The following is a 57671-nucleotide window of genomic DNA, read 5'->3' as shown; positions in this document are numbered from 1 at the left end:
TCGACCCTGGGCTTGGTAGAAATGACGCGCAAGCGCACGCGCGAAAGCCTAGCGCATTTGCTCTGTGAGCCTTGTCCCTCTTGCAAGGGACGCGGTGAAGTGAAAACTGCGCAAACGGTTTGCTATGAAATCTTCCGCGAACTTTTGCGTAACGCTAAGCAATTCACCGCACGTGAGTTCCGCATCCTTGCAGCCCCCAAGGTGATAGACCTGTTACTGGATGAAGAAGCTCAGAGCTTAGCCAATCTTTCTGATTTTATTGGTAAACCGATTTCCCTGCAGTCAGAAACCCACTACGCGCAGGAAACCTACGATATTGTTTTGATGTAGGTCTACGAGAGTGACATAAAAAAGCCGACGATATCGTCGGCTTTTTTATGTGCGCTAGTTGATCACCTCTTGCCTAGAACAAGCGTAATAGCTGCATTTCAGTTGGCGTGATCACCACAATCAGAATCAATTCAGCTAGGATGAATACGACCAGTGGCGTGAGGTCAAAGCCGCCTGCGGTGGGGATGCGGTTACGCAGAGGCTTCAGTACTGGGCGGGTCAGCGCATCCAGCACTGGCGTGAGGATGGTATAAGGGTTGATCCAGCTCAGGATGGCTTGCAAAAAGACGGCATAGAGAAAAATATAAATACTGAGCTTGAGCAGGCCGACAAAAGCCAGCCCCAGCAAGGCGATCCAGATAGTGTTGTCGGCCACCAGGAGCGGATAGTTGCTGATCAGTTTCGAGCCAGTCTGCAACAGGAACTGGGTAATGAAAGCGAGCAACAAGGTGGAAGTATCCACGCCCGCAATGCCAGGGATAAAGCGCCGCACGGGTTTTACTGCAAAATTGGTGATGGCGACAATGGCCTGGGACACCGGGTTTTGAAACGGTGCACGTGTGAGCTGCAAGTAAAAGCGCAGTAACAAGGCCAGGGTAAACAATCCCAGGATAGTATGCAGCAGGAACTGCAAGGCGTTGTTAATCATGCAGGCTCCTGGGAGAAAATGGTGAATGGCATGTTAGTCTTTCCCTAATTGTTCACCCAGCTCGCGCGCGCGCTCAGCTGCAGCGTGTGCGGCCTGGATAATGGCTGGCTTGATGTCGGCTTGCTCCATGAAGAGGATGGCGCGTTCTGTGGTGCCACCTTTGGATGTCACTTGGGCGCGTAAGGCCTCGGCTGGGATGTCAGCTTGGCTGGCAGCCAATTGGCTGGCGCCAAGAAATGTTTGCAAGCTCAGGGTGCGTGCCTGATCAGCGTCAAAACCCAGATCAAGCGCAGCTTGCTCCAGCGCCTCGATGAAATAAAATACATAGGCAGGGCCGCTGCCTGAAATGGCAGTAATTGCATCAATCTTGCTTTCGTCATCTACCCATAATGTAGTGCCTGCCGCAGAGAGTAATTGGTCGGCTTGTTCCCGTTGCTCAATGGAAACTCCCTCTGCAGCATAGAGGCCGGATAGGCCGGCCTGTATTTGCGCCGGCGTGTTGGGCATGACACGAACGATGGCGTTGTAGCCATTCAGCCAGCGACTGAGCGCAGCGCAGGTGATGCCGGCGGCGATCGAGATGACAAGCTGCTCGGTCAGGAAGCTGGCGAGGAAGATCGCCAGGTCGCGCAGTTGCTGTGGTTTTACCGCCAGTACGATGATGTCGGAGTTGGCAACGCTGGGCAGGTGCTCCGTGGCATGCACGCCAAATTCGTTGGTTAATTCTTCACGTTTGGCGGCATCAAGCTCGATGACATTGATGGTAGCCATGTTGAAGCCTTTTTGCTTGAGGCCGCCGATAATGGCGCGGGCCATGTTGCCGCCGCCGATAAAGCTGATTTTCATGTTGATTGTTCTGTGGTTGGTTTGATCCGGGCGCCGAAAATGGCGGAGCCCACCCTGACTATTGTCGCACCCTCTTGAATGGCTGCGGGAAAATCTTCTGACATACCCATGGATAATGTATCCAGTGCATGACCAGCGGATTGTAATTGTTGGTAAATCTCGCGTACTGCGTGGAATTGCGCACGTTGCTTGGCGGGGTCGTCGGTCGGTGCTGGAATGGCCATCAATCCGCGCAGGTGTAGCCTGGGTAATTGCCTGATGTGTTCTGCCAGCGCCAATGCTTCTGCGGCGCTGGTACCGCTTTTGCTATCTTCATCACTGATATTGATCTGGATGCAGACCTGCAATGCTGGCAGGCTAGCGTCACGTGCAGCATTTAGCCGATCAGCGATCTTGCTGCGGTCTATGCTGTGCACCCAGTCAAAATGCTGGGCAATCGGCTGAGTTTTGTTGCTCTGGATCGGGCCGATGAAATGCCATGTTATTGCCAGGTCGTTCAGTTCCTGCTGTTTGGCGAGTGCTTCTTGCAGATAGTTTTCGCCAAATTGACATTGACCTTCCATGAAAAGCTCACGGATGGCATTAGCTGGATGCGCCTTGCTCACGGCCAGCAGGCTCACGCTATTTGCTTCCCTGCCGGCATCAAGCGCAGCGGCCTCGATACGGGCCTTGATGGCTTGCCAGCGCTTGCCAATTGTGTCCATAATCCGTTCATCCTTCGTGATTGCAACCATATCTCGGCACGTACATAGCCGGGCCAAAATTATAACAGGAGCCTTTCTTGGATATTTCTGATTTGCTGGCGTTCTCGGTCAAAAACAAGGCTTCTGACTTGCATCTTTCCGCGGGTATGCCACCCCTGATCCGGGTCCATGGGGATGTGCGCAAGATCAATGTGCCGCCACTGGATAACAGCGCCGTGCACGACATGGTGTATGACATCATGAACGATGGCCAGCGCAAGGTGTATGAAGAGACGCTGGAATGTGATTTTTCCTTCGAGATTCCCAACTTGGCGCGTTTTCGTGTCAATGCCTTCAACCAGAACCGTGGTGCCGGGGCGGTATTCCGAACCATTCCATCCAAGGTGCTGACGATGGAGCAACTCGGCTGCCCGCCGATATTCCGCGAGATTGCGCAGAACCCACGTGGCATCGTGCTGGTGACCGGCCCGACTGGTTCCGGTAAATCTACTACATTGGCTGCGATGATTGATTTCATCAATGAAAACGAGTTCGGGCATATACTCACTGTGGAAGACCCGATTGAGTTTGTGCATACCTCTAAAAAGTGTCTGATCAACCAACGCGAGGTTGGCCCGCATACCTTGTCGTTCTCCAACGCTTTGCGCTCCGCCCTGCGTGAAGACCCAGATGTCATCCTTGTGGGCGAAATGCGTGACCTGGAAACGATACGATTGGCACTTTCTGCTGCGGAAACCGGCCACTTGGTGTTCGGTACCTTGCATACCAGCTCTGCTGCCAAGACCATAGACCGTATCGTGGATGTGTTTCCTGCCGCCGAGAAGGAAATGGTGCGCTCCATGCTCTCTGAATCTTTGCGTGCCGTGATTTCCCAAACCTTGTGCAAGACCAAGGATGAGCAGGGCCGTGTTGCCGCGCACGAGATCATGATAGGCACCCCTGCCATCCGTAACCTGATCCGCGAGAACAAGATTGCCCAAATGTATTCTGCAATCCAGACCGGACAGAATGTTGGTATGCAGACGCTGGACCAGAACCTGCAAGACCTGGTGCGCCGCAATGTGATTTCGCTGGCTGAAGCAAGAACCAAGGCAGCCAACAAGGACGCCTTCGTCGGTTAGGATGGTAGAAGAATGAGCATGGATCAAGGCCAAGCGGAAAAATTTGTATTCGACCTGTTACGCTTGATGCTGGGCAAGAAGGCTTCCGACCTCTTCATTACGGCAGGCTACCCGCCAGCGATGAAGATTGATGGCAAGATGACACCGGTGACGCAGCAGGCGCTATCACCACAACAGGCACGTGAAATTGCCCGTGCCATCATGAATGATAAGCAAGCTGCAGAGTTTGAGGCCACGCGCGAGTGCAATTTTGCGATTGGGATGCCAGGGGTAGCGCGTTTTCGCGTCAATGCTTTTGTGCAGCGTGGTAGTGTGGGCTTGGTATTCCGGACGATCACTACGCATATTCCCAAGCTGGAGGAACTTGGCCTGCCCGATGTTCTTAAGGACGTTGCCCTGACCAAACGCGGGCTGGTGATTTTCGTCGGCGGCACGGGTTCTGGTAAATCTACTTCTCTTGCGGCGATGGTGGGCTATCGTAATGAAAACAGCCACGGGCATATCATCACGATAGAAGACCCGATTGAGTTTGTGCATGAGCACAAGAATTGTATCGTGACCCAGCGTGAGATCGGCGTGGATACCGATAATTGGCAGATCGCCCTCAAGAACACCTTACGACAGGCACCTGATGTGATCTTGATCGGTGAAATCCGCGACCGGGAAACCATGGATTACGCCATTGCGTTTGCTGAAACCGGTCACCTTTGTATGGCGACATTGCACGCTAACAGCACCAATCAGGCGCTGGACCGTATCATCAACTTCTTCCCAGAGGAGCGCAGGCATCAGTTGCTCATGGATTTGTCGCTCAACGTCAAGGCTTTTGTCTCGCAGCGACTGATTCCGCGCAAAAGTACTACTGGCCGGGTCGCTGCCATGGAAATCATGATCAATTCTCCCTTGATTTCAGATTTGATTTTCAAGGGCGATGTGCACGAGATCAAGGAGATCATCGCCAAGTCGCGCGAGTCAGGGATGCAGACGTTTGACCAGTCCCTGTTTGACCTGCATGAGGCTGGCCTCATTACGTATGAGGATGCGTTACGTAATGCTGATTCGGTTAATGACTTGAGGCTCAGGGTCAAGCTGGAGGGCAAAGATGCTCATGACAAAGACCTCTCCGCAGGGTTGGATAATCTCGGTATAGTGTGAGCCTGCTAGCATTGGTTGCTGGCATTCCTCATTTACTTTTCTGAAAGTCGACAATGATCGAATGGTTGGCAAGTCCTGAAGCCTGGATTGCGCTTGCAACATTGACAGCCCTGGAAATCGTCCTGGGCATCGATAACATCATCTTCATCTCCATCCTCGTTGGCCGCCTGCCGGAAAAGCAGCGTAATACCGCCAGAAGGCTAGGTCTTAGCTTGGCAATGATTGCGCGCCTGGCGTTGCTATTCTCCATTTCCTGGGTGATGGGTTTGACGCAACCGTGGTTTGAGGTTGCTGGGCTGGAAATATCAGGCCGCGACCTCATCCTGATTGGTGGTGGCCTATTCCTGCTGGCCAAGGCTACGCATGAAATACACAATAGCCTGGAAGGTGCTGATGGACATGGAGAGGCTAATGTCGCCGTCAATAGTATGGGTATGGTACTGGTACAGATTGCCATCCTCGATATCGTGTTTTCACTGGATTCCGTGATTACAGCAGTTGGCCTTGCCGATCACGTGGAAGTCATGGCTGCGGCCATCATCATCGCGGTTGGCGTAATGCTGTTCGCTGCAAAGTCGATAGGGGATTTCGTCGATAACCATCCCACCATCAAGATTCTTGCTTTGTCATTCCTGATTTTGGTAGGTGTAACCTTGATGGTGGAAGGTTTTGATGTGCATGTGCCCAAGGGCTATATCTACTTTGCCATGGCATTCTCGGTGGCGGTGGAAATGCTAAATATCAACATGCGGAAACGCATGAGTAAAAGAAAGCCGGTGAAATTGCGCAAAAAGTCGATGCAATAAGTGACCGTCTGTCATCCAAGATGGTGCATGTGATTGCTTCATGGTGCCGATGTGAGGCTATGGTTTGGTTGTAAAGCTGATTTAATACATTGAAAAATATGTGAATTTATACATACGTTGGCTTGGTCTTCATATTGCTTCAGTTCTCTTGATTATTTTCTCAATGTCATGGGAGTTAGCTAAATGAGTGAACATGAGTGCCAGGCAGGGTGTAGTCATCATTCACATGCGGCGGATCATGCTGAAGTCCAGCAAGAGTTCCAAGAGAGGCGGCGTGATTTCATGCGTGATTTTGCCGTGGGCGGGGTCTTGGCTTCAGCGGCCAGCCTGGGCATCAGCGCCAGTGCTTTTGGCCAGGCTATGCCAAAATCCGGAACATCTTCTGGTCATGCTACTCATTACTACATTCCTGCCAGTGATAAAACGGTCAGTTGGGGGTTCTTCAGTAAGTCACTCAAGCCTGTCGTTGAGCTGGAATCCGGTGATTTTGCCACCATAGAAACATTGACCCATCATGCCAATGATGATGCGTCATTGATGGTCAAAGGTGATCCTGGTGCCGAAAGCGTGTTTTACTGGGATAGCAAGCATAAAAACGTGGACAGACGCGGCATGGGGCCAATGGATCACAAGCTTGGCGCTGGTGGTGGCTTGGGAGTGCATATCTGTACCGGGCCTGTGGCGGTGAAGGGAGCCCAGCCCGGCGATGTGCTTGAGGTGCGTATCGTTGATGTCGCCCTGCGTCCGAGTGCCAACCCGGAATATAAGGGCAAGGCATTTGGCTCGAATGCGGCGGCTAATTGGGGCTTTCATTACAATGATTTGATAGAGGAGCCCAAGAAGCGCGAGGTAGTGACGATCTATGAACTGGATGCTACCGGCGAGCGCAACTGGGCACGCGCATTCTACAATTTCCGTTGGACACCGCAGACCGACCCCTTTGGTGTTGTGCACCCCATTATCGATTATCCCGGCGTACCGGTTGACCACAGCACTATCAGCAAGAACTTTAATGTACTGAAGAATATCCGTGTCCCTGTTAGGCCGCATTTCGGCACCATGGGCCTCGCACCCAAGGAGGCCGATATGGTCAATTCGATACCGCCCAGCTATACCGGTGGCAATATCGATAACTGGCGTATCGGTAAGGGTGCGACCATGTATTACCCGGTGTCGGTCGCCGGGGGATTGTTTTCGGTGGGGGATCCACATGCTTCGCAGGGGGATTCAGAGATGTGTGGCACTGCCATCGAATGCTCGTTGACCGGCACATTCCAGTTCATTCTGCATAAGAAAGCCGATCTCGTGGGTACTCCACTGGCCGACCTGCAATATCCCTTGCTGGAGACTCAGGATGAATGGGTATTGCATGGCTTTAGTTATGCCAATTATCTTGCAGACTTGGGCGCTGATGCGCAGAACAGCATTTTCTCAAAGTCTTCGTTGGATTTGGCACTCAAGGATGCATTCCGCAAGATGCGGCATTTCCTCATGCATACCCAGCATTTGAGTGAGGACGAGGCGGTCTCGCTGATGTCCATCGGGGTCGACTTTGGGGTTACCCAAGTCGTGGATGGTAACTGGGGTGTGCATGCGGTAGTGAAGAAAGGGATTTTTCCTGCGCGAGATGCTTAGTTTTATCTGCGGATGTGCAATGCAGACGCCCGACGGTAAGCCGGGCGTCTAGTACTAACTTTGATAGGCAATCTCGCCATTTACCAAGGTATAGCGAACCTTGCCACCCAGCTCTAGCCCGTCAAACGGCGTGTTCTTTCCCTGGCTCAAGAGGTTTGCTGCTTCTACTTTCCAGTATTGCTGTGGGTCAAAGATGCAAATATCGGCTTGAGCCTCCAGTCCCAGATGGCCTTGGCTGATCCCTAGGCTGGTGGCTGGCGCGTTGGTGATGCGTGCCAATGCTTCGATCAGGGGAACCTTCTGTTCCTCAGCCCATTTCAACGTGAGTGGCAGCAGTAGTTCCAAGCCTGTTGCCCCAGCCTCAGCCTCGCCAAAAGGTACCAGCTTGGCATCTTCATCCACAGGCGCATGGTCTGAACATGCGAGGTCGATCGTGCCATCTGCTAGCCCTTGTCTCAAGGCTTCTCGGTCACGTTGGCTGCGTAGTGGTGGCCGCAGGTGGCAGTTGGCATCGAAAAAGCCGATGTCATGTTCGGTGAGATGCAGGTGGTTGATGCTGACATCGCAACTGATCTGCAGGCCCTGTTCTTTGGCCTCGCGTACCATGGCCACACCTTCGGCACTGGATAGGCGGCATAGATGCACCTTGGCCCCGGTTTCACGCACGATATGTAGGATGGTGGCGAGTGCCAGCGTTTCCGCTGCAACTGGAATAGTCCTGAGACCCAGGCGTGCGGCAACCTCTCCGTCGTGTGCAACGCCGCCCTCTGCCAGATAAGGCTCCTGTGGGCGCAACCAGACGGTGAAGCCAAAAGTGGCGGCATATTGCAGGGCACGCCATAACACTAGAGTGTCGACAATCGGTGCATCGGCTTGGGCAAAGCCGACACAGCCTGCTTCAGTGAGCTCGCTCATTTCGGTGAGTTGTTTACCGAGCAACTGACGGGTCAGCGCCCCCAAGGGGTAGACATTGCTCAAGTGCAATTGCTTGGCGCGGTGCTTGAGCATTTCCACCAGGCCAGATTCATCAAGAATAGGGTCGGTGTCTGGCGGGCAGGCTAGGCTGGTGATACCACCGGCTACGGCAGCATGAAGCTCGCTTTTTAATGATGCTTTGTATTCGTTGCCCGGTTCGCGCAGGCGGGCGGATACGTCTACTAGGCCCGGGCAGACGATTAAGCCCTTGGCATCGATGGTCTGGTCGGCTTTGAAATCTGCGGGCGCATTGCCTATGCCGGTAATCTTGCCGTTGCTGACGTAAAGGTCTTGTACAGCATCAAGTTTGTGTCTGGGGTCGATTAGCCGCCCTTGCTTGATATGGATATTCATTCGGAGTTTCCTGCGAGGATGCTCATGACGGCCATGCGTACCGCAATGCCATAAGTCACTTGGGGAAGAATCACGGATTGTTTGCCATCAGCCACCGCAGAGTCGATTTCCACGCCGCGATTCATTGGGCCGGGGTGCATGACGATCGCATCTGGCTTGGCAAGTGCAAGCTTTTCTGGTGTGAGGCCGTAACACTTGAAGTATTCCTGCGCACTGGGCAGCAAGGCACCGTTCATGCGTTCATTCTGCAAGCGCAGCATCATGACAACGTCTACGTCTTTCAGGCCTTCTCGCATGTCGTGATAAACCTGTACGCCAAGTTTTTCTACATGCTGCGGTAATAAGGTCTTGGGCGCAATGACACGTACCTCGGGTACGCCCAGGGTAGTGAGCGCATGAATTTCCGAACGGGCGACACGTGAATGCAATACGTCGCCAATTACGGCGACCCGCAGGTTATGCATGTCCGGCTTGTAGCGGCGTATGGTGAACACATCCAGCAGGCCCTGGGTTGGATGAGCATGGCGACCATCGCCGGCATTAATGACATGGATATGCGGTGCGACATGCTGAGCAATGAAATGGGCAGCACCAGACTCTGCGTGACGTACGACGAACATGTCGGCATGCATCGCTGTGAGGTTATCTATGGTATCGAGGATAGTCTCACCCTTGGATTGTGAGGAGGTACCCACATTTAGGGTGATCACATCCGCCGAAAGGCGTTTGGCGGCGATTTCAAATGTGGTGCGTGTGCGTGTGCTGTTCTCGAAAAAGATATTGCATACGGTCTTGCCTCGTAGCAGAGGCACTTTTTTCACTTCGCGCTCAGCTACGCCGACAAATGATTCGGCAGTGTCGAGAATCTGGTTGAGGATGGCGCGTGGTAGCCCTTCTGTTGTGAGCAGGTGCTTGAGTTTGCCATCCTTGGTCAATTGGGGATTATGCATCAGGCACTTGCCTCCAGGCTAAATTGGAGTTGATGGTGTTCATCGCGGGATAATTGTAGTTTCTGATCAAAGGGAATATCCAGTTGCAGCGCGGCAACTTGCGGGCAGATCGGCAGCTCGCGACCGCCACGGTCTACCAGCACAGCCAGGGTGATACTGGCAGGCCTGCCGTAATCAAAAAGCTCGTTCATGGCGGCGCGGATCGTGCGGCCGGTGTAGAACACATCATCAATCAGGATGATGTGGCGCTCTTCCACATCAAACGGGATTTGGGATGGGCGTGTATCTGCATGCAGGCCACGTTGGTTGTAGTCATCGCGGTAGAAGGAGCTGTCGAGTATACCTAGCTCCAGGGAGCAGTCTGGATGCGAGGCTTGCAGTGTGGGGAATAGGCGTTCTGCAATCCATGCGCCACCACTATGAATGCCGACGATAGCGGTTTTCGGCTGAATGAATGGAGAGAGTTTTTGCTCTAGTGTCAGCAGCAGGGCTTCTGCATTGGGAAGTTGAGTGTTCAATGTCATGAGGCAAGTCCGTCAAAATAGGATTGCAATATATGTTGTGCCGCTACTTGGTCCAGCATGGGTTTTTGCTTGCGGCCAGTAATGCCGCTTTGCCTGAGGGTCTGGCTGGCTTCTGCTGAACTCAGGCGTTCATCAATTAAGCGAACTGGCAGGTTGAAGCGCCCTTCCAGGCGGCGTGCAAATTTTCGGCAAAGCTGGGTCAATGCATGTTCGTCACCATTGAGATAACTTGGCAAGCCTACGACCAGCGCTACCGGTTGCCACTCTTCGATTAGGCTGGTAATGGTAGCAAAGCGTTTGTCATTGGCTTCTGTGTCAATGGTAACGAGTGGATGAGCAATGCCGAGCAAGTGTTCGCCGATGGCGACACCGATGCGTTTTTCACCGAAATCAAATCCGAGCACGCACCCTTGCAAGCTAGTTGCCGCCTCAGGCATGCCCGGCTTCCTCGGCAAAACGGGCAAAATCCAGCCCCAGCAATGCCATGGTGGCTTGTACTTTTTCTTCTGCAGGCAGGCCGAATAATAAGTGATTGCGTTGTTCTGGCGTAGCTTCCACCGTGAGCCAGGCATTTTGTGCGAGCTCTTGTTCCAACTGGCCTGCCGACCAACCGGCATAACCAAGGCTGACTACGAATTGCTCAGGGATGTGGCCTTCGGCAACAGCTTGCAGGATATCCTTGGAGGTGGTCAGGCCTGTATTGGCATCAATGCTGAGCGTTGAGTCCCAGTCTTCTAGTGGCTGATGCAGGACAAAGCCGCGATCCAACTGTACTGGCCCACCGAAATAGACTGGTTTATCCGTCAATGTGCTGGAAAGCGGTAGGTTCAGTTGCTTGAACAAGGCCTGCAGCGTCATGTCGATAGGACGGTTAATGACAATGCCCATCGCGCCGTCGGCATTGTGCTCACAGATGAAGGTGACCGACTTTGCAAAGTAAGGATCAGTCATGGCGGGCATGGCAACCAAAAACTGACCAGTGAGATTAACATTTTCCACGCCGCTATTATCTCACATAACGATTTTCACATCATGGCTTGTCGCTGGTCAGGGTGTTTCGACGTAACCGGTGATTTCCAGCCCAAAGCCGACAATGCTTGGCATCTTGCGTGGTGCGGCGAGTAATTTCATTTTCCTAACACCCAAGTCCAACAAGATTTGTGAACCTATGCCGTAGTTACGCAAATCCTGGCGCAGGCGCACCGGTTCGTCTGCAAACTTGATGCGTTCGACCAGATCTTCTGCATCTTCGCTATTGTGCAGCAGCACAACAACGCCAGCGTCGGCTTCCTGGATTTTACGCATGGCTTGCAAGGTGTTCCAAGAATGTGAGCGACTACTCTCATCAATGAGGTCGAAGACGGAAAGTGGTTCATGTACGCGTACCAGGACTTCTTTATCCGGGGTAATGTCGCCCTTCACCAGCGCCAGATGGGTTTCCTTGGCAATCATGTCGGCATAGGCAATCAGGCGCATTGGGCCGTAAGGAGTTTCCACGTTACGCTCTGCAGCACGTTTGACGAGACATTCGTTTTCATTACGATATTGGATCAGGTCGGCGATGGTGCCGATCTTGAGGTTGTGCTGCTTGGCAAACTCAATCAGGTCCGGCAGCCTGGCCATGCTGCCGTCTTCCTTTAGAATCTCGCAAATGACAGATGCAGGCGTTAAGCCCGCCAGTGCTGACAGATCACATCCTGCCTCGGTATGTCCAGCACGCACTAGCACGCCGCCATTTTGTGCTGCTACCGGAAAGATGTGCCCGGGGCTGACTATGTCGCTTGGTTTAGCATTCGGGGCGACGGCTGCTTGTATGGTACGGGCGCGGTCACTCGCAGAGATGCCTGTCGTCACTCCTGTTGCTGCTTCGATCGACACCGTAAAATTGGTACCCATGCCGCTGCCATTTTTTTGCACCATGGCAGGTAGGTTAAGTTGCTTGCATCTATCTTCAGTCAAAGTCAGGCAGATTAATCCACGCCCATGCTTTGCCATGAAGTTGATGTGTTCGGCAGTCGTGAACTGGGCGGCGAGCACGATGTCGCCTTCGTTTTCGCGGTCTTCCTCGTCAACGAGGATCACCATGCGCCCTTGGCGCATTTCTTCAATGATGTCTGTGGTTGGGCTGATCATGATGGGTAAAGATGTTTAAGTGAATACTGGCTGCTTATGCGGGAATGTCGTTCCACTGCGTCATGCGATCTACATAGCGTGCGATCAAGTCGACTTCGAGATTAACGCGGCTGCCTACGCCGAGGCCTTTCAAGGTGGTGACTTCGACGGTGTGGGGAATGAGATTGACATTGAAATCATCGCCATCCACATGGTTGACCGTCAGGCTGACACCGTCAATTGTAATCGACCCTTTCACTGCAATGTAGCGTGATAGCTGGTGAGGTGCCCGCACAATCAACAACATGCTCTCGCCAACTGGTTCAAAGCGGATCACCTGACCTACGCCGTCGACATGGCCGCTGACCAAGTGACCACCTAGGCGGTCAGAAAGCCGCAAGGCTTTTTCGAGGTTAACCTCGCGCAGAGTGTCTAACCCCACGGTGCATGACAGTGTTTCCTTGGAAACATCGGCCTCAAATGTGCAAGTGCCTAGCGTAATTGCGGTCAGGCATACGCCATTGACTGCAATGCTGTCGCCAATGGCAACATCTTGCAGGTCGAGGTTGCCTGTATCGATCACAAGCCTTGCGTCATCGCCATGAGGGGTGATGGTCTTGATATGGCCTTGGGCCTGAATAATGCCGGTAAACATAGAGTGAATTCTAGCAGACGTGATGCGGTCTTTGGCGGAATTTTGTTTGGGAGCTAAACGCTTTCTTTGAGCGTGTCACATTTGTAAAGTGGTAATGAAATTAGTGACTTAATTTGAGGCTTCTGAGATTAGTCCGATGGGACTAATTAGTCCAGACGTACTAAATGCAAAAAGTGAAATCACTCATATACTGCGCTCCAGTATCAAGCGGGACAAATTTTAAGTCCGTATTCATTTTAAAAATACTGTAGTCAGTTGCGACGCAGTAACAATTCGAAAAGAGGCTTGTGATGTTGAATTTCAAGGGGACAGTTATTGGTGCACTACTTATTGGTGCATCTATTATTAGCCAGTCAGCATTTGCTACACCATCTGTTGGTATCAAGGCCACATTGACTGGTTACGAATTTTCCAGCAAAAAAGATGTTGTTGAGGTTAATGTTGATGCTTGGATTAATAAGAGCGTAACTAATAAACCTAACTGGGTGAATATTAGTGGTGATGTTGATGCCGGCGCATACTCCGGCAAATGGGCTGATAACACTTCTTTCGTTGCATTCTGTGTTGATTTGCTCCAGGCCTATAAGCCTTTTGGTCAATCAGCCTATTACACGGAGGGAACTTTTAGTTCAACTGTGGCTGGAAATCTGACCTCTTTGGCAAACAAATACTATTCTTCCGTGAGCGATGCGGTTTCTTCCGCTGCTTTCCAGGTTGCCGTGTGGGAAATTATTTATGAGCAGCAAGGTAATGCATTGAATTTGGAAAAGAACAAATTCCAAGCTGAGGCAACAGAAGAGTGGCAAGGCTGGTTGATATTTGGTAAGTGGGTCACTGATCCAGAGTCTAAGGCAGCTATTGATCTTGCGCAAACATGGTTGGCTGGTGTCAATGATGACAGCGTGCTGGCTACTGGTGACTACAGCTTGACCTACCTGAAGAACAAGAGCTACCAGGATTTGGTTGTGTTCACCGCAGTCGCAGCAGTCCCAGAGCCAGCTACCTATGGTATGTTGCTGTTGGGCATGGGCGTGATGACCTTGGTTGCACGCCGTCGCCGCGCCAACACCATCCGCTTCTAAACAGCGTTTGGCAGTAACAAGAGCCCTTCCAGTTGGAAGGGCTTTTTTATTGGTTTCGTGATGATGCTCATGCTGTACTTGTCTTCCTTTCACGCTAGAATGCGGCATGACATTTTTTAAACAAATTCCGTTCGAGCTTTTTGTCGGCTTGCGTTACACGCGGGCCAAAAGGCGCAATCATTTCATTTCCTTTATTTCCCTCACTAGCATGGTTGGCATTGGCTTGGGTGTTGCTGCCTTGATTGTGGTGCTTTCAGTGATGAATGGCTTTCAGGAGGAGTTGCGTAATCGCATTCTGGGCGTGGCTTCACACTTGCAGATCACTGGGCCAAATAACGTGCTGGAGGATTGGCGTGCCTTGGAGCAGAAGGTGGAAGGGGCGCCACATGTACAGGCTGCCGCACCTTATGTCATGGCGCAGGGCATGTTATCTTTTGGTCAGGCGGTGCAAGGAGCAATTATCCGTGGCGTGTTGCCTGATGCCGAGGATAAAGTGGCCGAGCTGGGTAGTCATATGCGGGCAGGGCAGTTAAGCAATCTCAAGCCCGGTGAGTTTGGTGTGGTGCTTGGCTCTGAGTTAGCGCAATCTCTAGGCGTAGTATTGGGTGACAAGGTGGTGTTGATGGCGCCGCAAGGCCAGTTTACGCCAACGGGTGTAGTGCCGAGGATTAAGCAGTTTAAAGTAGTGGGCTTGTTCGAGATCGGCATGTTCGAGTATGACTCCGGCCTGGCGCTCATTCATCTTGATGATGCTGCCAAGCTCTATCGCATGGGGGACACTGTCTCCGGGGTACGTCTCAAGTTGGATGATTTATTCAATGCACCTGCGGTGGCACAGCAACTGGGACAGCGCCTGATGGGTGTGGGTAACTATTATATTAGTGACTGGACCCAGCAGCATGCTAATTTCTTTCGTGCTATCCAGATGGAAAAGCGCGTGATGTTCATTATCTTGGCGCTGATCGTCGCAGTTGCTGCATTCAATATCGTCTCTACCTTGGTGATGGCAGTGACGGATAAGCGTGCGGACATCGCCATCATGCGCACCTTTGGTGCCAGCCCGCGCAGCATCATGCAGATATTCATTGTGCAAGGGGCTTTGATAGGTGTGATTGGCACCGTGGTGGGCGCATTTTTTGGCGTATTACTTGCCCTCAATATCGATACCATTGTGCCCTTCATTGAGCGTATGTTTGGTGTGCAATTCCTTGCCAAAGATGTTTATTACATCAGTGATTTGCCTTCCAAATTAATGTGGTCGGATGTGACGGTGATTGTCGTCTTGTCTTTCGTACTGAGTCTTCTGGCGACCCTTTACCCTAGCTGGCGTGCTGCTAGGATCAATCCGGCGGAGGCTTTGCGCTATGAGTAATCCTACTATCCTGCAATGCATGGATTTGCAGAAAACCTACACTGGCCTTGATGTTGCAGTGCTTAACGGCATCAGCCTGCAAGTCGACGCGGGTGAACAGATTGCGATTGTCGGGACTTCAGGCTCTGGCAAGAGCACATTACTGCACTTGCTTGGCGGATTGGATGAGCCGAGTGCCGGGAGTGTCAATGTCATGGGTAAGCCCTTGGCTGCCCTTAATGAAGCTCAGCGTGGGGCGTTGCGCAACCAGGCATTGGGTTTTGTCTATCAGTTTCATCATCTTCTGCCGGAATTTACCGCGCTAGAAAATGTGGCGCTACCCTTGATGATACGGCGCTTGTCACGCGATGAGGCATTGGCGCGTGCGCAGGAAGTGCTCGTCAAGGTTGGATTGGGCCACAGGTTGGAACACATGCCGGGCGAGCTTTCGGGCGGTGAACGCCAGCGTGCAGCGGTAGCACGCGCGCTAGTGACTAATCCTCGCTGCGTATTGGCTGATGAGCCCACCGGTAATCTTGATCGGCATACGGCCCAAGGCGTATTTGATCTTTTGCTGGAGTTGAACCGTGATCAGGGCGTAAGCCTGGTGGTCGTGACTCATGATCTTGAACTGGCTGCGCGCATGCAGCGGCAATATCGTCTGCAAGATGGCAGGTTAAACGCTATCTGAGCGGGTGATTGTATATGCCCACGTTTGCACTGACATTTGTAGCCGGTGCCTGGGTATTGCAGCAGCTGCCTAACCTGCCCACCCTGTCCTTGGGGTGGGCATTGCTTCCTCTTATTATTCTTTTCTGGTGCTTGCGTTCTCAGGCAGTGATGCGTAATGCGGTGTTGGCGTTGCTGGGGATGACTTTTGGCTTCCTCTGGGCCGCATGGATGGCGCATGGTCGAATGGCGGACGAGCTGCCTGTTGCCTGGGAGGGTAGTGATATTGCTATCGTCGGAGTGGTGGCAAGCTTACCCGTTGCCCATGAGCGAGGGGTGCGGTTTGATTTCGATGTCGAACAAGTCAAGACGGCAGGCGCAGTGGTACCTAGCCGCATTTCATTAATTCAGTATACCGGCGGATTTTCCAGGGGAAGCAGCCGTGTTCCTACGGTAAAGCCTATCAACCAGGCACGATTCCATGCCGGTGAGCGCTGGCAATTGACGGTACGCTTGAAGCGACCACACAGCACATCTAACCCATACGGCTACGATTTTGAGTTGTGGATGCTGGAGCGCAACATTCGCGCCAGTGGTTATGTCAGGCAAGCACCTGCTGCCACCCGGCTGGATGCACACGTTAATAGACCCGGCTACTGGATGGAAATGGCGCGGGAGTCAGTGAGTCAACGTATGGCTGAGGTACTGCAAGGCAAGCCTTATGCTGGTGTGTTGAAGGCACTAGCGATTGGTGAAGACGATGCGATCAGCTGGTGAATGACAATAAAGTTCTGTTCTGGCGCGTCATTGATTGGAAAGGATTTTTCGAAAATGCGGAAAAATCCATGCCATTAAAGTTCTGGCCCGGATTTGCACCCTATGTTTAGGCGCGTGACATTAAAATTCTGGTCTGGATACTGCGCACGCACCAACGATCGCGCGGAGTTTGCTGGCCGAACCTGATGCCGTTGTCGATGTACGGTTCTATTGTTCCATGGGAATGTTAATGCACTGGTTCGATCACAATCTGGTTCTGAGAGACGTCTATCGTCTTGCGTTAATGCTGGAGTTCGGAGCGAGCAGACATAGCGCTCGCTTCGACGATATTGCCTGGCTGGGCGGGCTACACGATGAATTCTTTCGGAATGAGGCCGGACATCTTCTGGTTTCCATCGCTGCGGCGATTCGACGGATTCAAGATCGAGAGTGGAGTGCGATGTCTCCGCAGGAGCGCAAACACCACGCAATGCATCCGTTATCGGATAAAGACAGCATTGGTTTCTACGCAAAGAACCCTCCCAAAGACTCTCTGAACTTTGGTCTTCGCCGAGCGTGCAATTGCATCATGCATGGTGAGAGCATCCAATGGAAGGACCCTGCCGAGGGGAATTTGCAGGCGGTTTGGACGGCGCCGTACTACGACATGGTCTTGAGTGGAGCAAGTCGAGCGGATGGAAAGAACTTCTTGATGACCGGCGCTTTTGTCTTCCTTGTCGGAGCTGAGAATGATGGCTCCTGGGAAGCCGTCGTGCACTTGCCGCGATTCCTGAAGGCCGCGACAGCGAAGGTCAAAGGGCTTATGCCCTGACGTAGGGGCTATCGCAACGCAGCAATCGTCTAGTTTTCAGACAGATCAGGCAGGAATCGACTGGTTTTCAGACAAAACAAGCGGCAATCAACTACTTTTCAGACATTCTTGCCCTGTTTTTCGGGGTAATCGAGTAGTTTTCAGACATCGAGGAGCAGTCTGCCGCCACTGTCGAAGTGGCCTTGGAGGCCACATACAAGACTTTTGGTGCCCATGCGGGGACTTGACGGAGTGGCCGCTCGGGCTGCCAAAGACGCACCCGAAGCGGCTGATCGCTACGTCTTGGCAAGGGGGCGCGCCTGATTAGCGGCACTGTAAGCTCAATCACCTGCGCTCAAACGCAATATCTTGGTATACGGCGGTAGGTAGCGAGTAAACTACGCCATGTTCAGGAAGCGACCCAGCGCAGTTAAGCATGGATCCGCGACCTGAGAGGGAAGCGAGCTTCAAGAAATTCTTGAGTTTCGAGGTAAGAATAGTCGGGTGATTCAGCGATGTCGACGGTATTTTATAAAAAGCAAACAGGAATCAAAGCGATAAAAATAGATAAAAGAGACCTTGCCATCTTTATCGATGATTCCGGCTCAAGGCAAAAGCTAAGAATAGAGGATGCGATTAAGTACCTTGCGAAACTGGACGAAACGAATCCAGAGGACCAAATCATCTTGGTGTACCTAAAGCAAGCCAAAACAAAAGCGAAGCTTATAGAAGCTGCGCTAGGTCGTGAAATAGACGAAGAACGATCGAAAGTACACTGCAACAATCCCAGCGAAGGCTACAAAATTGCCCAGTGCAGCCTAAATAGCACTGGCGAAGAAATCAGGGTGCTGGCCTTGAAAGCGGCACGTAATCCTCTCAAAGCAAGTACCGAAGATGAAGCGTTCACCATAGTGGACGAAATAGCACAAACCAAGGAGGGGGTAGCGCTACTCAAGGGCTTATATGCAGTAGAGCGTCTCGGGGAGAAAATCGGGAAAGAACTCACACCCTTAGAGCAGGAAGTTCTGGCCTACATAGCCGCTTACTGATCGTAATTAAGATCAGTCGCCAAGCAGAAAAAAGCCCTAAGCTGCGATTAGGGCTTCGGGCTTCGGGCTTCGGGCTTCGTGTGAGGGCTTAGCGCTTAGTTAAGGGCCCCACACATCAACAGGGGTCTTACGATTTGTAGTGCTGTTGTCTCCCAACTGTCCGGATGCATTATACCCCCAGCACTTTCCCGCTCCCGAGGTCATAACCACGCAAGTGTGGCTATTGCCCGCCCAAATGCTAGCCACTCCAGACGTCAGCCCTACGACATTTACGGGGGTGGACCGATTTGTCGCGCTGTTGTCGCCAAGCTCATTGTTAATGTTGTTACCCCAGCATTTGGCGCCACCAGACGTCGTCACCGCACAGGTATGGTAGTTGCCTGCCGAAATGCTAGCTACTCCGGAAGTCAGCCCGACAACATTCACGGGCGTTAATCGGTTGGTGGCACTGTTGTCACCCAACTGCACGTTGCTATTACGCCCCCAGCATTTCGCGCCACCGGACGTCGTCATCGCGCAAGTATGTTGGTAGCCCGTAGTAATACTCGCAACCCCAGCTGTCAGTCCTACCGCATCCACAGGCGTTAAGCGATCGGTGGTGCTGTTATTGCCCAGCGCGCCGTAGGTGTTCTGCCCCCAGCACTTCGCCGCGCCAGTCGTAGTTACCGCGCAAGTGTGAGTGTTGCCAGCCGAAATGCTTGCCACTCCGGACGTCAAACCTACGACATCCACTGGCGTTAAGCGCTTGGTAGTGCTGTTGTCGCCCAGCTGCCCGTAACCATTGTGCCCCCAGCATTTCGCGCCACCGGAGGTCGTCACCGCACAGGTGTAGCTAGCTCCAGTAGTGATGCGCGCCACCCCAGATGACAGCCCTACAACGCTCCCGGGCGTCAGTCGGGTTGTCGTGTTGTTATTTCCTAGCTGTCCAGAGGAGTTAAAGCCCCAGCACTTGACCGCCCCGGACGTCACCGCACAGGTGTGACTGCCGCCTGCCGCAATGTGTTCCACGCCAGCGCTAAAGCCAACCACATCTACCGGTAGCAAGCGTGATGTCGTACTGTTGTCTCCCAGCTGTCCGTAAGTGTTATCTCCCCAGCACTTTACGCCGCCAACATTGGTAATAGCGCAAGTATGCTTATGGCCTGCTGATATTTCACGGACGTTCAGCACCACCCCACCCACCTCAATGCTGTACACCGCCTGACCATCGGAGCCCTTGTAGGTGGCCAGCACGGTGAAGCTCGCCGGCGAGGTCGTCTTGGTGGCCGGTACGCCGACTACAGCCCCGGTGGTTGCATCCAGCGCCAGCCCTGTTGGCAGGGTGCCTTCCACCAGGCTCCAGCGCGCAGCCGATTTATCAAGACTCGAGTCGCCGGTGACCGTCAGATAATCTTGCAGCGAATGCGTGTAGGCCTGGTTCGCCGTCGCCTTTGGCAGCATTGCGCCAGCCAAGGACACAGTGATGGACTCCACCGGTTCTTGCGCCTTTGATTGCGCATTCAGCGGCACCACAAGGAAAAATGTGGAAGAGGCAAACGCAGGGGGGATACCAGCAGCCAACGCTGCTGCGCACGAGAGGGAGAGAAATTTCTTCTTGAGCATGAGCATACCTTTTGAACAGGGGTGTCCAAGGTATAGCTCCAAGTGCTTGCGATAATTGAACTAGCCCGGAGAACCGTGGCCTCGGCTCTCTCCGGACCGATAGACGGCATTTCGCTTCAATCCTCTGCGCGCGGCAACCTGCTCCGGCATTTCTGCCAGATGATTCCATGATGGCGCATGTGTGATCGTTGCCTGCTGCAATCTTGTTGACAATTTAACACCTTCCCATCGACCTCGATCGTGTATTTCGCCAGGCCGAGCTTGGCAAGCCGGCGCCAGCCAAGCGTTTGCCAACCATTATTGGCCCACCGGCAGGTCGTACGGCACTAAGCTGCCCGTTGGCGTAGCTACCCCAAATTGACCAAAATCATTACGTCCCCAGCATTTTGCCTGGCCGCTCACAAGGGCACACGCGTGGGAGCTGCCAGCGCTCAAGCTAGTCGTGCCAGAGGTCAAGCCAACGGTGGGCACTGGAGCGCTCCTGTTAGTTGTGGTGCCATCACCAAGGTGGCCAGACAAGTTAATGCCCCAACACCATACTGCGCCGTTAGTTGTGGTTACGCAGGTAAAGCTTCCTTTGGAAGACAAGTTGGTCACCCCCGAAAGACCGCTGACTTGCACGGGGTAAGCGCTATAAGAAGAAGACGCGGTAGCTCCTCCATTCCCAAGCCGACCATAGTTCATATGACCCCAACACCGCACCCCACCACCAGAAGCGATGGCACAAGCATGTAGCTGTCCCTGCGCAATTTGAGTGACACCACTCGTTAGTCCATACACCTGTACGGGCTGGGTTTCGTTGTTTGTCGAGCCGCTACCCAACTGGCCTTGAGAGTTCAGCCCCCAGCATTTTGCTGAGCCAGAGATCACTGCACAGGATCCCCCGGGACCTGCGGATAAGCTTGTGACTTTGCCGATCAACCCATTGACTGCTACTGGCGCCAATCGTTGCAAATAAGTTCCATCACCAAGCTGCCCGGTGCTATTAGACCCCCAGCACTTCACCCCCGAAGTCAAGCTAGCGCATGTATGCGTTTCTCCTGCCGCAATGAGCTCTACGCCTAAAGTCATGCCAGATACTTCAGTTGGCGTTAGGCGATCGACGGTAGTTCCGTCACCAAGCTGCCCCGCACTATTTTTTCCCCAGCATTTCAAGGCACCAGCATGAATAGCGCAGGCGTGATAATTGCCCAAAGACAGCGCAGTAACGTTGGAGGATAGTCCTGCTACTGCTACTGGGGTTTTGCTGCTGACTGTAGAGCCGTCGCCTAATTGACCGGCAGTATTTGAACCCCAGCACTTTGCCGCGCCTTCGGTCGTCACCGCGCAGGTGTAGTCATAACCTGCGACCAATTGCGTAATATTGAATTGTTCTCCTCCAACTGCAAGGGTGTAAACCGCTTGTCCGTTGGCTCCCTTATAAACCGCCTTCACTGTAAAGTTAACTGGCGCATCGGGCTTGTCGGTAGGCTTACCTGTAATGTCCCCGGTAGTCGTATTCAGCGTCAAACCTGCCGGCAAGGTGCTGTCAACCAAGCTCCAGCGTACGGCCGCCGAGTCAAATGAGGCATCTCCTGTAACGTTCAGGTAATTGCGCAGGGATTCGCTGTACGCGTTGTTCAGCGTGGCCTTGGGTAGTGTGGTGCCAGCCAGGTTCACCGCGATATTGAGCGCCACATCAACAGAGTAGTCAGCTTGCCTGTTTTGTCCTTTGTAGGTAGCCCGCACGGTGAAGGGTGCGGGGGAAGTTGTGGCTTCTGTAGGAGTGCCGCCTACCACCCCAGTGACGGGGTCCAGCGTCAGGCCGGCGGGTAAAGCGCCTCCCACGACGCTCCAACTCACAACCGTCGAGTCGTATGCCGAATCGCCGGTCACCGCCAGGTACGAATGCAGGCTCTCGCTGTACGCCTGATCAACCTTCGCACTTGGCAGCGCGGCACCGGTCAGCGCCACGGTGATGACTTCCACCGGTGCTTTCGCTGCGGTAGGGATCGGCACCACTAGGTAGAACGAGGTAGCAGCAAGAGCAGGTGCGGCAACGGGACTAAGGGCCAGGGCACAGGAAAGGGAGAGAAATGTCTTCTTGAACATGAGCATACCTTTGGGGATAGTACTGTCCAAGGTATAGCTTCAAGTGCTTGCGATAATTGAACTGGATCGGACAATCGCGGCCTTATTTATTTCCGGGCAGATAGACGGCGTCTCACGCCAACCCTCTATACGCGGCAACCTGCCCCGACATCTCTGCGAGCATTGGCTGCAATCAGGCCTTTTCGTTAGCCATAACTGGCTTTCGTCCTCTTCGGGCGACGGACTCCACTAGTGGGCCGTCGGCCCTTGTGATCCTCAATACCTCAAGAACCTGATCAAAGAGGCCATCGGCCTTCCAGCGACGGAATGCCCAACTCAAGTCTGTTGTCTTGAACCCCTTGGTAGGCACCTTCGCCCACCAGATGCCTGACGAAAGCTTTAGAAGGATGGCGTCCAGTAGATCCCTACGTGAGTGGATGACACTTTGGGCTTTGCGTCTTGGAGTCAGAATCGGCTCGATCAGCTGCCACTCCTGGTCGCTGACCGATGAGGCACCGTCCAACTGCAACGGGACCTTGATGCCAGCTACTGACGCCTTGGCTTTTCGTTGAGGGTCCGCCATCGAGTGAAAAATCATCGTTTCGCGCATGCCCGTGACGCTGTCCTCTGCTGGTATGGTCATCGCGATCAACGTTGCAGTCGTCACAAATACCCGATTGCCAAGCCTTGGTCCATGCAATGCAATGCGAAAATCACCAAGTGGAAGATGCAGTCGTAGTGCTCCAGTTGAAGCGGCTAGATAGACGCTGTGCATTGCCTTTCTGGCTGACTTTGAGAGCTGCAACCATTCCACGGGTTTGTTAGGCGCTGCGCTCTCCCTGCAGCGGGAATAGTGTCGTGTGTACGCCGGATTGTCGACGACGACAGTAGGTGGCGTCTGGCCGTAGTCCACGTAAGCGAGGAGGTCTGGGCCAGTGATCTTGAAAGCTGCTGGAAACAATAGCGCGCTGGGCTTAAAGAAGGCCCGCATCAATACCAGCGCCGGCACATGTACCGTCAGGTCGTCGTTCCCCATGAATTTGAAGACTTCGTGGCGATTCAGACATCCTTCGGGCAGCTCAATACCTATCCCTGCAAGGTATTCATCAGGATCTGAAAGGGACCACGACGATAGGCCGCCCTCGTACAGGACGCGATAAGGTTTAGTAGTGCGAGGCACCTTGAGCCGCTCGCTCGCGATCTCCTCGATGCGCCTGTGCTCAATACCTTCGTTCGACGTAAAAACTTCAATGCTGCTGGTGTCCAGAGAAACACCGAGTGCCCATTCCATACACGACTCCAATAATAGGAATTCGTATAGGAAAAACACCAGGCCCATGTTGAGCCTTCAGCTATCTTTTTTTGGGGTAAGTTCGAGGCCGTTTGCCTGCCTGCCGCTCGGACTGCGGCGTTGCTTTGAATCTCTCGATCCACAGCAAGATTGTTGGAATTTCATGGCGGAAGTGATGCAGGAGCGACACAATTCCTGCCTTCTGTGCCAGCTCCCTGACGGTGATCCTTCGACCCTCCCGTTTGCACCGAGCGACCTCTTTATCCATGACCGCTATTGCCTTGCGTTGGATGAGGTCCCAATCCCTGGGTTTTGCTTTTTTGCGGCGCTCGTACTCCGAAGGGGATCGAGATGGGCTCGGAGCGTTCAGCAGGAAAATGTTCAGCAAAACGTGCTTCAACGCTGTGGTGCTGGCCCCTGAAGAGCGCACCAATAGTGCCGGCCAGGCGTTGCGCCGAGCGAGGTCGATATTGGCACCCAGGGAGGACAGGTAGGCGTCGCCGTAGAACGAACGGAGGTCCGCCGAAAGAACCTCCCCGAATATCTGACCACTGGTGAAAGAATATCCATAGCTCGCGGCAACGTCTCGGTAGCGCTCCGCCCAATCACCATACGAAAGGCCAAACCTCAATGCCTGGTCCGAGAACCTTGCAATATCCATCAAAACAACTCGTGAAACCTCGTAAGCGCAGGCCCGAACTGACTGCACCTCATTGGGCGGCACCATGAGCCGCTTCGCACGGATATCAACATCGCTCAAGCGCAGAGGTTGCTCATGTACGGCGCACAGCAAGACGCCAGGGAGTTGATGCGATCGCCGCCAGTACGTCTCACCGTATTGCAGCAGATCCTGCGCTTTGCAGGCCACACAAAGCTTGAGCAGGCTCGTCGACTTCGTTGCGTTTTGAGCGACCGCCGCGACGCAGAGATCCGAGCTACCGCTCAAGAGCGAGGTCAGGATACGTTCTTTGTCCCGTCGCGCCATGAATGCAACCGCGTAGGGCAGCAAGGTGTGGCTATGGATGAATTCCTCCAGGTCCATCCCGAAAGCTCTCGCAATCCCTTCGTGGCCCGTTATTACCGTAGAAATCGTGGTGATGTTTCGGCCGGTCAGATGCCGCATCAAGCGCTTTTGCGACAAGCCGAGTTGCCTCATCGCCCGACTCAACAAGCTGCCTAAAAGCTCATCAGGGTATGGGCGAAGGAGGTGCATGGTCAGATCTCGATGACTTCCTCGAGCAGCGGAGCCATTCCAAACTCCTGTAGCTGCTCCAAGACTGGAACTCCTCTCGACCTGGCATGGGAGATGGCTCGCCGGTAGTCCTCCGGCCGTTCATCGAATCTGTCTGGCGCAAGCTCCTCCTGTATCTTCGTCCGCCGCTTCCTCTTCGCTGACGGGGGGCTCGTCAAGGTGGAAACCGCCTGCTTCACGCCCTGGGCAAGATTGATGCTTGAATCTGCTTGGGCTACCGCATCAGCCACCTCGCTGGATTCTTCAGCGCTGAACCCCAGGGCGGTTAGGCCGGCGGCAAGCCGAGGCGTGAATGTGTTGTCTGTTGCCCGAACACTGAAAAGCGGAGACTTCAGGTGGTTCAACTTGCGGTGGGCGTTATCGATGTGCTGCTGAAGATTCAATGGTGCGATATCGTCATACTGGCAAAGCATTTCCAAATCATCGCGGCTCAAGGCTTCTACCATCGGATGCATCAACTTGAACTCGCCCTCAAAGATATCGAGGATGAGCTCCGGTGTCAGTTGTTCTGTGCTATTGAGCATTGCCCGTGCCTGCGCAGATGCGAACAGCTTGATGGCCAGGTCGATCACGCCTTGGCTACAGTCGTACATGCGTTTGCTGAGAATGGGATCCAGCGGGACGGGATTGCGTGTCCACTGATACTGCCAAAGGATGTCCAGGAAAGCATCCCACTCGCTTTCTTGGCCCGCCGTCCCTGGGTGCAATCGATCCCACGTCGAGATGCCGTGCCCGCTCGAGCGGCGACCCTGTCGAAAGTCGATACCCAAGACCTTGGATGCCTTGTTCGTGCCAATGAAAAGAATCGGGACCTTTAAGTCGTTGCTGGCTGACACGAGCTCTGTCATGACCTTCTGACCACCTTTGGTCGCATTGGTCAGGTTCTGTACCTCATCGCAGATAAGCAGGCCAACCAGGTGCAGATTCATCAGGCGGGCAACGCTTCGCATGATCGTGTCTGCACCTGTCTTCCCCTTTAACGCATACTGGCTGTAATAGTCGGCGCCAGGGATTAGCTCATCGATCTTTTGCAGAATGCCGTGAGCAAGGCCCTTGATCGATGAACCGTCGCTCGGCATCTCGACGTGCAGGTAAGGTATCTGATAGAGGTTGTACTCTTCGTGGTAGATCACTTTAGGTAGGTGAGCGCACCATCGATTTACGGTCGTCGTCTTTCCCATGCCTGAAATGCCGACCAGGGACGTCGAGATCTGAGGTGTTCGGGACGATGCGGTCTGGCTGAATCCTAGGCCGGCAAGCTGCTTTTCGTAGATCGACTGGAATATCTTTGCGTGTCCCGGCGTCCTTGGAGCGCGGCCGACGTAGCCTGTCCGCATCATTGAATCCATGGCCCGGCTCAACTCGACATGGTTTTGCATCGGGATCATGAAGTTCTGCAAGCTCTTGAGCATCATGAACCGGTCAGCGGTCGACCACTGACGCTGGCTTGGATCAAATTCGGGCATCAGCGTAAGGGCGTCAATAAGCGCATCGTCATTCATGGTTGGCGGCAGCGCTTCAATCAGCGGGTTGCCGCGGAACTGAGGAATCAACTGCTGGGCGTACTTCGCCGAGACGATGTGAGAGGTATCGTGCATATGTATTTCTAAGCTGTGTTCTGTCATGAGCGCATCCGGGCGCGTGCTGCTTCAATGCGCTCTGCAAGGGAGCCGGAAGCTGCCGTTGGAGTTGGCGTTGTCGGGCTGGAGTTCTGCGGCTCTGGGTGCAGAGCGGGCGCCTCGCTGCGCTTTCCCCCTTCAATCTTGGCCAAGGTCTTGCGTTCGAGCTTGCGTTCCTCCTCGCGCACCTCCTTGATGTCGGCACGGCGGGCTGAACGCGACACTTTGGGCGCTGATTTCAGGCGTTCTCGAGCGGCATTCATCACCGGACGGGTTGTGGTGGAAAGATCAATGCTGTTTTGCAGGCGAGAGTGCTCGGCATCGATGCGAAGCACTGCACGCAGGCATTCGTAGTACGCAATTTCATCAAAGCTCATTCCCTTGTACTTGGCGCTTCGCTCCGTCAGCGTCGCCACGTAGGGCTCGCGCTTGCCATCCAAGGAATGCACATAGATTGAGTCGGCAAGGCGAGTGTCGTAGGAGACCGTCACCGAGAATCGACGTTTGCGGGCGGTCTCGAACCACTTTTGTGCGATGGCCTCAGGGAAGCTGTAGAAGCAGCCTTCAAACTCGATTCCCTTGTCGGTGACGATCGCCTTTTTCTTGCGCAGCAGTGCAAACCGGACCACGGATTCCTCGTAGCGCGTCAGCAGGCCCGCACGGGACTGGATGCCGTGGTTCCATAGTTCAATAGGGCTTGGACGGACGTTGTCCAGAAGCTCCTTGGTGTCCATATCGTAGCCAAGCATCTCCCTTTGGTTGTACGCAATGATCGTGTTAAGGATCAGATGGCCAAAATCTCTCAGCGTGAGGCAGGCGTCTTTTTCGTAGTGCTTTCCCCGGCGCCGAGTGGCGTTGGATGGCGGGTCATACGCGGGAGCGATGGGCTGGATACTGTTGTGAAGCAGTCGGAAGCCGCATTCAACCAGTGGCTTCCAGTCCGGCCGCTTGCTGGGCAGGTTGGTGACGGTGACATGCAGCCCTTCAGCGACATTGCTGCTGGCGTGCGAGATCATGTCTCCGCGGTCAGCGAGAAACTCAGACGGGAATACTTGGTGTGCCGGCCAGTCTTCGGGCGCGTAAGGTACGCCGTACCGTTCACAGAGAGCGCGTTTGTCCTCGGCGATGCTCAGGATGGCCTGCATCGCTCCGTTCCAACTGGCATTCTCCAGGCCAAAGTAAAACCCGACGATGAGACGAGATTTGCGGTCAATGATGAGGTAGAGCGTCGGCTTGCCGATAATCTTGGTGACGTCTTCGCTTGACACGAGGTAGATGTCCGCGATGGTGGCGTCGATCTCATAATAGTGTCCGACACCTTGGCAATCCGCCATGATGGTTCCGAGCCGCTTTCGATGCTCCCGCTCGAAGTCTGAGTTCCCCTGGCGGCCGCGCAGCCGTGTCTCAATGTCGTAGGCCTTGAGGAGAAAATGGCGAAACTGGCGCAGACTCGGTCGAGCACCCAAAGGATTGACGTGAAGCTCGCCGTTGCCGTCAGGGTAGCGGTAGAACTGCTCGACCAATGATCGATAAGCCGCAGGGACGGATATCTGTGCGTTTGGCAGGTATTCCTTTTCAATCACTTTGCGGAAGAACGAACTGTCCGCCATGGTGATCTGGTAGGTGTCATAGCCATTCTTGGCTTTGCGTCCTCGCCCAGCTGTGATCGCGCAGGCTTCGCTCGCATCGTCAGCAGCAGGCGTGGTGCGGCCAGACTTGTCGTAATCCGGAAGCAGCGCGTACTTGGTCTGCCCCCTTTGCCAGTAGCGACGCAGGTCTTTGTAAAGCGTGGTCGGCGCGCAACCTGTCTTCCTCGCATGTTCCGCGATGGCGTGCTTTCGGGTCTTTGGCTCGAATAGCGCCGTTCCATGCGCAGACAGAAGCGGATTGAGGCGTTTCCATGCCGCCTCGCATCTGCGAATGCGCGCTTGGCTGTGGCCATGGATAGGCGTCGCCGGCGGGGAGACGCGCTCAAGATCACGAATCTCGGAATACGGAAGGCACTCAGGCCAGGCATGTGAGTGCAGCGCTATGACCCAGGCTTTATTCGTGGAGGTGTCGGCTTGGAGCAGGCGCATTTGCATCCCGTCCAGCATGAAAAGGTCATTGCTAAACAGCATTCTTGCCACCTACCGCGCGCAGTCGACCAGCCCTGGATGTCATGAGGAAGGATCCAATGGGATCGTTTGCCAAGTTTGGAGAGTTGAGGTTGGCGAGAAGAGCGCGCTCTTGCATGAGCATGCGTGCGATGCGAAGGCCTGTGCCTGGCTCGACGCCGTATCGCGCATCAAAGGAGGCGCAGTACGCCGCCAGTGAGGTGGCCTCCGAAGCGTCATATGAAGCCAGTTCGCCCGCCATGCGACTTTTTAGCTGGTCATAGAATCCAGCGTGTGGCTCGGTCTCGCCAGTTTTGAGTTGCGCGTCCCTGATCCAGTAGATGTTGGCGATCTTCTGTTTGGGTATGCGCGAGTGATAGATGAGGTGGTGAGGTATCCCAAGTGCTTGGAAGTAGCTGCGCTGAATTTCCAGCTTCTCCAGGGATATCTCGTCCTCCGCCTCTTCGTCTCGCTTGGCATTCAGCGCAATGTAGTCTTCCCCGTCAGCGGTGCGAACCGTCAATAGGAAATCAACAGTCATCACTGTCGGAACCTGGGTGCCTGGGTAGTGCGGGTGGCGGATCTTGAGATCGTGGGCGACCGTTTGGGTGATCTCCCGATCGAGCGGATACTGCTCGCGGATATCAATTACGGAACGCGACCACTCGGCCGCGATGAAGATGTCGTGCTCTACGTCGGAGAAGAGATGGTGAGCGCGACCGGTCTTGGAGCTCCAGACGCGACGAGAGCGACCAGTGCTACTGAGATCGAACACTTCAAGCCACGGGTTGTAAGCTGAGCCCGAGCCTTCCCCATATCCCGCTTTTTGGCGTTCTGCGATTTTCTTCTCGGTCCACTTAATCCGAGACATACTGACCTCCTCATTCCGTACGCTCAATGCGAGCCAGCGTGTATAAGAAAATCTGTGAGCCGGCTAAGCGGTATTAACTGCTAGAAGTAAAGTAATAATCACGTATATCGAAAAATAATCCCTACCAAAGTTTAATCATCATTTGTGATGAAAATACATCATTTATGGATTGTTGGCAACTATAGGGCTTCTTTCTCACTATAGGCGTGAGCTGTAGAATGACTCGGGTTCCTTCTAGTCACCTACATCAATGCTTACTTGGGAAGTTGAGGCTCGCCGTATACTCAGAGCGGAGCTTGCTCGCGCCGGCGTCGGATACAAGACTCTTGCTGTCCGGCTGGCTGCGCTCGGCATTGAAGAAAGTGAAGCCAACCTCTCCAACAAAATCGCACGAGGGAAATTCTCCTTTGTGTTCTTTTTGCAATGCATGAAGGCGATCGGGATCAAGGCTGTGGATATCGATACAAAAATCGACTCTGCTGTTCTCGAGAAGAAGTAGCCAGACGGTATGCCGTCGCGCTCTTGAAGGCGGCTCATCGCTAGTCGCCGGAGCTATACCTTGGACACCCCTGTTAAAAGGTATGCTCATGCTCAAGAAAACAGTTCTCTCCGTTGCTAGCGCAGCCGCGCTTCTAGCTGCCATTGCAGCGCCCGCTTTCGCTGCATCCTCGTTCTACCTAGTGGTGCCGGTTCCTACTGCTGCCAAAGCGCCAGTGGAAGCCATCACTGTGTCCTTGGCTGGCGCTGCGCTGCCGAAGGCAACCGTCAACAAGTCCTACAGCGAATCCCTGCGTCCGTACTTGAGCGTCACGGGTGATGCAGCTTTTGACTCTGCGGCCGCGCGCTGGAGCTTGGTGGAAGGCGCCTTGCCAGCGGGCCTGTCATTGGACGCCACCACCGGCGCCGTGGCCGGCACACCGACGGCCAAAATGCCTTCGCCAGCCAGCTTCACGGTGCTGGCCTCTTACAAGGGTCAGAATGGTCAGGCTGTGTACACCATCGAGGTGGGCGGCCAGGTGCTTCAGGTGAGCAAAATTGCAGCAGGAGGCTACCACACCTGCGCGGTGACCACGGCGGGGGGGCTCAAGTGTTGGGGATTTGATGGCTACGGTCAGCTGGGCAATGACGCTGCTTTGACGAACCAGCCCACACCGATGGACGTGCTGGGGCTCACCTCGGGTGTTGTGAGTGTCGCAGCCGGGATCGCGCATACATGTGCGGTGACCATGGCGGGCGGGCTCAAGTGCTGGGGGCTGGATAACAACGGCCAGCTGGGCAATGACGCTGCTTTTACAAGCCAGCCAACTCCGGTGGACGTGCTCGGCATGACATCGGGTGTGGCGAGCGTGACAGCAGGGGACAACCACACCTGCGCGGTGGCCAGCTCAGGCGGGCTCAAATGCTGGGGGTATAACATCAACGGCCAGCTGGGCAATGACGCTGCTTTTACAAGCCAGCCAACTCCGGTGGACGTGCTCGGCATGACATCGGGTGTGGCTAGCGTGACAGCAAAGGGCAATCACACCTGCGCGGTGACCAGCTCAGGCGGGCTCAAATGCTGGGGGTATAACATCAACGGCCAGCTGGGCAATGATGCTGCTTTTACAAGCCAGCCAACTCCGGTGGACGTGCTCGGCATGACATCGGGTGTGGCGAGCGTGGCTGCTGGTAACTCCCATACCTGCGCGGTGACCAGCACAGGCGGCCTCAAATGCTGGGGCAATAACAGCTTCGGTCAATTGGGTAATGACGCGGCTTTGACGAAACAGCCCACGCCAGTGGACGTGCTCGGCATGACATCGGGCGTGGCGAGCGTGGCAGCGGGGGTACTCCACACTTGTGCGGTGACCAAGGCGGGCGGGCTCAAGTGCTGGGGGGGTGACAGCTACGGTCAGTTGGGTAATGACGCGGCTTTGACGAAACAGCCCACGCCGGTGGACGTGCTCGGAATGACTTCAGGAGTGGCTAGCGTGGCAGCGGGGGGCTACCACACCTGTGCGGTGACCACGGCAGGTGGACTCAAGTGCTGGGGGGGTGACAACTACGGACAGCTCGGTGATGACACGGCGTTGACAAACCAGCCCGCACCGGTGGATGTAGTCCCTTAATTTATAAAGGGCTTGCGCTAAGCCTACGCACCCAGGCCCGAAGTCGCAAGAGCCGCTTCGGGCTTTTTGCCGTTCTGGAAAACAGCCTGTTTTTCAAACTCTCTCACAGACCTCATCTCTTCTTCGCAGTTGGCTGCCACATCAGCAACCGCACAATCGATGGATTGGCTTGCTCCAGCTCCGACATGTCAACCTGAAAGCCATACAGCTTGTGCAGCCCCGGCACCACTGCGCAGGATCTGGAAATGCCTCCCTCGCAATGCACCACGACCGATGAGATCGCTGGTGGGAGCTGTTCAATGAGGCTTCGGATCTGCTGGGCATGAGCCGGGGTGAAAGCGGCAGGAATTTTTTCTTTCGCTCTGACCGACAGCTCGGGATTCAGAAACTTAACGTCTGCGCGCCCGTACCGTGGCGTTGAAGTGGCGTGTCAGAGCCATTGCTCACTTGGCTTCATCTGCGGCCTCATCAACCTAGCGTCCAAGCTATGCCCCATATGCCTCATCTTCAGATATCAATGCAATAAGCGCACCTATCTTTGTCTTGGAGAGCATTGCCGGATAGGACCTGACGTATCAACCCAAATCATCGGATGCTTGGTCAGCCTATACAGGATGGCAACGGAAGCGCTTGGCTGTATTTCACTTCGTCTCGCTGCATTGCCGGATAAATAGTTGACTGAAAGCATCGGTTTATTCGATTCGGTTAGGGTTGGCCTGCAAATGCGAAAAGTTGCATGCGCACGCCAAAAGGTGATCAACGTACCAGCAAAGTAGTCTATGTTTAAAAAATTAATCCTCAGTTCCGCCATCGTTGTGGCTAGCGTGGTTAGCGCACAAGAAGGGCCACCCACGGTCAATGGAGTAATCAAAGACCCCACGCTGGTGCAAAACCAGAATATCGCCAAGGCCCAGGCGGTCGGGGCGATCACCACGTTCATGAGCAAAGGCGCCCAGGAGTGCGACGCCGAGGGCAAGAACTGCCGCAGCCTCTTTGGTGACGACGATGGCATGGACTACGCTTCCATGCAGATGTCGACCAAGGCGCTGACCGGGGTGGACTCCTACTCGTTCGCCGGCGATGACGACTCCTCCAACTCGATCTCCTCGCAGATGGGCACCGCGGCCCTGGCCTGCGGCGACAAGGAGGTCAAGCTCGTGGCCGGCGTGTCGATCAAGATGCTGGAATGCTCCGTGGCGGCCAATGGCAACGCGCAGGCCAAGGTGCAGGTGTGCACGGCCACGGCCCGCGGCAATCCGGTCGCGAACCCCGACAATGCCGTGCCGTGCTCCTCTGACCCCTCGGCGCCCAACTTCAAGGCACCCTTCGGCCAGGTGTGCATGAAGCCGGCCTGCGACACCGAGCCCGTGAACAGCCTCAACGGCTGGAGCTCGCCGGCGACGATCACCTGGAAGGCCTCGCTTCCGTCCAACGCTACCGAGGCTGAAAAGTCTAACAACGGCCTGGCGATGGTGTTCTATCCAGCGCTCACCGGGGGTGCGGCGCCGAGCTTCTCGGCCGACTCCGACAACATGACGGCGCTGAAGATCGTGCAGTCCTTCAAGGACAACGAAACCGGCGCCTCGGCGATCGGCCTGCGCGTGGCCTACCGTTACAAGGTGCAGATCACCAAGGACATGCTCGCCGGCGGCAGCGCTGCCGTGCCCAATCCCAAGGGCCACTCCTCGAGCTGGGAGACCATCGAGAAGCTGCAGGGCAACGCGCTGATCCCGCAATACCAGGCTCAGTATGCCGCCAACGGCAGCGAGTGCCTGCAGCAGATACAGAACGGCATCGCAAGCGACGGCATCATCAGCGTGTGCGACCAGGGCTACACGAACGAGTCGGGCATCCGGCCGATCGCCCTGACGGCCCAAGTGGCCACGGAAGGCCAGGATTGCAGCAGCGTGCCGCAGTGCCTCAAGCAAGTGGTCAACACCAACACCTGGAAAGAATCCTGCAGTGCCGACGTGCCGCTGGCCATGCGCAGCTGCTCGACCAAGCAGGACTACACCATGGAGAAGGTGTCCTACACGCGCACCCGCACCACCGAGATTTGCCACGAAGAGCGTGTGACCGCCGAGTACGCCTGCACCACCTACGCTCGGCCCGCTAACTGCACTCAAGAATCGGTTATTTCATCGGGTGGTCTTGACCTGACAGCGCAAGCAGCTGACTCATCTATCGTATTGGTCGGTCAAGTTGATCCGGTTACCTATCAATATCGTTTTGGGACAGTAGGTGACGATTACTGGCGCACGGGCTACTACAGCCGAAATTTTGCGATTGACATTCGCGATGTAACAAACGTCAAAACATTCAGAGTCTATCATGTGAGTTTTGACGACTTGCTCGCATTGTCGATTAACGGCACGTGGATCTGGAGCGATTACAACGGCGGCAGCTACAGTCCAACGCACGATAGATGGGGGAAGTATTATCAGACTTGTATCGCGTCCGACAATGAGGGATATTGTACGGAGTATGGACAAGCTTTCCGATCGGAGTGGGAGCGCGCCACCAATTGGAGCTATGGCGTAAACATTGACTTGAAGCCCTATCTGAGGGAGGGGCGTAATATTATCCGCGTTGACACAGGGGTTGTCGGCCATGGCGAAGGCTGGTTGTTTTTCGAGATCTCTGCCTGGAAAGCTAAGTGTGGCTACGAGATAATCAACGAGTGTGGAGCGTATGAGGCTGCAAGGTGATCTAGCCAACCCCTTCGCTTAAAGAAGCCGCTGTCATGAGCGGCTTCTTTATTTTCAGCTGTTACGAGGTATATATCGATGCTTCAACTTGAATCGGAGGTGCTCTATGAAGCGAAGGATTAACTGAGCCCAAAGATGGGATAGTTGCAGGCGTTACATCGACCAGTCCCCTATGGGGCGCAGATTCAACTCCAGGACGCTGCTGCGGCCGCTGGCCGCCTGGGTGCCGGATTCGTTGTCCTGATGTACGAGAGCAGCACCCCTACAAACCATAGTTCAGCCCGATAAGTTATCGGTTGAGTAGGAGGGCCTATTCCGACAATCCGATTGGCGACAGCATCTTATCTTGAACGCCATCAATGAGCTCAGCATGTATTGCTTTCGTACCGACCACGACGACTAGAATGGGCGTCAACTTAGACCGTTGTAGTGTCAGTTTCCCCCATTCGTGCCGGTCGATGATTGACGGAGTCGGTACCCTCTGCGGGTGAGTGTGCCACTCCCCAAGGTAGTCGATCAGCTTTTCGCCTTGGCGCCAAGCTTGTTCAGCAATGTCCGCATGCCCGTCAGCTTCACGCACAAAGGAAAATGCTGAGCGCCTGTCTTTATGACTTGGTTCGGTTGCAAGCATGACCTCCAAATGCTTGCCTCTCCGGCGCCCTAAGAGAATGCCCCCACCCTCCGGTTGCCAAAAAAACCGCTGACGATAATGCTTAAAAACCTTGAGAACATCCGGTGCAAAAACCACCAGGTTTCGTTGATCCGTAGTGGACCATTCGGTTACGAATGGCATGCTGCACACGTGGGTTGCCGCACTGGATCTCCATCTGGTGCTGCTTGACTGAATCCGTGTCGAGTCACTCGGGTACGCAGCCGTGGGCTAGGTTGGTTCGCCACCCAACTGGTTGCCATTTCGATAGCCAGACACGCGGCCTGAACCGAGACGCTGGCAGGGAAAGGTACGTACAAGCTTTCGCATCCGTGCCCCGCCAACTCGATCGGCACTGGCTCATTCACTACAGGATAGAGCGAGGTTCGATGGGTGTCGGAAAGGCAGCGAGTACATGCTGCTTGCGTAGTATCCCGAAACAGTGCTCGTACTGCGACTCCGGGACCATCAACCCAAACCGACAGAGTCGGGACAAAATTCCCCGAATCAGTGGACGTACGTGTGAGGTAGTGGCCCAAGGCCTCTTCTCCGCTTGCATTGATGATCAAATCGAAGGAGTTCAAGTCGGCTTCCTCCGCTTTCACGGGTAAGCTTCGTACCTTGGCTGTCGGAGCTGCGAGGGAAAGCTCTTCTTTTAGCGCATTGGACTTGTACTGCAATGCCCGATTTAGGCCTAGGCGGTGTCTGCCGACATTTTGCGGGAGCAGGATATCCGGATCAATGAGAGCCAACTCTCCATCATTCAGGCCGGCGCCAGCCTTCACCAGCAATTCCGCCAGGAAGCCTCCTATGGTGCCGCACCCAATAAGGGCGATGCGCTTGCCGGCGAGAGTTGGACTCTCTGGCACGTTGCGTTCGGCGACGTATTTGTCGTCCATTCTGATCGAAATCATTGGATACACTTTCGAGGAATAGAGCTTTACTCTTGGATCTTGCCGTGATCGATTGACCTGATCATCCACGGTTTCGAAATCCGTCCAGAAAGCGTACTGTGTAAGTGGCGAATCTATGACGCACAGTGATGCGTTTCGCCTGGAGGCAATCGATTGAAGCAGTCGGCGTTCTATGTTGCGCTTTGCCGACGGATCAAGCAGTCCCTGCCATTTCAATAGCGCAGCTACCGTTGGAGGGGGCCACACACCTTGTGACGGTTTTGGTTTGGCGGAAGTGCTTACCCTGAAGGCAGCTCCCTTCAGTACTTCTCGCTCTTGGAGCGACATGGCCTGAAGCTTCTCTCGAGTGCGGGTTACATCGTTTGTGACAAATACGACGCTTGTTCCAGCATTGCCGCGCTTGGCAAACAGGATGTCGAGTGCCCCAGGATCGCCGGGGTAGATGTCGAGAAAGCAGAGATCACCGTGCCAGAACGCGAAGAACTCGTCCTCTAGGTCCTGATCCATCTTGCCTCTCAACGAAAGATCCAAGATTTCTTCGGCCCGATCAATGCAGCCCAGCGCCTGGCCAGCGATGTCAAAAATATCCAGTACGACGCTCCCTTGAGCGGCGTAACAGATTTGGCCGTTAGCACCGACATGGGCCAAAACATTCGGTGTTCCCAGTGGCAGCTCTACACCAATCCTAGGAAGATCCACCCCAGTCGGATCAACAGCTACATGCGCTGCATGAGTGGTACCTGCTGCTGTCAATGCGCCCTTGAACGCTAGCCAATCGCCCGCATCCCGTCCTAGGTAGGTGAACCCTCGCGATTTCATCGCGCGGGTGAGCTTAGACAGCTGTGTCTCGTCGTTCATCAGCCTGCCTGCGTGCGTCCTACGAGTGGCGTTGAAACAATCGCTGCCGGAGTGGCTTGGACCACTGCTGTAGCGGAACTTACTTTGACGCGCTCAGGGTCATTCGGGAACCTTGGTCCGAACTGCTCGCGTGCCCAGCTAAGTGCTTGGCTTGGCGAGCTTGCGTGAATCGCGCCTCGCAGCGACTTCTCAAGCTGCTCCAGCTTTTTGGCGGCATCCTCAACTCCGGGCGCTCCGAGGCGATCCGTTAGCGACTCATTGGGGTCTGTCGGGCAAAGAACGCCTTGTCGCAGGGCCCCTGGCAGCTTATCAAGCAGGTCGAGTAAGGCAAGGTCGTCTCTGCGATCACGAGACTCGAATAAAGGAGCCGCCGCAGCCATAAGAAGAATCGATGAAGGGCCACCCTGCGCCCACTGCCAGTCCCTAAAAGACTTGAGATAGCGAACAACCCTACGGAATTGCTCGCCGTGTCGATCTACCTCGCCGAGGAACCACCGTTTTACTGGTCGTGGGTCAGACTTAAACCAGTCGTCTTCACGGTGAGCGAGGAGCACCTGGTCGTGCGGTAGTTCGGTCCAAGCATCGCGCTCGGCGCGTTTCATTGCCTCATCAAGCGCGTAGTAGCCGTGCGCAGACAGAGCGGCTTTGCGCAGCTGCTCAAACTGGTCGTCTGGAATTGCATACAAAGGCACGTCGATGTGCGCGAACTCAGCTATTTCAATACGAATGCACGTTGGCTTGTCAGTAATGAGGCGCCATTTGCGTTCTTGAACCAGCGGCATCAGGGCTGTTTCAGCTGCCGCGAAAAACACCTTGCTGGCTACGCTCGGCTTCGAGGTGAGCCGCATGAAACTCAGCGGCAGGTAGGCGCCATCATCAATGTCCGCTTGTTGTTCAGGGTGCGCAGGTGCGTTGAGCGTCTTGTATGCCCAAGATCCTTGCGTGAAGAAGCGCGGTTGAACCGCCGCCCCTGGGTGCCCGAGCTCTTTAAGAACGGCCGGGAGCCCCGTGCGCAACTGGGCACGGATAGCTTCCTTGGCTTCGAGGATGAACTCGCAACGCCGATCCGAAAGGGTGATGTTATCCAGGAGCGTAGGCTGTTCCACGCCAGAGTAGAAGAGAGAGCTCAGATTAAGCATGGTGGTTCTCCAGGGTTTTGTTAGGCCCGTGGAAGAACACGGGGGTAGCGGCGGTGTGATTCAAGAATGGCGTCAGTGCTTTATCACCCAGCGCCCGACGGGCGGCCTGTGTTCCTCGGCTCTTCAGCACTTGGATGGAGGCCGAACTGACCACATCCAGAGCTGCGATGTCCTTGCTCTGGTCTGGTGTGGCGGGGTCATCTATCCGGACATAATCTTCATCCAGCAGATGGCTCAGCATCGCGTCGACAGAGTGCTCTTGCGAAGAAATGACGAGGTCGAAGATTCGTGCTCCCCATTGTTTGATACCCCAGTCAAGGCCTGTGCTGCCACTCTTCGTTGCCCCCAGGGTCATCGTTCCAATCGCAAGGACTCGGACGTTTCCTTTCCCGCGCGGCACTCCCAAGGCATGGTGGGCCTCATGTAAGCCAAAGAAGCCGGGAGAGTTGCCGACCAGCCCTCCATCAGCAAAGACGCCTTCTTCTCCGATGGCGTGCAGCGGGAAGTAGGTTGGAGCCGCAGCAGTTGCCAATCCAATGTCTACAAGCTTGTGCTTGTAGTCCATGAAGAACCTTGGTGAGTGCGGCGTCTTGAAGAACTGCCCGTTACCCTTGGAGTAATTAACCGTCGGGATAAGTACGCGGTGCTTCAGGTCGCCAAGGGTGAGATCGCCAAAATTTTCGGTCAGGACAGCCTTTAATCCGTCAGGCGAATACTTGGCTTTGAAGATTTGAGGGAAAAAACGTCGGGCCCCCGTCGAGCCACCAAAAATGCGACTGCCATGGTGCTCGAACATGTCTTGCAGCTGGGGAGCTGGAATCTCGGCTGCGAGCCCCAAAGCAAGCAATCCACCAGCTGAGGTTCCGCAGATCAAATCGAACCGCTTGGCCAGCGGTGTTCCTAGCTGCTCTTCCAGATGCTTCAAGACGGTAGCGGTGTACAGCCCCCGGAAGCCACCGCCGGATAGCGCTAAAACATGGAAGGGAGCTGTAGCGCCAGTCTGGCTTCCCAGATCATGACTAGGCTCTGTGCCCAGGTTCGGCAAATGAGTGTCGTGCTCAGTCAACATCCGGATTTCTCCTTCATCGCGAGCAAGTTGGACCAGCGCAGAGGCTCGGTCAGGAGGGGATTTGCCAGGGGCGGGCGAGCCGCCTGTGCTGTGCAAGATGGACGTTGATCTAGCATGCAGGTCACCGTTTCTCGCGACGTACACCCTTGAACGGGGTCTTGTCAGACGTCTTGACGTCCAGGAAGCGGCCTGTTTCGGTATCACGTTTGACGTAATGACCGGATGGGGTCTGGGTTTGGCTGCGGTCTCGCACTGCGCCAACTCGACGGCCGTCGCCGATGGGATTGTTTTTTGCCATAGAAGCCTCCATTCATGTTTTATTCGATCACTTTACATCATCAAAATGATTAGATCAAGCATCTAAATATATCGCCTTATGTCCCATGGTTTGTTATTATTTCGGGATGACTACAAACACGAATGAACAGCGACGCGCGCTACTGGATGAGCTGACTCAAGCTCAGCGTGAGCGCCTGTCGCATATAGATTTCAAGTTGTACTTCCTCGGGGAGTTGCGACGTGCTGATGTAGTAGGCCGCTTTGGCACTGGTCCAGCTGCGGCTACTCGTGACATCGCGCAGTACAGGGAGATCGCGCCTGAAAACCTGATTCTTGACAATGTCGACAAGGTTTATCGCCCTACGGAGAGCTTTGTTCCTCTGTTCGACCATTCCCCGCAACGCGTACTAACCGCGTTGTCCCATGGGTTTGGTGAAGGGGTGGGAGATTCCCTGAAGTCGATGGTCCGATGCGAATTTCCTACAGCGCTGAATCAGCCCAAGATGTCAGTCTTGGCGCCTATTACGCGTGCTATCAACCGCGGCAAGGCGGTCAAGCTGGTCTACACATCAGTAGAAAGTGGTCGTACTGAACGCGAGATCGTTCCCATAGCCCTTGTCGACATCGGCATTAGATGGCACGTGCGGGCCTTTGATCGCAGGCGTAAAGGATTCCGTGATTTCGTCCTCACTCGTATGGAAAGTCCCGTCGTTTTAGAGGAGAGCCTCATCGGCGAGGAAGAGAAAGTCGAAAAGGACGTCCAGTGGAATCGGATCATTGAGCTTGAGCTGGTCCCACATCCAAACCACCCACGCCCCGAGGTGGTGATGATGGATTACGACATGCCTGAGGGTGTCCTGCATGTCAAAGTCCGGGCAGCGAATGCGGGCTACATGCTACGTATGTCTACGATCGACTGTTCTCCTGATCACAGCCTTGAAGGGCTTGAGTATGCTCTTTGGCTGAAGGATCCTCTGGCACTGTACGGAGCAAGCAATGCACGATTGGCTCCAGGATATCGCGATCCTAGGCCAGATGCACCCAACGCTCCGATCAAAGCGTTGTAGCTGGCATTGTCGCTATTTGAAATAAAGTGCAGGCGTGAAAAGCGCGATTAATCAGAAAATATAAGATTTGAGAATTGAATGCCAACGTTGAACTGGATCGGAAAAGAGGCTGTTGAAACTCATCACAGGGAGGTGCCATTCCGCCTGTTGGAGCCAGTACCTGAATTGTCGTGCGGTGATGCGGAAAGCGGGAACTTGCTTGTCCAAGGAGACAATCTGCATGCGCTGAAAGCACTACTTCCACTCTACGCAGGAAAAGTGAAATGCGTATATATCGATCCCCCGTATAACACAGGCGTCGATGATCGAGATGAGCGAGGCAGTCGTACTGGATGGGTCTACAACGATAACGTCACTAGCCCTGAAATCGTTGCATGGTTAGGAAAGGTTGTCGGCGCTGAAGCAGAGGATTTATCTCGTCATGATAAATGGCTCTGCATGATGTATCCCCGCCTTTTCTTGTTAAAGCAATTTTTGCGTGAAGACGGGGTGATCTTAGTCAGCATCGACGAAAATGAGTACGCAAGTTTGCGCTTATTGCTGGATGAAATATTTGGAGTGTCAAATCGAGTCGGAACTGTTGTTTGGAAAAACGTGACCGACAACAACCCTACGAATATCGCAATCGAACACGAATATATTTTGTGCTATGCCCGCAAGAAAGAGCGACTTCCGAAAGAGTGGAAGTCGACCAATCTGACGGTAAAGTCAAGATTGCTTGAGGTTGGGGATTCTTTCATTCAGAATTACGGGGACCAGGAAGTTCTACAGGCTGAATATACAAAATGGTTTAGAAAAAACAAAGACCAGTTGTGGCCATTTCAAGATTATAAGTTCATAGACTCAGGGGGCATTTACACCGGAATGCGCAGCGTGCATAACCCAGGTAAAGAGGGCTATAGATACGATGTCATTCATCCCAGCACAGGTAAGCCTTGCACGCAGCCGATGATGGGATACCGTTTTCCTCCGGAAACTATGAACCGATTGTTAGAGGAAAAACGTATTATTTTTGGCGATGATGAGACAAAACTAATTGAGTTGAAAGTCTACGTTAAAGATTATAGGGCAAAGCTTTCCAGTCTTTTTGAGTTGGACGGACGTGCCGGTACTAACGAAATTAAGGACATGTTCCCTGGGGATAAGCGACCCTTCGACTTCCCAAAACCTACAGAATTAATTGAAGAGCTATTAAGCTTCACCACTAGCGGTGATGACATAGTTCTTGATTCATTTGCTGGTTCTGGTACCACTGGTCACGCGATCTTGAAGCTTAATGCTGCGGATGGCGGTAATCGACGCTTCATATTGGCGGAGATGAAATCCAGTATTGCTGAAAACATCACGGCTGATCGCTTGAGAAAGGCATCTCAAGGCTATAAAAATGTAAAAGGCGAACATGTTGAGGGCCTGGGAGGTGGTTTCCAATTTTTCCGATTGTCGGCTGATCCACTCTTTTCGGCCGATGGTCAGATTCGACCAGATATTGGTTTCGACCAGTTGGCAGAGTTTGTCTGGTTTATGGAGACGGGGACTGGTGTTATCGACTCAGCGCTGAAAAATCATGAGAAGCCCACTCCATATCTAGGACTTCATAAAGGTCGAGCGATCTTCTTGCTGTACAACGGCATTCTTAAAGATAAGGCAGATACAGGCGGGAATGTTCTTAACTCGCGAACTTTCGCATACCTGAAAAAACAGGTTCCGGAGTTTGACGGTCCGATGGTCGTTTATGGAGCACGGACTCGCTTCGATAAATCAAAGCTGGTAAAACTTGGCATAACTTTCCACCAGCTTCCCTATGAATTGGCGGTTAAAACATGGTTCTGACTTACAACCTCAAGGATTATCAACAGAAGCTTTTGGATGCCTTATCAAGTTTTTTGGCTCGTACTCGAGAGGTCAAGAGTCCTGCCGTTGCATTTGCTGAGAGCACTACCGCCTTTTTCGGCCATGCACTTCCATACCATCCACTTCCTGGTGCGGATGAAGTTCCGTACGTATGTTTGCGGGTACCCACCGGCGGGGGTAAGACACGCATTGCAGGCCAGTCGATCAAACGCGTCAACGAATCGTTCTTGGCTACGGATCATTCGGTGATTCTTTGGCTGGTACCATCAGACCCAATTCGAGAACAAACGCTGTACGCCCTAAAAACCAAGGGGGAGCTTCTGCATGAGGACATGCGGGAGCTCTTTGGTGCCGTAAACGTCCTTGACATTGACGAGGCTCTCTACGTTCTACCTGCCACGCTGAATACCGGCAACACCATCATTGTTGCAACAATGCAGAGCTTTAAGCGTGACACGGCAGATGGGCTTCGGGTGTACAGGCAGAATGGGGCGTTGATGCCTCATTTTGATGGCGCCTCCAGTGCGCAAAAAGGGGACTGTTCGCTTCTTGATGTGATTCGACTGCGGCGTCCTTACATTATCGTGGACGAGGCCCATAACCAGGGAACACCGCTTGCGGTAGATACCCTGATTCGGCTGAACCCCTCGTGCATCCTTGAGCTTACCGCAACCCCAGACCGAGCAAGCCAGCCATCCAACGTTTTGCGCAGCGTTTCCGCCGCAACCCTTCAAGCCGAGAACATGCTGAAGCTGCCGTTGGAACTGGCAATCCATCCGGAATGGCGTGTTTCCTTGACTGAGGCGATCGCTCGCTTGCGACAGCTTGAGAACGAGGCAGCGGAAGAACAACAGTTCACTGGCGAAGTCATCAGCCCAGTAGTGATGTTGATCCAGGCCGAGCGCAAAGTTCAAGATCGGGAAACCTTCACGCCAGATCGGGTGCGTCAGCACCTTATAGACGATTTCAACATTCCGGCTGATTCGATTGCCATTGCGACCGGCGCTTTGGATGAGCTGAGCGGCAAAAAGCTTGGCGACCCGGATTATCCGCAGTTCATCATCACGGTAGATAAGCTGCGTGAAGGGTGGGATTGCCCCTACGCCTACGTTCTATTCTCGTTCCGAAATACGACATCGGCCACCGCGGTTGAGCAAGTGCTGGGACGCGTACTACGGATGCCGCACGTGTCCAGGAAGCAGCGAGAGGCACTGAATCGAAGCTATGCCTACGTAGTTTCGAACGAACTTGCTGCCACCGTTCAGAACCTCAAGGATGGTCTCGTGCAGAGCGGGTTCGAGCGGCTCGAAACCAAAGATCTGATTCGCACCCAGGATGAGGATGATGGGGAGCTTGGAGGCCTGTTCGCTAACGAGCTCGACCTCACTATTCCCTTACCGGAGGTCGGTGACACGGTTGCGATGCCCGACGAGGACGCGATTGCGGCGTTGCCGAAATCAGTGCGAGACAAGGTGGAGCTATCCCCGGAAGCTGGCACATTGACGGTGAAAGGATCGGTGACGGCCGCCCAGCTTAAGCAGATCGCCGAAACCTTCAAGCAGCCTGAGGTAGCCAAATCAGTTCGGGAGCAATTGGATACTCAGATGGCTGTGAGAGCGGCGCCGCCTGCTCGCCAGAAGACGCCTGCGGAACTTGGTCAGTCAGCCTCTGTACCTCTTCTGACGTTCAACCAGCTAGGTTTCTTTGACGTTTTCGATGAGACGCCGCTTCTTGACGCGGACTGGGAGATTGACGAGTTCGACTGCAAGCTGACCGAAGCCGAGTTCGTTCATGACGTAGAGGCGATGCGCCGCGCGTCCTTGAGCATTTCCCAGCTTGAGAGGATTGAGTGCGACGTCTATGACCGGTTGGATAGCCAGTTTGCGCTGTTCGGGCATGAACAAGGCTGGGAGGCTACCGATCTGGTGCATTGGCTGGATCGAAATATCTATTTTCCCTATGCAGATGGCCCTCAGAAAGCGGCCTGGCTGAATGCAGCGGTGACCTACTTGATGGAGTCGCGCGGCTTCACACTGGACGAACTGGCGTACCGAAAATTCCGGCTTAGAGGTGCCTTGGAGCGAAAACTGGTCGCCGGGCTGAAGCTCGCGAAACAGAGGGTCTTTGAGGATTTGCTGGGAGACGATAGTCGGTTCGAGATTCGAGATGAGCACGCAGTGGTGTTCGAACAGGGCAGATACGCCTACGACATCCCTTATGCTGGGTTTATTCCCTTGAAGCGCCATTTCTTCCCGGTCATCGGGAATCTAAAGGCCAAGGGCGAAGAGTTTGAGTGTGCCGAGTTCATCGCCAACCAACTTGCAGATGTCGAATGGTGGGTACGGAACGTCGAGAAGAAGCCAACTTCCTTCTGGTTGCAGACCGCGTCGGACAAGTTCTATCCAGACTTCGTTGTGAAAATGAAGTCTGGGGTATTTCTCGCTGTTGAGTACAAGGGCGACCACATTGCGGACGGCTCCGATAGCAAGGAGAAAAAGCGGATCGGGGAGCTTTGGGCACGGCGTAGTGGAGGTCGTTGCCGTTTTGCTTGGGTAGAGAATAAGAACTGGCAGGCGATTAAAGACGCTTTTTCTTGAGCTGGGTGCTTAAACAGTGACGCTTGATATCGGAAAATTAGCTGCTATTGGATCTGTAGGGGGCGTCGCTCGAGAGTTGGCTCGCATGGAAGAAGATCGTGCGAGTTGGCGTAACTCTCTGGCCCAGGCTAATTCGCTCTCCAAGCAATGGCAGGAGCTATCGAAGGTTGGATCAGTGTATGCGCAGCTAGTCAAAGATCTTCAGAGCCCAGCGATGGCTCTGGCTTCCCAGTACAAGGCTCTCTTAGGGGAAGACACAGCCGCTATGCAAACTATTCGACAGTGGCAGGCGGCGCAACAAGAGCAACAAGCGAGTATTCGCAAAATGCTCGAACCCTTGGCCGACATCCGTAAGAGCTTGATAGCTGCTGAGTCAACTCACCGAATGGCCAAGGAATTTGCAGGGCTTGGAGCCATAACTGAGCAATTCAGGAGTTTACTAGATCAGACATCCGTCCTGGGTTCAGTGGCTAAAACTGGGGTTTTGCAGCTTGAGGCTTCTCGTCATACCAGGGAGATATTCGAGCGCGCGGCTATCGGTTCCAGCCTACAGAGCTATCTGAAAGAATTCGAGCAGGCCAACAAGCAGTGGAAAGTGCCCAGTGAGGTGCTGGGTCTGGTGGGCCCGCTCAAAGAGCTTCAAGACCAATTCGGCAAGGTGGCTTTGCCCGCCATCGACTGGAGCTCAGCAGGGGCACTCGCACAGCTGCTGGGCAAGGAAGGCCTGGAAGGGCAACTTGCGCATCTGGGCATTGATCCCGATGGCACTTTGCATGAAGCCGGTGAGCTCCCGGAAAAAGGGCTCCTCAGTCGGAAGCAGTCTGATGCGCTGGCTATATTGAGTCTGCTCTTGACCTTCCTAATTTTTATTTATCAAGAGTCATCCAGTCAGCAGGATAAAAGGAAGGCTGAGGAATTTCAGACCCAAACCTTCCAAATCCTGGAGATTCAAGCTAATCAGATCCGTAGTCTCACGGTCCTTCTTGAGCGGGCGCTAGTCGCTGCTGCTCAGGCGCATGATGAGCGATTTGTTGTTAGGGAGAGAACCGCTACGGTGCGCTCAAAGCCCGAGCACGGCGCTGGGGTGGAAGGTAAGCTTCTACCTAATGAAGTCGTGAAGGCGCTGGATAAAAAGGGAAAGTGGATTGAGGTTGAGTACTACCACTGGCTGCACGAGGAATATAGAACGGGCTGGGTCTTAAAGAAGTACCTGGAGCGCGTGCCAGCGAGCTATTCTCGCGAGGGTTGATGGAGGCAATACGTTGAACGAATCGATTCCGCTTTCCTCAGATACTACAGCTGCCAATTGTTACTCAATGCCTGCGGCACCTGGCACACGGCACCGGGATGCACTCCGATTGCTGTTCATCCTTGCAGGAGGAAGTCAGGCTTTAGAGCAGCCTGCTGCTGATGGAGCCACGCATCTCTTTCAGAGTGAAAAGCGCTTGATGGCGATTGATTTCTTGATTCGCTATCCAGACTACCTTGCTGATGCACTTTTGGATTTATGCGAGGCCGAACATGACGGTGAGCTGCTTCGCATCGTGGAGGCTATCTTCGCTAATGAAGAGCCATCGGTACGGGTGATCAGTATGGTTCGTTGGCATTATGGCGCATATCAAAAGATCGAGACTGCACTCGCGACTCTCCATGCCTTCGGATTGGTACGCCCAATGAAACTCGTAAAAGATGGAGCGAACAAGCGATACGACTACCATCTCTATCCCAAGGCATTCTCCTTTCTGCAAACTGCCATAGCAGAAGTTCCCGATCTCGAGTGGTACAGAGATCGAGTCCAGCTAGCAATGAGAGTGGCGTTCGCCAAAAGCGGCTCCAAGCTGAAGGGTTGGCAGTATGAACATGATGAGTACAGCAATACACCACAAGGTGCTGTTATACCGAGCATTGCTGGCAAGGTTAAAGCCAGACTGGATAGGCTGAGGGGGGCTCAAACATGAGTACGCAGGGTTTGGCCGTGAGGCTGGCTAGTGAAAGTGATTGGATAGATGCGATTGTTAACGCTTCACAACTAGAGAGAAGCGTTGTGGAGGAGACCCTTAGACGATACGGGGTGCGGGCCCAGGCGACGGTCCCACGTGCCAGGAAAGTAACGTTCACCTCGATTTCATTTGCAGGCATTAAAGAAGAGAATACAGGTTCTACTCCTTTTCGCTTCGATTGGAATGGTCTGGATACTGGGCTATGGGCGGTAATGTCTGATGTCAACCTACGAGGCAAATCATCCGTCTTGAATGTTCTAAAGGCTGCATTACAAGGAGATTTCCCCAGTGACATCAAGCCCGATGTGTGGCGTTGGTTATCAAGTGTGGAAGTCGACCTCCGGATCGACCAGATTGACTACCGCATTGCCGTTGCAAAGCAAAGTGGGGACCAAAGCGCAAGTACAGGGTCTGCAAAACTAACGAGGCGGTCTGATGCGAACTGGACTGTCTTGTATGACGGAGGGCTGTCGGGGCTGAAGGGGCATGTAGAGAACCTATTTATGGAGGAGTTGGGTTTTTCCAAAATATATGCGGTCAATGATGCCGGTACGCCTTACGAGCATAGCTGGCCCGTAATTGCCAGTGCGCTGACCATAGGCGGTAATGCAGAAGCCAAGGCACTTTTCGGGGAATTGCTCGTTGATGGGCTTCCGCTCCGACTGTTACAACTATTCATTGGAATGCCTTGGGTATCTACCCTGACTGCAATAACTGCCGCGAAGAAGATCTTGGCGCCATCTTCAAAACCCCTAGACTCTCCTCTTACCGTGTTTCGCAATCGTCTGGAAGAAGTGGAGCGGGAGATTTTGGCTATCCAGGAAAAATCTTCATCCGTTGCTGAAAGAACGGCGCTGCGTCGCCGAATGTCTGAGCTTGATTCTAAGCTCGCCGACAAGCAGATTGAGGTAACGGCCGCGCGAAACGCTCTGCAAGACCTCATTGAGCATCGTGATCGTACTGAAGGTGAATGGGCCACCCAGGCGCGTCTCGTCCAAGAACTCAAAGATGAGAAGTATGCGGGTTACGTCTTTCGTAGCCTTCGGCCGGAACACTGTCCGGCTTGCGCAGCGGACTTTCGGGTGCATGCCGCTCCCCTCGCAGATTCGAACTGTCTCCTTTGTAAATCCGAGCTTCATCCTACAGAGGAGGACGTATCCGACGATCGGCTGACAGAAGCGGAACATGATTTAGAGGGAATATCCAGTGCACGAAAAATTGCCGCGTGCGAGGTGAAGTCCGCAAGTATGGGGCTGCGTGAGCTGGAAAAGACACGTGATGCCCTAGCTTCTGAACTTGAAGGTGTACAAGCAGTGTTGGGTGAGAAAAGTGACGACTCAGAACTCCGCTTCGCTGAGCTTGATGCTACGGCTAGGGAGTTACGAGCATTGCTCGGTAGCCCTGATCCAGATGACACAACAAAATCTAAGGAGGAGCAGGATAGGCGAGTTTTGACCGCTGCCGAAAAAGAGACGCGCGCCTTGATAGATGGACTTCAAGCGGAGATCCTTAAGGACGTGTCTGATGCTATCAAGCGTTTGTCTACAGCCTTTGGGGTTAGAAACCTGACACAAGCAACCTTGAACAGTCAAGGGCACCTTAAGTTGCTACAAGGCGGAGCAGATACTAGCTTTTCCCGCTTAACCAAGGGGGAAAGACTTCGTGTCAAGATTGCTGCCGCACTTTCCGCTGTAGAAGTTGCTCGCGCGAGGGGGATGGGGCGACATCCCGGACTACTAATCCTTGACTCACCTGGTGCGGAGGAGGTTGTTGACACGGATTTCCATGAGATGTTGGCTAGCGTGTCGAGGGTGGCGCGTGAAATGGGGGGTGTTCAAGTGTTTATTGGCACGATTTATCGAAAGGAGCTGGAAGGTGTTGTGCCGAACTCCCACCGTAGACATGCTAAGGGTTCTGACTCACTGTTCTAGGTCCGGGCATGGCAGACACAAATTCATTGAACGCAGCGGTTTTGCGGAATCAATCCATTCAGTCGGTAGGTTTGGATCGAGGAAAAATCGTAGAGCTTGTTCGGCAAGAGTCGAACGGACCTTATGCTGTTCGCCTATTCTCTTGGCTTTGCGCGCAGGCTGAAGACTCAATAGCTGGTGATTTATTGGTGGAGCTTATCTCCGCTACCCGCGACCCTGCTACTTTAGCGGAGGTTGTATCTCTTTTGTCCAGGCAGGATCTTGGTGACGTGCTCCGGCGGCGACTGTGGAATACATTCCTGAGCTGCACGGATAATAAGAGCTTAAGCTATGGCGTCAGAGCTCAGGCTCTGCATGGCATGCTACTTCTGGCACAAAGTCAGAAAGGCTTGCTGCATAGACTAAAGGGGTTCCTTGCTGATCTGGACGTTGATGATGAGCCGCACTTCTTGCGGCATGCTGCGAAAATACTTGGAGTCATGCTGGCGCATTCTCCGGAGCCAGAGTTTCGCGACAAGTTAAACGCTCTGTTGGCGCTCAGCGAAGTTAAAGATGAAGCTGCCATGGCGTTAGGTCTCGACGAGTTGAGGATTGGCCTAGATGCCGTGACCGCTGACTCGGCTGCAAAGGCGTTCGAGAATGCTCTCTATTGGTTCGGCACTTCTTTAGAGTTTAGCGAAGAACGTGTCGACGCCGAACTTTACGTGTTCTGTCTCGACATCCTTGTAAAAGTGCACCGTGATGGCTTTACAGATAATCCCATTGCAGACATTGCTGGCTTATCTGACGCCGCTTGGAGGTATTCTGCATACCTTGGGTCTGACGATGAACTCCATTCTTCGTGGCTAGGAATGCAGTCGAGTGAGCGTTTGCATTGGACCTTACTGGCCTCAAAGCTCGGCACCTTGGGGGCTCAGCTCAACAAAAGAGTTTGGATTAATGCAGTTCGAATCATAGAGGACGAACTGCTGGCAGTCTATCGAGCAAGTCAGTCCATCCTGTTCAAAGAGGGCGATACAGGGATTGAACTTATCCTTCGGCCGAAATTAGCAGCCTCATTGTTGGTGAATAGAAGGCATCTGGATGAGCTTGATCAATGGATAGATGAAAAAAAGGGTTCACCTCTGTTGCCAGATGCAGAGGCTATGCGACAAGCGGTATATCAGGCTCGCGAGGCGAGTTTGCTGCACCACCCTTTCGAGGGCTGGAGTGACGGGCCGGCGCTCCAAGCAATACTCGATGCCGGCCGAGTGCCTCTGGAAGCTAGAAAAAGCGTCGCGGCATTACTTCAATCCACGGTGGCTGACCTCTCCGCAAACGAGAATCCCATAATCGCACAGATTGTTGAAGGCATTCTCACTAAGATGGAAAGAAATCGGCACTACTCAACTTTGAGTAGTGCCAGGTCATTGTTCACGGCGATACTAATTCTCTCGGTATATTTCTTGAGCCACCGACACGATACAGGTACTGCAAGTGATCCTGATGGGGATTACCTTTTCGCCCGTAGCCCAGAAAGCCTCCCACTTGAGCATGCTCTCCAGAAAGATTACTTCCGGTTGTTGAGGATGTCTAGTCTTCATAACCATGTGAAGATGGAGGTTCGTGATCAAGGTGCTGGACGAGCTGACGTTTATTTTTCAGCGTTAGGTGTCAGCACGGTCACAGAGGTGAAGCGAACGATGCGGGATCTAAGCCACGAGGACATCATACATCTCCACGGGCCACAGACTGCCGCATACCAGACGACAAACGTCACGTTCGGATTTCTCCTTGTATTGGATTTATTCGATAGAAATGGTGCTCAGCCCCATCTTGCAGAGCAAGTTTCATTACAGACTTGGACGCCTCCTGGTCAAACGACTGTATACGACGTTGTGGTTATGCGGGTTCAAGGGCAAAGAAAAAGACCTGCGAGTATTCACTAGGCTGGTTGCTTTGAGCTCATGTAGATGTAGTTCCAGATTAGAACTTTAATGTCATCTCGAAATCTGGAGCAGAACTTATTGTCATCTCGTCGCAAATTTGCTTAAGAAATGAGCAAATCTTCAGGATTTGTACGAGGTGCGATCAGGGCAAGCTAGCCAACTGCTAGTCAAGAGCCCGTTCTAGCTCTATCGGCAAAATTGTCGAAACAGGCCGCGTAGCAAGGCGGGCCAGAACTTTAATGTCACGACTGCTCGGCTAAAAAGCCGCTGTGGGCCAGAATGTATTGTCACAACGGCGCCAGAACAGAACTTATTGGCACGGACCAGGACTTTAATGTCATAGACCACAGCCAGCAGGATTGGCAGGTTTTCCGGCGTACCGGGATTGTGCATCTTGTCAGTATTTCCGGAGTGCATATCACCATGCTTGCCGGGCTGATCTATACGTTGGCTGCTGGCCTCTGGCGTCGTATTCCAAAAGGGCCGCTGTATTGGCCAGTGCGCAAGGTGGGATTGGTCGCAGGTGTGGTGACAGCGATTACCTATTCGCTGCTGGCCGGTTTTTCCATTCCAACACAGCGTACTTTATATATGCTAGCGGTCATGGCATTCGCGTTCTGGTCGGGGCGCCGGGTGGAGATAGGTAGAGTGTTGCTACTTGCCTTGTTGGTCGTCGTGTTGATCGACCCATGGGCGGTGTTGGCGGCGGGGTTCTGGTTGTCGTTCGGGGCTGTCGCAGTCATGGCTTACGCAATGAGTGGTCGTTTGCATAAGCCGCACTGGCTGCGTGATGCGGTCATGACGCAGTGGGCGGTGACGATAGGCTTGATTCCTGTCCTGCTAATGTTGTTTGGACAAGTATCATTAATTTCTCCGATTGCTAATGCGTTTGCCATTCCGTTGGTTAGCCTGGTGATTGTGCCATTGACGTTGCTTGGTAGCTTCTTGCCGTTAGATGCATTGTTGTTGCTGGCGCATTGGATCATGCAGCTAGCCATGCAGTTGCTGGCATGGTTAAGCGAGGTGCCGTCAGCAATATGGCAGCAACACATTCCATCCACCCCAGTGATGTTGCTGGCAATGGCTGGGGTGGCTTGTTTATTGTTGCCTAAGGGGATGCCGTTGCGATGGCTCGGGTTGGCGGGTTTGTTGCCATTGTTGCTTAATGCGCCTCCTGGCCCAGCCTATGGTGATATGCGAGTGGCTGTGCTAGATGTGGGTCAAGGCTTGGCGGTGGTCGTAGCTACACAGAAGCATGTGTTGTTGTATGACACGGGCCCCACATTCTCAAGTGAAAGTGATAGTGGCAACCGGGTGATCGTGCCTTACCTGAATGGTGTTGGTGTTCGCCGCCTCAATGGCATGGTCGTGAGTCATGACGATTTGGATCACACTGGTGGCTTGGCCTCCGTATTGACGGCATTGCCAGTTAATTGGCTACTAAGCTCATTACCAGCTAACAAGTCTGAGCTGGCGAAATTGCCACATTCTCCATGTCAGGCCGGGCAGAAGTGGCGTTGGGATGGGGTAGAGTTTTCCATGTTGTATCCTGCTGATGCAGCTCGCCTTCCTGCTGGGGTGAAAACTAATAATCGTAGTTGTGTGCTGTATGTGCGCAGTGCAGCGGGGACATTGCTATTGCCCGGTGATATTGAGCGTTCTGTCGAGGCTGACTTGCTTGATACCGTGGCTCCTGCACTGGCTGCAGATGTGCTGGTCGTGCCACATCATGGCAGTCGCACATCCTCAACGTCATCATTTATCCATGCAGTTAGTCCGCAAGTGGCAGTTTTTACTGTGGGGTATCGCAATCGCTTTCATCATCCACGGAATGAGGTGGTCAGCAGATATGCCAATGCAGGAGCTAGTCTGTATCGTTCCGACCATGATGGGGCAGTGCTGTTTGATTTTCGGCAGCATCAAGGGATCAGTGTGACAGGTTGGCGAGAAAAGTCGCAGCGCTATTGGTACAACCAGCCCGCTGGATTTACATCAGCTTCCCTTGCTGAAACTGGCAACGCACGATAAAGTAACGCCACTTTACAGAACATCTTAGGGGCACTTTTGTGTGGGAAATCATTAAAGCGGCAGGATGGCCAATCTGGCCGCTGATCTTTGCTTCAATCGTCGCAGTAGCCATTATCATCGAACGTCTCATCGCATTGCGTGAGCAGCAGATTGTGCCAAAGTCCCTGTTGCCCGAAGTGCAGAACTGGTTGGGTCAAGGCCGCGCTGGTGTCACGCAAGAGGCGTTGTCCAGGTTGGAAAAGCACTCCATGCTAGGAACAGTCTTCGCCAGTGCGTTGAAAAACCTGGGCGCACCACGTGAGGTTATGAAGGAAGCCGTGGAGGAATCTGGTCGTGCTGTAGCTCATAGGCTGGAGAAATATCTTAATACCTTGGGTACGATTGCCACAGTAGCTCCCCTGTTGGGCTTGCTTGGTACCGTGATCGGGATGGTGGAACTGTTTGGCGCATTTACCGCGACTGGCCATGATGTCGCCCAGTTTGCACGTGGTATCTCCGTGGCTCTGTACAATACGGCGGGTGGTATTGTCGTAGCGGTGCCTGCCATGATTTCTTATCGTTATTTCCGTGGCAAGATTGATGGTTTCATCGTCGAGATGGAGCAAGAGGCAGTCAAGCTGGTTGAAATTATCCATGGTGAGCGCAAGGAATGAATTTCCAACGAGGTAGAAAGCACGAAGATCTCGAGATGAATCTCGTGCCTTTGATCGATGTGCTATTGGTGATCATCATTTTCCTAGTGGTGAGCGCAACCTTCTCACGCGTGACGGAGTTGCAGATCAACCTGCCAACTGCAGAGGCGGAAAGCCCACAGGATAAGCCATTGGTGATTAATGTTGGTGTCGATGAATCAGGTCACTACGTCGTTAATAGCAAGGATGTGGCAGATGGTTCTGTGGCAGGGATTGCTGATGCCTTGAAAAAGGCGGTTGGTGATGGCAAGGATCCCACGATTATCATCAGTGCTGATGCCAAGAGCAGTCACCAATCCGTGGTGAATGTCATGGAGGCATCGCGCCAAGCCGGGTATAGCCAGATTACCTTCGCCACACAAGCACGCTCTGGTTCTTGAATTTTAAAAAGTATTCATCATGTCTAAAGATGCACTTGGGAAGGCTGACGCCTCCGTGCAAAGTGCGCGGGTTCTTTACCTGCGCCTTCTCAAATACGCAGCCCGCTACTGGCTTGTATTCCTGATCAGCGTCATTGCGCTGGTTACTTTCTCCGCCACCAATACCGGATTCCTTGCAACTATTAAGTTGGTGACTGACGAAGGGTTCGTTAATCAGGACTCTAGCAAACTTCACTTACTGCCATTTATGCTGTTCGGCCTGCTCGCTATTCGTGCGCTGGCTGGCTTCATTTCTAATTTCGCCATGCGCTGGGTTGCACGGCGGGTGGTGGAAAATTTGCGCCAGGATACTTTCCGCCGCCTGATGAGCTTGCCGGTGAGCTTCTTTGATGCGATTTCTGCGGGCGTGGTGACTTCCAAGCTCACATATGACACTGAGCAGATGGCTGGTGCGGCGACCAAGGTGGCGATGAGCGCTGTGAGGGATACGCTGACGATTGTTGGCATGGTGGGATACATGCTGTATCTGGATTGGCAGCTTACCCTGATTTTTGCAGTAGTGGCACCAGCCATGGCTTGGTATCTCAAGAGCATGACGCCTCGCCTGCGTAGCTCCGGCAAAGCCGTGCAACAAACCATGGGCGAAATGACGCAGGCGGTTGAAGAGGCGGTTTCAGGGCAGCGTATGGTGAAAATATTCGGTGGCGGTGATTACGAATACCAGCGCTTTGCCAAAGTGGCAGGCAAGAATCGTCATATGCAGATTCGCCTGGCACGATTCTCTGGCATGAACAGTATGGTGGTTGAGTTGCTGGCTGGTCTTGCCTTGGCCTTGGTGGTGTTTTATGCAGTGGGTAAGTTTAGTGCAGGTGAGTTTGCTGCTTTCATTGGGGCATTGCTGATGCTGATCGGCCCGGTAAAAACATTAACCAGTCTGAATGAGGAGTTGCAGGTAGGCTTGGCTGCTGCGCATAGCGTGTTTGAGTTGATTGATAGCATTCCTGAGGTGGATGAAGGTGGTCAGGAAATCGGACGTGCTAAAGGCGAGATTGTGTTTGAGCATGTTTCTTTGCAATATCCCGCTGCCAAACGTCCGGCCTTGATCGACTTGAATTTCACAGTCAAGCCTGGTGAAAAGGTGGCGTTGGTGGGGCGTTCTGGTGGCGGCAAGACGACGTTAGTCAATTTATTGCCAAGGTTTTATGAGGCCCAACAAGGGCGCGTGCTGATTGATGGGGTGGATATCCGTCAACTTGGCCTGAAAAACCTGCGCCAACAATTTTCCCTGGTGAGTCAGGATGTAGTCCTCTTCAATGACACGGTATTCAATAATATTGCGTACGGCATGTTGCGTAATGCGACAGAGGCAGAAGTGATTGCCGCAGCTCAGGCTGCGCATGCCTGGGATTTTATCCAGCAGTTACCTAATGGCTTGCAGAGCGAAATTGGTGATCGGGGGGTTCGACTTTCAGGTGGACAGCGTCAACGCTTGGCAATTGCACGCGCCATTCTCAAGAATGCCCCTATTCTTTTGTTAGACGAAGCCACTTCAGCATTGGATACCGAGTCTGAGCGTCATGTGCAAGCTGCGCTGGATGAATTAATGCAGAACCGGACCTCGATTGTGATTGCTCATAGACTGTCCACCATAGAAAACGCAGACCGGATTATGGTGATGGAGCAGGGGCAGATTATCGAAGGGGGTAGTCATGACGAGTTGTTGGCATTGGGTGGGCATTACGCCAAGCTTTACCAGAAACAGTTTCATTAATAGTCGTTTTACTGGGAGTCGCTGACGATGAACCAGTCATTCAGCCGTTGGCTGGAGCGCCAATGGTACGAACATACTCCTTGGCAAGTCGTGCTTAGGCCATTCTCCTGGCTGTTCTACATCCTGACTGCGATGCGCCGGCTGGCCTATCGTTTGCGCTTGTTTAAATCGTTGAAGCTGCCAGTGCCCGTTATTATCGTTGGCAACATTAATGTCGGCGGCACTGGCAAAACACCATTCGTTATTTGGCTGGTGCAGCAGTTGCGTCAAAATGGCTGGTACCCCGGCATTATTAGCCGTGGCTACGGCGGCAACGTGATTCATACTCACCAAGTGACAAAGGATAGTCTGCCGCAGCAGGTCGGAGATGAGCCGGTCTTATTGGTTCAGCGTACTGGTTTGCCTTTATATGTAGGGCGTAAGCGTACGCGTGCAGCTCGTCACTTACTGCGAGACTATCCAGAGTGCAATCTCATTATTAGCGATGATGGCTTGCAGCATTATGCATTAGAGCGTGACATGGAAATCGTCATCATTGATGGCGAGCGCATATTCGGTAACGGACAGCTATTGCCTGCCGGGCCTCTCAGGGAAACCAGCGCACGCCTTGAAGAGGTAGATGCTGTTGTATTCAATAGCGGGGCGCCAGCAGCGGGTGGTTATCTCATGCACCTTGTGCCCGATCATCTACGCAAGTTGCGTGCTCCGGAAGATCGGATGGAATTGAGTGAGCTAATCGGTAAGCGCGTGCACGCTGTCGCTGGCATTGGCAATCCTCATCGCTTTTTTAGTCAATTGGAACAATTGGGCCTTGTTGTTGAGGCCCACCCTTTTCCAGATCATCATGCTTACAGCGCGGATGATTTCCAATTTGCCAAGGATGACATCGTCCTCATGACAGAGAAAGATGCGGTCAAGTGCACGACCTTTGCTCGGGACAACTGGTGGTTTATGCCGATCACAGCCGAGATAGATCGAGCACTTGCAGAAAAGATACTAGCGCGTCTGACGCGACTTATAGAAAAGGAAGCTTGATCAATGGATGCAAAATTACTGGAAATCCTGGTGTGCCCGATTTGCAAAGGACCATTACATTATAAAAAGCCGGAGCAGGAGTTAATTTGTAAGCCCTGTCGATTGGGCTACCCTATCCAGGATGGCATTCCTGTGATGTTGGAAGATGAAGCTCGTAAGTTGCCTGCTGAAGAAGAGGTTGAGTAATGTCTTTTAAGGTCGTGATCCCTGCCCGCTATGCCAGCAGTCGTTTGCCCGGCAAGCCGTTGCTCGATATCGCCGGTAAACCTATGGTCGTTCGGGTGATTGAGCAATCTCTTGCCAGTGGGGCGACTGAAGTGGTCGTCGCCACGGATCATGAGCTTATCCGCAATGCTGTAGCAAGTTATGGTTATGATGTGATCATGACCCGCGCTGATCATGTATCGGGTACAGATCGTATTGCCGAAGTGGTGCAGCAACAAGGATGGGGTGATGACACGATCATTGTTAATGTGCAGGGCGACGAGCCGCTCATAGATCCTGCCTTAATCCGCGAAGTTGCCAGTAACCTTGCTATTCATGTTGAGGCCTCAATGGCAACAGCGTGTCATGCTGTCCATGATACAGCCTCTATCCTCAACCCTAATATTGTCAAAGTAGTGCTTGATCACCAAGGGCACGCACTCTATTTTAGTCGTGCTCCTATTCCTTATCCTCGTGATGCATTTGCCGCTAACCAAGATATTCCTGCTGATATGCCTATATATAGACATATAGGTATCTATGCTTACCGTGCTGGCTTCTTGCGTGCTTATGCGGCCCTGACGCCTTCAGCGATTGAACACTTTGAGTCGTTAGAACAGTTACGAGTCCTTTGGCATGGATACAAAATTAGCGTGGAAATTACACAAAAGGCCCCCGCCAGTGGCGTGGATACAGAGGCTGATCTTGCTTATGTACGTTCGGTTGTAATCAGTAGTGAAAATAAACTGTTGTGATTGTGAATGCTAAGCACTTGATTGCAAGTGAATAGCGCTACCAATAAGCTCGATGTCATATAGATTGATTGAAAAATGCGTTGACATCAAAGTTTCAGTTTTGCTATAGTTTCACCTCTCGACGCAGCACACATCTAAACGAAGTGAGTTGCAACGACATCGGTCGCGGGGTGGAGCAGTCTGGCAGCTCGTCGGGCTCATAACCCGAAGGTCACAGGTTCGAATCCTGTCCCCGCAACCAAACGATTTTAGTAGTAAGCGCTGTTAAGCAAGTTTTGAATGAAGTTAAAAAAACTGCTTGACTGGATCGAAAAGGTCTGTAAAATGCGCGGCTCGCTGAACGAGGTGATGTGAAGCGAAGTTAGTTAGAAAG

The 57671-nt window shown here is 53.5% G+C and carries 50 protein-coding genes and 1 tRNA gene (1 of these 51 running past the window's edge); 29 read left to right on the top strand and 22 right to left on the bottom strand.

What is annotated here, in order from left to right:
* On the top strand, window positions 1-330 hold the 3' end of the coding sequence (gene rng, locus LG202_RS13075; protein WP_230348828.1) for a ribonuclease G. The gene continues 1122 nt to the left of window position 1, outside the view; 330 of the gene's 1452 nt are visible here — the last part of the coding sequence; its start codon lies beyond the left edge, outside the window; the stop codon is at window positions 328-330.
* 73 nt (window positions 331-403) lie between these two features.
* On the opposite strand, the gene LG202_RS13070 is transcribed toward rng, so the two are convergent.
* Genes LG202_RS13070 through LG202_RS13060 form a run of 3 tightly spaced genes read right to left on the bottom strand, consistent with a single transcriptional unit; the run spans window position 404 to window position 2529 of the window.
* Window positions 404-979 carry a YggT family protein gene (locus LG202_RS13070; RefSeq protein ID WP_230348827.1) on the bottom strand — a complete coding sequence of 192 codons (576 nt, stop codon included), beginning with the start codon at window positions 977-979 and terminating at the stop codon, window positions 404-406.
* A gap of 33 nt (window positions 980-1012) precedes the next feature.
* Complete coding sequence (gene proC / locus LG202_RS13065; protein ID WP_230348826.1) at window positions 1013-1825, bottom strand: pyrroline-5-carboxylate reductase; 813 nt, start codon at window positions 1823-1825, stop codon at window positions 1013-1015.
* Window positions 1822-2529 (bottom strand): YggS family pyridoxal phosphate-dependent enzyme, encoded by a 708-nt coding sequence (locus tag LG202_RS13060; RefSeq protein WP_230348825.1) that lies wholly within the window; start codon window positions 2527-2529, stop codon window positions 1822-1824. The genes proC and LG202_RS13060 overlap by 4 nt, the downstream gene beginning before the upstream one ends.
* A gap of 77 nt (window positions 2530-2606) precedes the next feature.
* On the opposite strand from LG202_RS13060, the gene LG202_RS13055 reads away from it, so the two are divergent.
* The 4 genes from LG202_RS13055 to LG202_RS13040 all read left to right on the top strand — a co-directional run bounded on the left by LG202_RS13055 (window position 2607) and on the right by LG202_RS13040 (window position 7246).
* Window positions 2607-3650 carry a type IV pilus twitching motility protein PilT gene (locus LG202_RS13055; RefSeq protein WP_230348824.1) on the top strand — a complete coding sequence of 348 codons (1044 nt, stop codon included), beginning with the start codon at window positions 2607-2609 and terminating at the stop codon, window positions 3648-3650.
* 18 nt (window positions 3651-3668) lie between these two features.
* Window positions 3669-4805 (top strand): PilT/PilU family type 4a pilus ATPase, encoded by a 1137-nt coding sequence (locus LG202_RS13050; protein ID WP_230348823.1) that lies wholly within the window; start codon window positions 3669-3671, stop codon window positions 4803-4805.
* 53 nt (window positions 4806-4858) lie between these two features.
* A complete protein-coding gene (locus LG202_RS13045; RefSeq protein ID WP_230348822.1) occupies window positions 4859-5611 on the top strand; it encodes a TerC family protein in 753 nt (250 codons plus the stop codon).
* 183 nt (window positions 5612-5794) lie between these two features.
* On the top strand, window positions 5795-7246 hold the full coding sequence (locus LG202_RS13040) for an acetamidase/formamidase family protein (protein ID WP_230348821.1): 1452 nt from the start codon (window positions 5795-5797) through the stop codon (window positions 7244-7246).
* A gap of 54 nt (window positions 7247-7300) precedes the next feature.
* Here the strand turns inward: LG202_RS13040 and LG202_RS13035 are convergent, their stop codons facing one another.
* Genes LG202_RS13035 through LG202_RS13005 form a run of 7 tightly spaced genes read right to left on the bottom strand, consistent with a single transcriptional unit; the run spans window position 7301 to window position 12816 of the window.
* Window positions 7301-8575, bottom strand: a complete 1275-nt coding sequence (locus LG202_RS13035) for a dihydroorotase (protein ID WP_230348820.1) — start codon at window positions 8573-8575, stop codon at window positions 7301-7303.
* Window positions 8572-9525: an aspartate carbamoyltransferase catalytic subunit gene (locus LG202_RS13030; RefSeq protein ID WP_230348819.1), complete on the bottom strand. Its 954-nt coding sequence runs from the start codon at window positions 9523-9525 to the stop codon at window positions 8572-8574. Before LG202_RS13030 ends, LG202_RS13035 begins: the two co-directional genes overlap by 4 nt.
* Window positions 9525-10049: a bifunctional pyr operon transcriptional regulator/uracil phosphoribosyltransferase PyrR gene (pyrR, locus tag LG202_RS13025; RefSeq protein WP_230348818.1), complete on the bottom strand. Its 525-nt coding sequence runs from the start codon at window positions 10047-10049 to the stop codon at window positions 9525-9527. Before pyrR ends, LG202_RS13030 begins: the two co-directional genes overlap by 1 nt.
* Window positions 10046-10486 carry a Holliday junction resolvase RuvX gene (ruvX, locus tag LG202_RS13020; protein WP_230348817.1) on the bottom strand — a complete coding sequence of 147 codons (441 nt, stop codon included), beginning with the start codon at window positions 10484-10486 and terminating at the stop codon, window positions 10046-10048. Before ruvX ends, pyrR begins: the two co-directional genes overlap by 4 nt.
* Window positions 10479-11048 carry a YqgE/AlgH family protein gene (locus LG202_RS13015; RefSeq protein ID WP_230348816.1) on the bottom strand — a complete coding sequence of 190 codons (570 nt, stop codon included), beginning with the start codon at window positions 11046-11048 and terminating at the stop codon, window positions 10479-10481. The genes ruvX and LG202_RS13015 overlap by 8 nt, the downstream gene beginning before the upstream one ends.
* Before the next feature lie 48 nt (window positions 11049-11096).
* A complete protein-coding gene (ribBA, locus tag LG202_RS13010) occupies window positions 11097-12182 on the bottom strand; it encodes a bifunctional 3,4-dihydroxy-2-butanone-4-phosphate synthase/GTP cyclohydrolase II (protein WP_230348815.1) in 1086 nt (361 codons plus the stop codon).
* Window positions 12183-12216: 34 nt separating this feature from the next.
* Window positions 12217-12816 (bottom strand): riboflavin synthase, encoded by a 600-nt coding sequence (locus LG202_RS13005; protein WP_230348814.1) that lies wholly within the window; start codon window positions 12814-12816, stop codon window positions 12217-12219.
* Between the two features lie 290 nt (window positions 12817-13106).
* On the opposite strand from LG202_RS13005, the gene LG202_RS13000 reads away from it, so the two are divergent.
* From LG202_RS13000 to LG202_RS12975, 6 genes are all read left to right on the top strand, one after another.
* Window positions 13107-13898: a PEP-CTERM sorting domain-containing protein gene (locus LG202_RS13000; protein ID WP_230348813.1), complete on the top strand. Its 792-nt coding sequence runs from the start codon at window positions 13107-13109 to the stop codon at window positions 13896-13898.
* A 106-nt stretch (window positions 13899-14004) separates the two neighbouring features.
* The gene (locus tag LG202_RS12995; RefSeq protein WP_230348812.1) at window positions 14005-15270 is read left to right on the top strand and encodes a lipoprotein-releasing ABC transporter permease subunit; all 1266 of its coding nucleotides are present in this window, start codon (window positions 14005-14007) and stop codon (window positions 15268-15270) included.
* The gene (gene lolD, locus LG202_RS12990) at window positions 15263-15940 is read left to right on the top strand and encodes a lipoprotein-releasing ABC transporter ATP-binding protein LolD (protein ID WP_230348811.1); all 678 of its coding nucleotides are present in this window, start codon (window positions 15263-15265) and stop codon (window positions 15938-15940) included. Before LG202_RS12995 ends, lolD begins: the two co-directional genes overlap by 8 nt.
* A 14-nt stretch (window positions 15941-15954) precedes the next feature.
* Window positions 15955-16695, top strand: coding sequence for a ComEC/Rec2 family competence protein (locus tag LG202_RS12985; RefSeq protein ID WP_230348810.1), 741 nt, complete (start codon window positions 15955-15957; stop codon window positions 16693-16695).
* Between the two features lie 229 nt (window positions 16696-16924).
* Complete coding sequence (locus LG202_RS12980) at window positions 16925-17506, top strand: hypothetical protein (protein WP_230348809.1); 582 nt, start codon at window positions 16925-16927, stop codon at window positions 17504-17506.
* A gap of 494 nt (window positions 17507-18000) precedes the next feature.
* Entirely contained in the window at window positions 18001-18534 is a 534-nt protein-coding gene (locus LG202_RS12975) for a hypothetical protein (RefSeq protein ID WP_230348808.1), read from the top strand.
* A gap of 99 nt (window positions 18535-18633) precedes the next feature.
* Here the strand turns inward: LG202_RS12975 and LG202_RS12970 are convergent, their stop codons facing one another.
* The 7 genes from LG202_RS12970 to LG202_RS12940 form a co-directional block, all read right to left on the bottom strand.
* Window positions 18634-20136 (bottom strand): RCC1 domain-containing protein, encoded by a 1503-nt coding sequence (locus LG202_RS12970; protein WP_230348807.1) that lies wholly within the window; start codon window positions 20134-20136, stop codon window positions 18634-18636.
* A 297-nt stretch (window positions 20137-20433) separates the two neighbouring features.
* Entirely contained in the window at window positions 20434-22227 is a 1794-nt protein-coding gene (locus tag LG202_RS12965; RefSeq protein ID WP_230348806.1) for an RCC1 domain-containing protein, read from the bottom strand.
* 172 nt (window positions 22228-22399) lie between these two features.
* On the bottom strand, window positions 22400-23497 hold the full coding sequence (locus tag LG202_RS12960; RefSeq protein WP_230348805.1) for a transposase: 1098 nt from the start codon (window positions 23495-23497) through the stop codon (window positions 22400-22402).
* 61 nt (window positions 23498-23558) lie between these two features.
* On the bottom strand, window positions 23559-24710 hold the full coding sequence (locus tag LG202_RS12955) for a TnsD family Tn7-like transposition protein (protein ID WP_268867672.1): 1152 nt from the start codon (window positions 24708-24710) through the stop codon (window positions 23559-23561).
* Between the two features lie 2 nt (window positions 24711-24712).
* Window positions 24713-26374: an AAA family ATPase gene (locus tag LG202_RS12950; RefSeq protein ID WP_230348803.1), complete on the bottom strand. Its 1662-nt coding sequence runs from the start codon at window positions 26372-26374 to the stop codon at window positions 24713-24715.
* The gene (locus tag LG202_RS12945) at window positions 26371-28488 is read right to left on the bottom strand and encodes a Mu transposase C-terminal domain-containing protein (RefSeq protein WP_230348802.1); all 2118 of its coding nucleotides are present in this window, start codon (window positions 28486-28488) and stop codon (window positions 26371-26373) included. The genes LG202_RS12950 and LG202_RS12945 overlap by 4 nt, the downstream gene beginning before the upstream one ends.
* On the bottom strand, window positions 28478-29335 hold the full coding sequence (locus LG202_RS12940; RefSeq protein WP_230348801.1) for a TnsA endonuclease N-terminal domain-containing protein: 858 nt from the start codon (window positions 29333-29335) through the stop codon (window positions 28478-28480). The genes LG202_RS12945 and LG202_RS12940 overlap by 11 nt, the downstream gene beginning before the upstream one ends.
* A 250-nt stretch (window positions 29336-29585) precedes the next feature.
* On the opposite strand from LG202_RS12940, the gene LG202_RS12935 reads away from it, so the two are divergent.
* From LG202_RS12935 to LG202_RS12925, 3 genes are all read left to right on the top strand, one after another.
* Entirely contained in the window at window positions 29586-29834 is a 249-nt protein-coding gene (locus tag LG202_RS12935; RefSeq protein ID WP_230348800.1) for a DUF6471 domain-containing protein, read from the top strand.
* An 88-nt stretch (window positions 29835-29922) separates the two neighbouring features.
* Window positions 29923-31443 (top strand): putative Ig domain-containing protein, encoded by a 1521-nt coding sequence (locus LG202_RS12930; protein WP_230348799.1) that lies wholly within the window; start codon window positions 29923-29925, stop codon window positions 31441-31443.
* A gap of 779 nt (window positions 31444-32222) precedes the next feature.
* Window positions 32223-34151 (top strand): hypothetical protein, encoded by a 1929-nt coding sequence (locus LG202_RS12925; protein WP_230348798.1) that lies wholly within the window; start codon window positions 32223-32225, stop codon window positions 34149-34151.
* A 310-nt stretch (window positions 34152-34461) separates the two neighbouring features.
* On the opposite strand, the gene LG202_RS12920 is transcribed toward LG202_RS12925, so the two are convergent.
* From LG202_RS12920 to LG202_RS12900, 5 genes are all read right to left on the bottom strand, one after another.
* On the bottom strand, window positions 34462-34944 hold the full coding sequence (locus LG202_RS12920; RefSeq protein WP_230348797.1) for a Mov34/MPN/PAD-1 family protein: 483 nt from the start codon (window positions 34942-34944) through the stop codon (window positions 34462-34464).
* On the bottom strand, window positions 34932-36572 hold the full coding sequence (locus LG202_RS12915) for a ThiF family adenylyltransferase (protein WP_230348796.1): 1641 nt from the start codon (window positions 36570-36572) through the stop codon (window positions 34932-34934). The genes LG202_RS12920 and LG202_RS12915 overlap by 13 nt, the downstream gene beginning before the upstream one ends.
* Window positions 36572-37711, bottom strand: coding sequence for a CBASS cGAMP synthase (locus tag LG202_RS12910; protein WP_230348795.1), 1140 nt, complete (start codon window positions 37709-37711; stop codon window positions 36572-36574). The genes LG202_RS12915 and LG202_RS12910 overlap by 1 nt, the downstream gene beginning before the upstream one ends.
* A complete protein-coding gene (locus LG202_RS12905; protein WP_230348794.1) occupies window positions 37704-38780 on the bottom strand; it encodes a CBASS cGAMP-activated phospholipase in 1077 nt (358 codons plus the stop codon). The genes LG202_RS12910 and LG202_RS12905 overlap by 8 nt, the downstream gene beginning before the upstream one ends.
* 121 nt (window positions 38781-38901) lie before the next feature.
* Window positions 38902-39078 (bottom strand): hypothetical protein, encoded by a 177-nt coding sequence (locus LG202_RS12900; RefSeq protein WP_230348793.1) that lies wholly within the window; start codon window positions 39076-39078, stop codon window positions 38902-38904.
* Window positions 39079-39184: 106 nt separating this feature from the next.
* Here LG202_RS12900 and LG202_RS12895 point away from each other — a divergent pair, with 106 nt between their 5' ends.
* The 15 genes from LG202_RS12895 to LG202_RS12825 all read left to right on the top strand — a co-directional run bounded on the left by LG202_RS12895 (window position 39185) and on the right by LG202_RS12825 (window position 57539).
* On the top strand, window positions 39185-40126 hold the full coding sequence (locus LG202_RS12895; protein WP_230348792.1) for a helix-turn-helix transcriptional regulator: 942 nt from the start codon (window positions 39185-39187) through the stop codon (window positions 40124-40126).
* 78 nt (window positions 40127-40204) lie between these two features.
* Window positions 40205-41956, top strand: a complete 1752-nt coding sequence (locus tag LG202_RS12890) for a site-specific DNA-methyltransferase (protein WP_230348791.1) — start codon at window positions 40205-40207, stop codon at window positions 41954-41956.
* A complete protein-coding gene (locus LG202_RS12885) occupies window positions 41947-44574 on the top strand; it encodes a DEAD/DEAH box helicase (RefSeq protein WP_230348790.1) in 2628 nt (875 codons plus the stop codon). Before LG202_RS12890 ends, LG202_RS12885 begins: the two co-directional genes overlap by 10 nt.
* A gap of 85 nt (window positions 44575-44659) precedes the next feature.
* A complete protein-coding gene (locus LG202_RS12880; RefSeq protein ID WP_230348789.1) occupies window positions 44660-45823 on the top strand; it encodes an SH3 domain-containing protein in 1164 nt (387 codons plus the stop codon).
* 13 nt (window positions 45824-45836) lie between these two features.
* Window positions 45837-46532: a hypothetical protein gene (locus LG202_RS12875; protein ID WP_230348788.1), complete on the top strand. Its 696-nt coding sequence runs from the start codon at window positions 45837-45839 to the stop codon at window positions 46530-46532.
* The gene (locus LG202_RS12870) at window positions 46529-48505 is read left to right on the top strand and encodes a coiled-coil domain-containing protein (RefSeq protein ID WP_230348787.1); all 1977 of its coding nucleotides are present in this window, start codon (window positions 46529-46531) and stop codon (window positions 48503-48505) included. Before LG202_RS12875 ends, LG202_RS12870 begins: the two co-directional genes overlap by 4 nt.
* 8 nt (window positions 48506-48513) lie before the next feature.
* A complete protein-coding gene (locus tag LG202_RS12865) occupies window positions 48514-50433 on the top strand; it encodes a hypothetical protein (RefSeq protein WP_230348786.1) in 1920 nt (639 codons plus the stop codon).
* Window positions 50434-50712: 279 nt separating this feature from the next.
* Window positions 50713-52461, top strand: a complete 1749-nt coding sequence (locus LG202_RS12860) for a DNA internalization-related competence protein ComEC/Rec2 (protein WP_230348785.1) — start codon at window positions 50713-50715, stop codon at window positions 52459-52461.
* A 38-nt stretch (window positions 52462-52499) separates the two neighbouring features.
* Entirely contained in the window at window positions 52500-53114 is a 615-nt protein-coding gene (locus tag LG202_RS12855; RefSeq protein ID WP_230348784.1) for a MotA/TolQ/ExbB proton channel family protein, read from the top strand.
* The gene (locus LG202_RS12850; RefSeq protein WP_230348783.1) at window positions 53111-53533 is read left to right on the top strand and encodes an ExbD/TolR family protein; all 423 of its coding nucleotides are present in this window, start codon (window positions 53111-53113) and stop codon (window positions 53531-53533) included. The genes LG202_RS12855 and LG202_RS12850 overlap by 4 nt, the downstream gene beginning before the upstream one ends.
* A 19-nt stretch (window positions 53534-53552) precedes the next feature.
* Window positions 53553-55304 (top strand): lipid A export permease/ATP-binding protein MsbA, encoded by a 1752-nt coding sequence (gene msbA / locus LG202_RS12845; RefSeq protein ID WP_230348782.1) that lies wholly within the window; start codon window positions 53553-53555, stop codon window positions 55302-55304.
* 27 nt (window positions 55305-55331) lie between these two features.
* Entirely contained in the window at window positions 55332-56339 is a 1008-nt protein-coding gene (gene lpxK / locus LG202_RS12840; RefSeq protein WP_230348781.1) for a tetraacyldisaccharide 4'-kinase, read from the top strand.
* 3 nt (window positions 56340-56342) lie between these two features.
* Complete coding sequence (locus LG202_RS12835; protein ID WP_230348780.1) at window positions 56343-56525, top strand: Trm112 family protein; 183 nt, start codon at window positions 56343-56345, stop codon at window positions 56523-56525.
* Window positions 56525-57298, top strand: a complete 774-nt coding sequence (gene kdsB, locus LG202_RS12830) for a 3-deoxy-manno-octulosonate cytidylyltransferase (RefSeq protein WP_230348779.1) — start codon at window positions 56525-56527, stop codon at window positions 57296-57298. The genes LG202_RS12835 and kdsB overlap by 1 nt, the downstream gene beginning before the upstream one ends.
* Before the next feature lie 164 nt (window positions 57299-57462).
* Window positions 57463-57539 (top strand) — tRNA-Met (locus LG202_RS12825).
* Window positions 57540-57671: the final 132 nt, after the last annotated feature.

The sequence above is a fragment of the Methylobacillus methanolivorans genome (genome assembly GCF_054588515.1).
The sequence above is the reverse complement of the archived record's forward strand: the minus strand, read 5'-3'. Positions and strand labels throughout refer to the sequence as shown.

Bases quoted from the DNA above. Each gene is read 5' to 3' on its own strand.
- LG202_RS13070 (WP_230348827.1), bottom strand. From the start codon at position 979: ATGATTAACAACGCCTTGCAGTTCCTGCTGCATACTATCCTGGGATTG.
- proC (WP_230348826.1), bottom strand. From the start codon at position 1,825: ATGAAAATCAGCTTTATCGGCGGCGGCAACATGGCCCGCGCCATTATC.
- LG202_RS13060 (WP_230348825.1), bottom strand. From the start codon at position 2,529: ATGGACACAATTGGCAAGCGCTGGCAAGCCATCAAGGCCCGTATCGAG.
- LG202_RS13050 (WP_230348823.1), top strand. From the start codon at position 3,669: ATGGATCAAGGCCAAGCGGAAAAATTTGTATTCGACCTGTTACGCTTG.
- LG202_RS13045 (WP_230348822.1), top strand. From the start codon at position 4,859: ATGATCGAATGGTTGGCAAGTCCTGAAGCCTGGATTGCGCTTGCAACA.
- LG202_RS13040 (WP_230348821.1), top strand. From the start codon at position 5,795: ATGAGTGAACATGAGTGCCAGGCAGGGTGTAGTCATCATTCACATGCG.
- LG202_RS13035 (WP_230348820.1), bottom strand. From the start codon at position 8,575: ATGAATATCCATATCAAGCAAGGGCGGCTAATCGACCCCAGACACAAA.
- LG202_RS13030 (WP_230348819.1), bottom strand. From the start codon at position 9,525: ATGCATAATCCCCAATTGACCAAGGATGGCAAACTCAAGCACCTGCTC.
- pyrR (WP_230348818.1), bottom strand. From the start codon at position 10,049: ATGACATTGAACACTCAACTTCCCAATGCAGAAGCCCTGCTGCTGACA.
- ruvX (WP_230348817.1), bottom strand. From the start codon at position 10,486: ATGCCTGAGGCGGCAACTAGCTTGCAAGGGTGCGTGCTCGGATTTGAT.
- ribBA (WP_230348815.1), bottom strand. From the start codon at position 12,182: ATGATCAGCCCAACCACAGACATCATTGAAGAAATGCGCCAAGGGCGC.
- LG202_RS13005 (WP_230348814.1), bottom strand. From the start codon at position 12,816: ATGTTTACCGGCATTATTCAGGCCCAAGGCCATATCAAGACCATCACC.
- LG202_RS13000 (WP_230348813.1), top strand. From the start codon at position 13,107: ATGTTGAATTTCAAGGGGACAGTTATTGGTGCACTACTTATTGGTGCA.
- LG202_RS12995 (WP_230348812.1), top strand. From the start codon at position 14,005: ATGACATTTTTTAAACAAATTCCGTTCGAGCTTTTTGTCGGCTTGCGT.
- lolD (WP_230348811.1), top strand. From the start codon at position 15,263: ATGAGTAATCCTACTATCCTGCAATGCATGGATTTGCAGAAAACCTAC.
- LG202_RS12985 (WP_230348810.1), top strand. From the start codon at position 15,955: ATGCCCACGTTTGCACTGACATTTGTAGCCGGTGCCTGGGTATTGCAG.
- LG202_RS12980 (WP_230348809.1), top strand. From the start codon at position 16,925: ATGCACTGGTTCGATCACAATCTGGTTCTGAGAGACGTCTATCGTCTT.
- LG202_RS12975 (WP_230348808.1), top strand. From the start codon at position 18,001: ATGTCGACGGTATTTTATAAAAAGCAAACAGGAATCAAAGCGATAAAA.
- LG202_RS12970 (WP_230348807.1), bottom strand. From the start codon at position 20,136: ATGCTCAAGAAGAAATTTCTCTCCCTCTCGTGCGCAGCAGCGTTGGCT.
- LG202_RS12965 (WP_230348806.1), bottom strand. From the start codon at position 22,227: ATGTTCAAGAAGACATTTCTCTCCCTTTCCTGTGCCCTGGCCCTTAGT.
- LG202_RS12960 (WP_230348805.1), bottom strand. From the start codon at position 23,497: ATGGAATGGGCACTCGGTGTTTCTCTGGACACCAGCAGCATTGAAGTT.
- LG202_RS12955 (WP_268867672.1), bottom strand. From the start codon at position 24,710: ATGCACCTCCTTCGCCCATACCCTGATGAGCTTTTAGGCAGCTTGTTG.
- LG202_RS12950 (WP_230348803.1), bottom strand. From the start codon at position 26,374: ATGACAGAACACAGCTTAGAAATACATATGCACGATACCTCTCACATC.
- LG202_RS12945 (WP_230348802.1), bottom strand. From the start codon at position 28,488: ATGCTGTTTAGCAATGACCTTTTCATGCTGGACGGGATGCAAATGCGC.
- LG202_RS12940 (WP_230348801.1), bottom strand. From the start codon at position 29,335: ATGTCTCGGATTAAGTGGACCGAGAAGAAAATCGCAGAACGCCAAAAA.
- LG202_RS12935 (WP_230348800.1), top strand. From the start codon at position 29,586: ATGCTTACTTGGGAAGTTGAGGCTCGCCGTATACTCAGAGCGGAGCTT.
- LG202_RS12930 (WP_230348799.1), top strand. From the start codon at position 29,923: ATGCTCAAGAAAACAGTTCTCTCCGTTGCTAGCGCAGCCGCGCTTCTA.
- LG202_RS12925 (WP_230348798.1), top strand. From the start codon at position 32,223: ATGTTTAAAAAATTAATCCTCAGTTCCGCCATCGTTGTGGCTAGCGTG.
- LG202_RS12920 (WP_230348797.1), bottom strand. From the start codon at position 34,944: ATGCCATTCGTAACCGAATGGTCCACTACGGATCAACGAAACCTGGTG.
- LG202_RS12915 (WP_230348796.1), bottom strand. From the start codon at position 36,572: ATGAACGACGAGACACAGCTGTCTAAGCTCACCCGCGCGATGAAATCG.
- LG202_RS12910 (WP_230348795.1), bottom strand. From the start codon at position 37,711: ATGCTTAATCTGAGCTCTCTCTTCTACTCTGGCGTGGAACAGCCTACG.
- LG202_RS12905 (WP_230348794.1), bottom strand. From the start codon at position 38,780: ATGTTGACTGAGCACGACACTCATTTGCCGAACCTGGGCACAGAGCCT.
- LG202_RS12900 (WP_230348793.1), bottom strand. From the start codon at position 39,078: ATGGCAAAAAACAATCCCATCGGCGACGGCCGTCGAGTTGGCGCAGTG.
- LG202_RS12895 (WP_230348792.1), top strand. From the start codon at position 39,185: ATGACTACAAACACGAATGAACAGCGACGCGCGCTACTGGATGAGCTG.
- LG202_RS12890 (WP_230348791.1), top strand. From the start codon at position 40,205: ATGCCAACGTTGAACTGGATCGGAAAAGAGGCTGTTGAAACTCATCAC.
- LG202_RS12885 (WP_230348790.1), top strand. From the start codon at position 41,947: ATGGTTCTGACTTACAACCTCAAGGATTATCAACAGAAGCTTTTGGAT.
- LG202_RS12880 (WP_230348789.1), top strand. From the start codon at position 44,660: ATGGAAGAAGATCGTGCGAGTTGGCGTAACTCTCTGGCCCAGGCTAAT.
- LG202_RS12870 (WP_230348787.1), top strand. From the start codon at position 46,529: ATGAGTACGCAGGGTTTGGCCGTGAGGCTGGCTAGTGAAAGTGATTGG.
- LG202_RS12865 (WP_230348786.1), top strand. From the start codon at position 48,514: ATGGCAGACACAAATTCATTGAACGCAGCGGTTTTGCGGAATCAATCC.
- LG202_RS12860 (WP_230348785.1), top strand. From the start codon at position 50,713: ATGTATTGTCACAACGGCGCCAGAACAGAACTTATTGGCACGGACCAG.
- LG202_RS12850 (WP_230348783.1), top strand. From the start codon at position 53,111: ATGAATTTCCAACGAGGTAGAAAGCACGAAGATCTCGAGATGAATCTC.
- msbA (WP_230348782.1), top strand. From the start codon at position 53,553: ATGTCTAAAGATGCACTTGGGAAGGCTGACGCCTCCGTGCAAAGTGCG.
- lpxK (WP_230348781.1), top strand. From the start codon at position 55,332: ATGAACCAGTCATTCAGCCGTTGGCTGGAGCGCCAATGGTACGAACAT.
- LG202_RS12835 (WP_230348780.1), top strand. From the start codon at position 56,343: ATGGATGCAAAATTACTGGAAATCCTGGTGTGCCCGATTTGCAAAGGA.
- kdsB (WP_230348779.1), top strand. From the start codon at position 56,525: ATGTCTTTTAAGGTCGTGATCCCTGCCCGCTATGCCAGCAGTCGTTTG.